Raw genomic sequence first — 57,671 nt, forward strand, 5'->3', positions numbered from 1 at the left:
GGTCGTAGCCTTCAGCGGAGAGCGCGGTCAGCATCCTCGCGAACGTCGGGTAGCGGCCAGAACCGGTGATCGCGGCCAGCGCGGGCGCCTGGTTGTCCATCCAATCGGACTCCGACAACCCGGATGAGCCGACGGCGTGCTGCTCGCGTTCGAGATGAATCGCGATGCCCTGCACGTAGCTGAAGAACAGCACGTGCAGGTCGCACAGGTCGGCTGCGCCGAGGCTGAAGCCGTCGAACGCGGCGAGCGCCCATTCCGCGTGCACTGCCAGGTTGGGCAGCGGCACCGGGCGGGTGATCGGGCCGAGCTGGGCCAGCCACGGGTGCCGCCTGTACAGCGACCACAACGTTCGCGCGCCCAGTTCCAGGCGGGCGCGCCAGCTGGTCGGCGGCCGCGCCGGGTAGCCCCGCTCGCCGAATGCGGCGTCGGCCATCAACATGATCAGCTCGTCTTTGCCTGCCACATGCCGGTACGGCGCCATCGCCGCGACCCCGAGGCGGGCGGCGACGCCGCGCATCGAAAGCACGGCAAGTCCTTCGTCGTCGGCGATCTCGATGGCTGCCCGCACGATCCGCTCGCGGGTCAGACCATGCTGCTGCCTGCGCGGCGCGGGGCCGCGGGCGGGCTGATGCGCCGGGCGGGACTTGGCCTTCGGCGCGGGCCTGCGGTCAGCGACCACGGTTCCGGAGCGGGGTTCGGCGCGCACCAGGCCTTCTTGGTTAACGTGGCCAGAGCTTTGGCCGCGGTGGCCATGGCGACGCCCCATTCGGCGGCGATCCGGCGAGTGGAAGGCACCTAGGCACCCGGCGCCAGTTCGCCCTGCTCGATCCGGCGCCGGAGCTCGTCGGCGATGCTCAGATACCGCGGTTCTGACAGCATACCCACTCCATTCTGACCTAGTACAGATAGTCAACTGTACTAGATCAGTTTTGGACTTTTTATCCATCCAGGGAAGTGTTCGCGCAGCGCAACCGCAACGAGCGTACGTCGAACACTGGAGGTAACCGATGCGGAACGTTCTGATCTCCGGCGCGAGCATCGCCGGCCCGGCACTGGCCTACTGGCTGCGGCGCAAGGGTTTCTCGGTGACCGTGGTGGAAAGGGCGCCCGGTCAGCGCAAGGGCCGCCAGGCGGTCGACATCCGCGGCGTCGCGCTTGAGGTGATGGATCGGATGGGCCTCGGCGAACACGTGCGGGCGGCTCGCACCCGGATGCGGGGAATGTCCATGGTGGACGATGAAGGCAACGAGCTGTTCCGGTCCGAGGAGCAGGCTTTCAGCAGTGGCCGGTTGGGCGGCGAGGACGTCGAGCTCCTGCGCGAGGACCTGACTGCGATGCTGTACGAGGTGACCAAGGACCAGGTGGAGTACGTCTTCCACGACTCGATCTCCGCCCTGGAGCAGGACGAGCACGGTGTCCGGGTCGAGTTCGATCACGGTGGTTTCCGCACTTTCGACTTCGTGATCGGCGCGGACGGCGCGCACTCCGCCGTGCGCCGCCTGGCTTTCGGCCCTGAGCAGCAGTTCAGCAAGCACCTCGGCCAGTACCTGGCGATCTTCCCGGCGGCCAACTTCCTGGGCCTCAACAACTGGCAATTCTGGTTCCACGACGAGGAATCCGGTACCGGCGGGGCTATCTACCCGGTGCGCGACAACGCGGAACTACGGGTCACCCTCGGCTTCCTGTCCGAGCCTGTTACCTACGACCACCGGGACGTCTCGCAGCAGAAGCAGATCGTCACCGACCGGTTGGCCGGCCTCGGCTGGGAGGTCCCGAAGCTCCTGGCGGCAATGGCCGACGCGCCGGACTTCCATTTCGACGCGATGGCGCAAATCCACATGGACCGCTGGACGACCGGCCTGGTCCGCGCTGGTCGGCGACGCCGGCTACTGCGCCTCGGCGCTGTCCGGGCAGGGCACCAGCCTGGCCCTGGTCGGCGCCTACGTGCTCGCCGAGGAACTGAGCCGGTCCGACGTCGATCACGCCGCCGCGTTCGCCGCCTACGAGCGGCGGATGCGCCCGTTCGTCGCCCTCAACCAGGCGCTGGCCACCGAGAACCCCGGTGGCCCCGCGTCCGAGGAGTCGGTGGCCCGCGCCAAGAACGGCATCTCACTGGACATCGACGCGACCGTCAGCGGATGAGCCGCCGACGATCTTAAGGGGTGCCCGCTGACGGCGCGATGCCCAGCCCCCTATCCCTCAAGGTACATCGCGGGGTCAGCGCTGGTTCGTCTGTCGGCCATCTGGCGGAACTACGGTTCGTCCGAATTTCCGATCCTGTGTGGACGCACGCCGTGCGGACGCGCATTGGCCGAAAAGGTGGCACATGTCAGAGAACACCGGCCCCAGCGCAGCAACCCCGTCCCGCCGCAAGGTCCTGTTAGCCGGCACGGCAGCCCTCGGTGCGGCAGCGCTGGGCAGCACCGGCCTTGGTGCCGTCGCCAGCGCGTCCCCCGGCGCGGGCGCCGTGCCGATCCGCGAGCCGTTCTCGCTCGGCGTCGCCTCCGGTGACCCGTTGCCTTCCGGCGTCGTGCTGTGGACCCGGCTGGCCCCGAATCCCCTCGCCGAGGACGGGCTCGGCGGCATGCCCAACCAGGTCGTGCCGGTGCAATGGCAGGTCGCCACCGACGAGCGGTTCCGCCGCATCGTCGCTGCCGGAAGCGAGATGGCCCGGCCGGAATCGGCGCACTCGGTGCACGTCGAGCTCGATGGCCTGGAACCCGGCACCGAGTACTTCTACCGCTTCCGGGTCGAGGACGAGCTCAGCCGGATCGGCCGCACGAAGACCGCGCCGCGCTTCGGCGCGCGGCTCGACCGTTTCGCGTTCGCCTTCGCCAGCTGCCAGAACTACCCCGTCGGCCACTTCAGCGCCTACTCCCACATGGTCGAGGAGGACCTCGACCTGGTCGCCTTCCTCGGCGACTACATCTACGAGGGCCCGGCCATGGGCACCATCGGCCGCCCGCACGTGCCCGCGCGCGAGATCTTCGGCCTCGCCGACTACCGCACGCGACTCGCCCAGTACAAGACCGACCCGGATCTGCAGGCCGCGCACGCCGCCTTCCCGTGGGCGGTCGTCTTCGACGACCACGAGGTCGAGAACAACTGGGCCGGCGACCGCTCCCAGCCGGACAACGAGCCCGACCAGGACCCGGCCGTCTTCCGCCAGCGCCGCGCCGAGGCGTTCCAGGCCTACTACGAGAACATGCCGCTGCGCGCGACGCAGCGCCCGTCGGGCGCGAACATCCGCATCAACCGCCGGCTGACCTTCGGCGACCTGGTTGACTTCCACCTGCTGGACACGCGCCAGTACCGCGACTTCCAGGACCAGGCCAAACGCCTGGACCCCGCGCGCACGATCCTGGGCACCGACCAGCGCGACTGGCTGTTCGGGAACCTGCGCGGCCAGACCGCCAGCTGGAACGTGCTGGCGCAGCAGGTCTTCTTCTCGCAGCGCGACTTCACCGCGGGCGACGTCGATTCCTTCAGCGATGACGCCTGGGACAACTACGTCGTGGAGCGCAACCTCGTGCGCGACCAGTTGGCCAAGGCTTCCAACCCGGTCGTGATCACCGGCGACGTGCACGCCAACTACGTCGCCGACGTCAAGGCCAACTTCGACGACCCGGCCTCGGCGACAGTGGCCACCGAGCTGGTCGGCACCTCGATCACTTCGAACGGCAACGGCGTCGACCAGAACCCCACCGACGCGGTCCAGCTCCAGGAGAACCCGCACATCAAGTTCATCAACCGCAATCGCGGCTACGTCCGCAACACCATCACCCACTCTGAGTGGAAGGCCGACTTCCGCGTCATCGACTACGTCGAGACGCCCGGAGCTCCCGTCCGCGACCGCGCCCGCTTCGTGATCGAGAACGGCCGCCCCGGCGCCCAGCAGGTCTGACCGCCAGGGTGCGGGTGCGGGATTTCCGTACCCGCACCCGGCTTTCAGCCCGCGGTTCGGGTCAGCGGCCGGAGAGCGGGATGACCTCGCCGGTACAGCGGCCGTCCGGGTGCATCAACCAACCCACCCGCTGGCCCCATCGGCCCACAACGAACACTCGGTAGCGCGAAGGCCGCTAGAATCCACCTCTAGAACGGATCGGGACGTTCCCAGCCACGGAACAGATCCGTGGCTGGCTGAAGGCCGGAGTGGTCGATCAGGGCCGGTACTCACCGACCATGGAGGGAACCCCTCAGGGAGGTGTGATTTCACCGCTGCTATTGAATATCGCGTTGCAGGGAATGGAATCAGCCGCGGGAGTCCAATACGACTACCGTGGCTGTGTGAAGGCCGGATGCCCGACCGTCGTGACCTACGCGGATGATTTTGTGGCCCTGTGCCACACCCGCGAACAGGCCGAGACAGTCCGGGACCGGCTGAGCACCTGGCTGAAGGAACGAGGTCTTTCCCTGAACCAGGAAAAGACGAGAATCGGGCGGATTGATGCCGGGTTCGACTTCCTCTCCTTCACCATTCGCCGCTACTACGTCAGCGGCGGCACCAAGGTACTCACCAAGCCCAGCCGCGACGCACTCACCAAGATCCGGCGGCGAAACGCCCAGGAGCTGCGCACCCTGCGCAGCTCCACCCCGGCCGAGGTGATCAGGACGCTGAACCCGATCATCCGAGGCCAGGCGAACTACTACCGGCCCGGGGCGTCCAAGAAGTCCTACCAGGCCCTGGACGACCATCTGTGGCAACACCTCTACAAGTGGGCGCGCCGCAGACACCCCCGCAAGTCCGCAATGCCTTGGTGGCGCCGGAAAACGGCGTGGCGGGCCGCAACCGGTGGATACGCAGCCGCAGGTAGTCGGCGATCACCGCGGCGTCACCGGGATCGGACTTCGCGCCGGAGAGCACCTCCGCCTCCCGCCACGTCTTGATCGCGTTCGGCTTGACCGGCAGCACTGGGTGCCCGGCCTCCAGCAGGGCGTCCACCAGGCGCCCATCCGGGCACTCGATCGCGACCGGCACCTGCTCGGCCTCACCCAGTTTGCCCAGCCGGGCGGCCAGCTTCGCGAACCCGGCCGCAGTGTGCTCAATGGTGAACGTGGCGACCTTACGGCCGGTCCGGTCCAGCACGCACACAGCGTGCTCGGTCGCAGCCCAGTCGATCCCGACGAAGTACAACGACCCATCTTCCAGCGACAACCCCGTCACCTTCCCACTCGAAGCACGAGGCAGGAACCCGACGGAAACGAAGGAACCGACTGTCGAGTGATCATTAACCGGCGCTCTACGGCGCATCCCTCTGTCATCGCTCAGCGGTTCCGTGGAAGCCGGGGGCGGCAGTGTCATCGAGGCCCACGAAGGGCGACCACAGAAGGCCGTCACCCCGGCTTCCGCCTAGTTCCTACCACAAGCCCCATCCAAGGGCCCGCACGGAAGAGGGTGCACCGGTGACCGCTGACAGCCTCCTGAAGGCGCTCCGCGAAGAAGGCCGCATCGTGATCGTCGGCGCCTCGCTGGCCGGACTGCGCACCGCCGAACAACTGCGCGAGGAGGGCTTCACCGGTTCCCTCACCTTGATCGGGGACGAGCCGCACGAGCCGTACGACCGGCCCCCGCTGTCGAAGCAGGTGCTGATCGGCCGGGCGCTGCCGGAGGACACCGCGCTTCCCCGGCGGCGCGCCATCGATGCGCAGTGGCGGCTGGGCGTCGCCGCGATCGGGCTCGACCGCAGGCGCGTCCGGCTGGCCGACGGGGAGGACGTCGAGTACGACCGCCTGCTGATCGCCACCGGCGTGCGCTCCCGGCCGTGGCCGCACGAAACCGAGGCCGCGCTGGATGGTATGTGCGTGCTGCGCACGAGGGAGGACACCGCCCGGCTCGACCGCCTGCTGTCCAGGAGGCCGAGCCGGGTGCTGATGGCGCCGGTTTCACCGGCTCGGAGATCGCCTCGGCCTGCCGGGAACGCTGCGGGTAGCTGGGTGGTGAGCATTGGCGAGGATCAGCAGGGTGAGCAGGACGAACGTGCTGAGCTGGATCCAGAACATCGGTGGTTCTCCTTCGGTTGGGCGCGGGGTGTCAATTTCGCGAGAAATTGGCGTTCACCCGGGTGACGGTCAATTTCTCGCGAAATTGCGCCGTCCTCTTCGGGCCGGTCGTGCAGCTCCGCCACGTTCGGGCTGGCTGGGTGGTGTGGACCCGCAAGGCGGTGGCCGATCCGGGGGGTGCGGCGCCGTCGGCCGGACACCGGTGGTGGGCAAGCGGCAAACGGTTCAGCGTGAACGCGATGTGCGCGATCGGTAACAAGGGCGAGCTGTACTTCACCGTCTACACCGGCTCGTTCAACGCCGGCGTGTTCGTGCCGTTTCTGAACCGGCTGACCCGTTACCTGGACCGTAAGGTCGACCTGATCGTCGACGGTCACCCTGTCCACCGCCGCAAGACCGTCCGGAAGTGGGTGGACGATCGCGCTGCGTCGATCGAGGTCGCTGACGAACGTGACGTCGGGCACCGGGGTGTCCGGGATGTTGTGGGTGAGCACGATGCTCGGTCCCGTCCACTGCCCGGCGTAGGCGCCCTCGCTCTCGGTCCCCCTGTTCGGATCGTCACCGCGGAAGGTGTTGTTGCCGATCAGGAGGGCGCCGACCTGGTGCACGATGGCAGCCGTGGCCGAATCTGATTCCAGCTCCAGTTCGCCCAGCCAGGACATGTCACCGCCCGGTCCCGCGATGAAACCGTCCAAACGACATGCTGCACTGGTACTGCACCGTGCTCATGAGCACCTCCGCGTGATCCACACCGCTGGGCGCGGTTCCCGCACGCTATCAGCGACTCGCCGGCCGCATCGCCGATTCCGGAATCGCCCACCTGTACAAGCGAAGATGCCGCGGAACAGGAAGCTCCGCGGCATCTTCGAATTGTCCGATGTGGACGGTGCTCGTCGGTCTCCCGACCGCGAGCCGGTCAGTCGGTGCCGAACTCCATCGCGGCGCGGTCGAGCGTCTCGCCTTCGCCGGAGACCGGAACCTCGCCGCGCGCGGCGATTGCCTCGGCTCCGCCCTGCGGCATCGCGCCGATCAGCCCGGTCGAGGCCGCCTGGGCGGCACCGATGAACGCGGGGCTGGTGCCGACCATGCCGAGACCGGCGTACTGCTCCAGCTTGGCGCGCGAGTCGGCGATGTCCAGGTTGCGCATGGTGAGCTGGCCGATCCGGTCCACCGGGCCGAACGCCGCGTCCTCGGTGCGCTCCATCGACAGCTTGTCCGGGTGGTAGCTGAATGCGGGACCGGAGGTGTTGAGGATCGAGTAGTCCTCACCGCGCCGCAGCCGCAGCACGACCTCGCCGGTGACCGCCATGCCGACCCAGCGCTGCAGCGACTCGCGCAGCATCAGCGCCTGCGGGTCGAGCCAGCGGCCCTCGTACATCAGCCGACCGAGCCGCCGACCCTCGTTGTGGTAGGCCGCCAGGGTGTCCTCGTTGTGGATCGCGTTGACCAGCCGCTCGTACGCGGCGTGCAGCAGCGCCATGCCGGGGGCCTCGTAGATGCCGCGGCTCTTGGCCTCGATCACCCGGTTCTCGATCTGGTCCGACATGCCCAGGCCGTGCCGGCCACCGATCGCGTTCGCCTCCATCACCAGGTCGACCGGGGTGGCGAACGCCTTGCCGTTGATCGTCACCGGGCGACCCTGCTGGAAGCCGATGGTCACGTCCTCGGTGGCGATCTCGACCTCGGGGTCCCAGAACCGCACTCCCATGATCGGGTCCACGGTCTCGATGCCGGTGTCGAGGTGCTCCAGGGTTTTGGCCTCGTGGGTGGCACCCCAGATGTTGGCGTCGGTCGAGTACGCCTTCTCGGCGCTGTCGCGGTAGGGCAGGTCGTGCGCGAGCAGCCACTCCGACATCTCCGTGCGGCCGCCGAGCTCGGAGACGAAGTCCGCGTCGAGCCAGGGCTTGTAGATGCGCAGGTGCGGGTTCGCGAGCAGGCCGTACCGGTAGAACCGCTCGATGTCGTTGCCCTTGAACGTCGATCCGTCGCCCCAGATCTGCACGCTGTCCTCGAGCATCGCCCGGACCAGCAGGGTCCCCGTGACCGCGCGACCGAGCGGCGTTGTGTTGAAGTACGGGCGCCCGCCGGAGCGGATGTGGAACGCACCGCAGGTCAGCGCGGCCAGGCCCTCCTCGACCAGCGCCGCGCGACAGTCGACCAAGCGCGCGATCTCGGCACCGTAGGTCAGCGCGCGGCCGGGCACCGAGGCGATGTCGGGCTCGTCGTACTGGCCGATGTCGGCGGTGTAGGTGCACGGGACGGCACCCTTGTCGCGCATCCACGCGACCGCGACCGAAGTGTCGAGGCCGCCGGAGAAGGCGATGCCGACGCGCTCGCCGACGGGCAGGGAGGTGAGAACCTTGGACATGAGAGAAAGTATGCATCGTGATGAATGACCATGCAAATCCGGGGGTCGCCTCCGCCCGAACGCACGCGGCCGACCACCAGAAGCATTCACCACACACCCCTGGCCGGCCAAGTTCCAGCTCGAACACTCAATCGATACAGGCCCACCGCGGCAGGAACTTCGACTTCGCACCATGGTCGACCAGCGTTCGATGCTCTCCGAGGTCTTCGCGATGCCCAGAGACGCGCTCTCGGCGGCATGAGCGTGCGCTGGATGATGATGTTCTGTCTCGCTAATGGCCACGTTCTGCGACTACGGCATGGTTCGAGGTCGTGGCCGTTCGACGTTGGCACACCCACGGTTTGCCGTGTCAGTTGGGGATGACCGGAACGTACAGGTTTGAGGCGTGGTCGCCGCCGAGGTGGATGGTGGCACCGTGTCCGCTTCTGCGGTCGCCTGGGTCGTTGTGCGCGAGCGGTCCCATGTTGTCGTCGTCGGCTTGGACACGCAGTTGGAGGCGCTGCCCGGGTTCGAGTGTGATGGAGGTGGGCCAGATCTCCACTTCGAGCAGGGTTGGCACGCCGGGTTCGAGGGGCTGGATCTCGTCGTGGCTGTGCCACGGGCGGTGCGCAAGGGTGCGTTCGGGGTCGAGTTTACGGTGGGAGGCGCGCAGCCAGCCGATGCCCATCGGCACCGGTGTGGCTGCCCCGCCGGGACCGATCGCGGGGATGCGCTTGCCGTCGACGTCGTACTGTTCGAGTTGGACGAAGACGTCCAGGTCGCCGGCGATGTGCGAGACCCACAGCCGCAAGGCGAGCGGGCCGGTGAGTTCCAGCCGTTCGGTGGCGGTGAAATCGAAGGTGGCCGGGTACGGCGCCCGGCCCTCGGCCGGCTGATGCCAGCTGAGTTCCTTCTGCCCCAGGTAAAGCTGGCGCCACTGTGTGCGGGGAAGCGGCCAGTTCTGTTCGTCGCGCCATTCGACGTCGTGGCCGCGGCGGATCGCGAGCCGGACGGGCGGGACGCCGTCCATCGCGGTCTGGTCGCCGCCGAGGAAGCGTTGCAGGAACCGCAACTGGAGGTCCTTGGCCCAGTCCGCGTAGTAGGGGTCGATGTGGGAGCCGACGTGGACTACGAGCCATTTGTACTCGGAGGCGGCATCGAGCCACCCTTCGATGTTGCCGCGCAGGTGCAGGTGGATCGAGCCCCAGTTCCCCGCCGACAGCACGGGCACCCGCACTTGGGCGAGGTCGACGGTTCGCTCGCGGTACCAGTCGTCGAGCAGCTCGCGTGATCTGAGGTCGTCGGGCATGCTGGCGTGGTCGTCGTCGCCCAGCTGCGGGATGATCTGCCGCTGCCACCAACTCTCGGTGGCGTTGGTGTAGATGCCGCCCTGGCGGCCCCAGTCGCGGTAGAAGTCGGTGCAGCCTTCCCAGGCGACGACCGCGGCCAGGTGCGGCGGCTGGAGCGCGGCGACGTGCCAGCCCATCATCGCGTACCAGGAGATGCCGCTGCTGGCGACCTTGCCGGTTGACCACGGCTGCACGCCGCACCATTCGATGACGTCGTAGAAGTCTTCGGCGTCCTTGCGGCTGAAGACGTCGAGGCGACCGGCGGACTTGCCGGTGCCGCGCGCGTCGGCGCGGACCACGGCGTACCCGCGTTCGGTCCACCACTGCGGATTCGGGGTCTCCCACACCATGTGGTCGCCCTGGTCGACGAGCTCGTACAGGGGAAAACGCTCCGGCCAGTGCACGTCCTTGCCATAGGGGCTCATCGACGCGATCACGGGCACCGGTTGCTCGCCGTCGGGCCGGAACACGTCGATGACGATCGGTGTGCCGTCTCTGGTCGGGACGGTCACGTCGCGGTCGATTCGCATGGGTATCCCCCTCTTGTTGCGCGCCTCCGCCGGGCGGCGGTGCCGCCCGCACAATATGGGGGTCGAGCGCGGCCTGCAGGCGCTCGCGGTCGTCCAGGACGCCCTCGCCGAGGCCGCCGAGCCATACGGGGACGACATCCGCAGGGGGGACCGCGGGCTGGCCCTGCGGGTGGCCGCCCGCACCATCACCAGCTCGTGCGTGCACCGGGCCGCCACCTGCCAGTCCTGGCCGGATGGGTTGACCTGGGCCAGCTGGGCCGACGAGACCACCGAGATGACCGTGGCCTACCTGACCTCCCAGAACGCACTACGCACCATTGATCGCGTCCACATCGCCTCCACGACCCGAAAGCCGGTTCGGTCAGTCCTTTTCGGCGTAGACGGCGGTTTCGAGTGCAGCCACGGGCATGCTCCGGCCGGCCGGTGCGAGATAGCGGTCGGCGTACTCCTGCGGGCCCAGCTGCTCGACCTGCCGCCAGCCGTAGCCCGCGAGGAAGTCTCCGATCTGCTCGGGGTCGAGCCCGAAGCGCCAGAGCTTGCGCCTGACCACGTACTCCTCGTGCAGCGCCTCGCCACCGCGCAGCGATGTCCCGTCGAGGAAGTCCTCGCGGAGGAAGGTGCACACGAGCCGGCTGCCGGCGGATGCCGACGCCAGGAACTCGAACATCGCGCGCACCGACTCCCCGGCCATGTAGGGCGTGACGGCTTCCGCGATGAACAACGTCGGCTGCCCGGGCCGGTAACCGTGCGCCGAGAGCGCCGCCGGCAGCTCACCGGATTCGAGATCGACCGGCACCAGCGCCACGGATTCGCCGAGCCGTCCGCGCAGCAGGTTCCGCTTGCGGTCGATGTTCTCGGGCAGGTCCACCTCGTAGATCCGGGTGCGGTGCGGATCGGGTTGCCGGTGGGCGCGGGTGTCGAAGCCGGCACCGAGGATCACCACGGCCTCGACGCCCGCGCTCACGGCGTCCGCGAACCTTTCGTCGATGTAGCACTTCCGGCACAGCGTGCTCGCCCAGATTCCCGGCATCTTCCGCTCGGTCGCGTTGATCAGCCATCGGCGGACCGGCCGGAACCTGGTCAGCGCCACGAGCGGTCGCACCCCGGCGGGCAGGAACCGGTGGGCCAGTTCGTCGCGCACCAGCGGGTTGCCGTCGCGCTGATCGACCGCGACGAACGCGATCGGGCCTACCGCGGTCCGGGTCGCACCGTTGCCCACGTCGCCTCCACTCCAACTCGATAAGATATGTCCCGCGCAAGTCTTACAGTCGAATCCATTACCATGCAAGGAAAATTCCCTTGTCCACCCAGAAGTGTCCAATGTAGATGTCGAGGCGCGCCCGCTTCGCTATGTTCGCGACGAGCCCCCGGCAGAAGGAGATGCGGTGCAACGATCGCAGGAAGTCCCGATCCACATGCGGCGGGCCGGGTTCGACCCGGTTCCCGAACTCAGCTCGCTCCGGCAGCACGACGGCATCGTCCGGGTCACCAGCGGTTTCGGCGTGGACACCTGGCTGATCACCCGCTACGCGGACGTCCGCAGCGTGCTTTCCGACTGGGAGAGCTTCAGCAACACCATGCAGGCCGGCGTTCTGGAGTCCGAAGCACCGGAGCCCGGCGACGATGCGAACGCCATTCGCGCGACGCTCAACCTGCTCGCTTCCGACCCTCCCGAGCACACCCGGCTGCGCCGGACCGTCGCACCGGAGTTCACGGCCCGCCGGCTGCGCCAGCTGGAGCCGCGGATCACCGGGATCGTCAACGATCACCTCGACGCCCTGGAGCTCTCCGGCGCGCCAGGCGACCTCGTTCCCGCCTTCACCAACCCGGTTCCGGTGCTGGTCATCTGCGAGCTCCTAGGCGTCCCGCACGAGGACCGCGAGGACTTCCAGAAGCGCACCGACGGCTTTCTCGACATCGCCACGTCCAATGCGGAACGCGCCGCGCTGCAGGCCGAATCGCACGCCTACATGGCAAAGCTCGTCGCCCGCAACAGGGTTGAGCCCGGCGACGGGCTGCTGGGACGGCTGGTGAGCCGGCACGGTACCGAGCTCGACGACGCGGAACTCGTCGGCCTGGCCAGCCTGCTCCTGCTGGCCGGGTCCGAGACCACGTCGAACATGCTCGCGCTCGGTACGCTCGCCCTGCTGCGGCACCCCGAGCAGCTCGACATGCTGCGGCGGGACCCCGGGCTGGTAGACGCCGCGATCGAAGAGCTGTTGCGCTGGTTGTCCATTCTCCACAACACCACCGCGAAGGTCGCCACCCGGCAGGTGCAGATCGCCGGGCGCACGATCAACGCCGGTGACCTCGTGATGTGCTCGCTGCCCGCCGCCAACCGCGACCCGGATTTCGTGGTGCGGCCGGACGAGCTGGACATCACCCGTCCGGCGTCGCGGCACGTCGCGTTCGGGCACGGACCGCATCACTGCATCGGTGCGCCGCTGGCCCGCCTGCAGATGCGGATCGCGCTTCCCGCTCTGCTCGGCCGGTTCCCCGGGCTGCGGCTGGCCGCCGAGCCCGGGTTCCGCTCCGGCCACCTGACCCACGGCCTGGATTCGCTGCCGGTGATGTGGTGATCCGATACGGCCGACGCGCCCCCAGCTGGGGGCGCGTTGTCAGGTCATGGCCCCGGTGTGCTGGTGTTCGGCCGACCGCGCAGCGGCATCGGGCCCGACCGGGATCACCAGGTGGGTCGGCGCGGGGGCGTTGTCGTCGACGCTCGCGGTGAACTCCCTGCCGTCGTCGCGGCAGACGAACTGCATGACCTGCCGGCCCGCCGCCGCGGCCCGGATGAGCCCGCCGGTGGTGGCCCACACCCCGGACAGGTAGAAGTTCTCCAGCCCGGGCAGTCGCGGCCCGTGCTTCTTGATCACCTTCTCCATCGTCTCGCCGCCCTCGACGAACGGCTGCCAGCCGAGCACCGTGCCGTCGTAGTTGCCGGTGTAGCGGACCTGGGTCAGCGGTGTGGAGATGTCGCGGACGACCACCGCGTCCTTCAGGCCCGGGTAGCGCTGGTCCAGGAAGTCCACGATCGCGTTCTTCACCTGGCGCTTCGCCGCGTAGTACGCGGTGCCGCGGCGCACCGAGAGGGTGTGCCGCGGCTCCCCCTTGCGTATCCGGGTGGCCTGCTCCGGGCCGGTGGACAGCGCGCGCCACGGCTCGATGTCGCAGAAGTAGGTGGCGTAGACGATGGTCTTCCCGTGCGGTGCCAGCTCCGGGTAGTGCGAGCTGCGGAACTGGACGTTGATGCTGGGGTGCCGGATGCCGATCAGCTCGCCGGCCAGCTCCCCGTCGAGCAGGTGGGTGGTGCACGGCTCGCCGTCCGGGAAGGGCCGGTCCAGACCGAGGAAGAGCGCGAAGTACCCCGGGAAGATCATGCCCGGCTCGTTGATCGTGCTGGTGTAGAGCTCGCGGTGGGTGTCGGTCAGGTAGCGGCCGCCGAGCAGCTTCATCGTCGTGGTGTGGCCGTCGCAGGCCGACACCACGATGTCGGCCCGGAACTCGGACCCGTCGCTGAGCCGCACCCCCACCGCGCGGTCGTTCTCGACCAGCACCTCCTCGACCTTCGCGTGGTAGGTGATCTCGCCGCCTAGCCGGCGGTAGCGCCGTTCGATCGACTCCGCCAGGCCCAGCGATCCGCCCTCGGGCACCCCGGCCGAACCGTTCGCGTGCGCCGCCAGCTGGAAGTAGAACGGCAGCACCGGGAACGCCTGGTGCTTCTCGTAGAGGATGAAGTTGAACGCCTCCCGCAGCAGCGGATCGCGGAACTTCGCGGAGTAGTCCGTCATCAGCGTGCCGATCGATTTGCGGATGAGGTTGAAGTAGGGCGCGAAGGACGCCAGCATCCGCCAGCGTTCGAAGGTCCCCATCAGGCCGACCGGCTTCAGGAAGGGGTACACCGACAGCAGCTTGCGGAACTTGCGCAGTCCGTTGCAGAAGTCCCGGATCAGCCGCGCGTCGGCCGGCGAGAGGTCGAGCAGGTGCGCCTGCAGCCGGTCCGGGTCGGAGTAGAAGTAGACGGCGCGGCCGTCGCGGCCGCGCACGATGTTGAAGACGTCGAAGTGGCGCATCTGCTTGCCCTGCAGGGCGCCGAGTTCCAGCCAGATCTGGTGCATCTCGTTGCCCGGACCGTTGCCGAGCAGCCAGCTCACGCAGCAGTCGAACGTGAAATCGCCCTTGTCCCAGGCGGTGCAGCAGCCGCCTGGGATCTCGTGCATCTCGAAGATCCGGCTGCGGTAGCCGTTCATCTGCGCGTAGCAGCCGGTGGACAGGCCCCCGAGCCCCCCGCCGATGATGATCATGGTTTGCCGCGACATGTTCAGGCCTCCTCGGTCAACTGCATGGGCCGGACGTCGAGTTGGGGCAGGTGGCCGAGCATGTCCGGGCACCAGGCCCGGCCACCGGTGCTTTCCCATGCCTGGAACGGGATGCCGAGCTCCTCGCACAGGTATTGGGTGACGAATCGTCCGCTGGCGGCGGCCTTGATCAGCCCGCCGCCGCCGACCCATTGGCCCGCCATCGAGAAACCGGCCAGCCCCGGCAGCCGCATCCGCTGCTTTTCGACCAGCTCGGTCGCCAGGTCGTCGGCTTCGGTGAAGCCCATCCAGCCGAGGATGCTGCCGTTGTGGTTGCCGGTGTAGCGGTGGTTGGTCGTCGGCGTGGCCACGTCGACGACCTCGATGCGCCCGCCGATGCCGGGATAGCGCTTCTCCAGGAACCCGCGCATGAACTCGGCCGCCTTGCGCTTCTCCGCCCAGTACCCGCGGCGGTTGCGGGTGCGCAGCTCGCGCCAGTACCCGAATTCGCTGAAGTAGGTGCAGTGGAACAGTGCTTTGCCCGGCGGCGCGCACCCGGGCCAGTAGCGGGAGCGCAGCTGCACCACGAGGCTGTCCTGCAGGACGCGCGGCAGTGCTGCGGCGTCCTGTCCGGACAGCAGGTAGGTGGTGCTGTGCGGGGTTTCGGGTGGCAGATCTCCGTCGACGCCGACGAACACCGAGACCATGCTCGGGTACACGATGCCTGGTTTGCCGAGCATCTCGGTGTAGAGCTTGTCGATGGCCGGGCTGGTGTACTTGCCGTCCAGGAAGCGGTAGATCGTGGTGTTCCCGTCGCAGGCCGAGATGACGTGATCGGCGTAGAACCGGTCGCCGTTTTTCAGTTCCACGCCGACGGCCCGGTCGTCCTCGACCAGAACGCGCGCCACGCGGGCGCGGTAGCTGATCTCGCCGCCGAGCTCGGTGTAGCGGTTCTCGATGGACCGTGCCAGCCCCAGCGAGCCGCCCTGCGGAAAGCCCGCGTTCCCGTGGTAGGCGCAGGCGATGTTGTACAGGTACGGCAGCAGCGGGAAGCATTCGTGGTCCTGGAAGAAGACGTTGGGGAACGCCCGCCGCAGCAGCGGATCCCGGAACTTCGCGGTGAAGTCCTCCATCTGCGTCGCCGAGGTGCGCCAGAAGAGGAAGAACGCCGGGAGCACCTTCCACAGCATGTCCAGCTTCTCGGGCAGGGTCTTCAGCGGCGGCGGCTTCAGGAACGGGAAGAGGTCGAGCCGCAGGAAGCGCCGCAGGTCCCGGCAGAACGACTTGATCAGCTGCGCGTCGGCGGGCGAGACCTCCAGCAGGTGCCGCTGGAGCCGGTCCGGGTCGTTGTAGAAGGTCACCTCGCGATCGTTGTCGTCCACGACGCGGTTGAACATCTCGAAGTTGGTGATCGCCTTGCCGTCGAGCGCGCCGAGCTCGCGCCAGATCTGGTTGGCTTCGTTGCCGGGCGCGGTGCCGATCAGCCACTCGATGCAGTAGTCGAAGATGTAGCCCTCGCGCGACCACGCCGTGCAGCAGCCTCCTGGCAGCACGTGCTTCTCCAGGATGCGGGTGTCCATCCCGCTCATCTGCGCGTAGCAGCCGGCCGCCAGGCCCGCGACTCCCCCACCGATGATGATGACGCTCGGCTTGCCGGCCGCACCGTTGTCACGCGTCATTGCCCGCACCTCCCGCCAGGATCTCGCGCACCAGGCCCGCGTTTGCCGGGAGGTGCGCCTCGTCGAGCATTTCCGCGTGGCTGCCGGAGCCGCGGTGCACGTCGCTGCGCGTGGCGGAGCTGCCGTGCCAGCTGCCCGGGGCGTCGGCGGCGTAGTACTCGGCCTTGTCGTGGTCGGAGATCACGCTCACCGCGGCCCGGACCGTCCCGGTGTTCGGTGTTCGGCTGCAGTAGTGCAGGTAGTCCCTGGCTTGTTCGCGGGTTTCCGCGGCGACCACCTCGGATCCGGTGTGCTTGCGAAGATGTTCGGCGAGCTCGTGCTCGAACGCGTCGAGGTGTTCCTCGCCGAGCTGGAAGGACTCGCCGATCCGGTAGGAGTCCATGATGACCACATCGGACACTTCGCGGCCGCGCCGCTCCAGCTCCCCGGCCACCTCGAAGGCGAGGTTGCCGCCGAGCGAGTAGCCGAGCAGGACGCACCTGCCGTCGGGCTGGCCGTCCTCGACCAGGTCCGCGTAGCGGCGCACCTTGTCGTCGCCGGTCAGGTAGTTGAACGCGACGATGCGGCGAGCCGGCAGGTGCGCGGCGAACCGCCGGTAGACCAGCCCGTGCCCGCCGGCCGGCGGGAAGCAGAACAGCGGGTCACCGCCGTTGTTGAAGGTCAGGTAGGGCTGGGCCCCGCCGATCCGGCCGATGATGATTTGCTCCAGCGTGGTGGCCATGCCGTGCAGCGTGGTGCTTTTGAACAGCTGGCTGACCGGGATGCTGATGTTGAACTCGGCCTGCAGGTGGTGGATGAGCTCGATCAGCCTGATCGAACTGCCGCCGATCTCGAAGAAGTCGTCCCGAAGCCCGGCCTGCTCCAGGCCCAGCACCGACTTCCAGTGCTCGGCCATGCGCTCCTCGAACAGGGTCACCGGTTCGTCGTCGGCTTCGTCCTGGGCGGGTCGGGGCTCGGGCAGCGCGGCGATGTCGACCTTGCCGTTGGGGGTGAGCGGCAAGGCGGCGACCTCGACGAGGTGCGACGGGATCATGAACGTCGGCAGGTATTCGGCGAGGTGCCTGCGCAGCGCCCGGCCGTCCAGCGTCGCGCCGTCGGCGGGCACGTAGTAGGCGCACAGCACGCTGTTCCCGTCGGCGTCCGGCCGTGCCGTGACGACCGACTGCGCGAGTCCCGGCCAGGCCACCAGCCGTGCCTCGATCTCGCCGGTCTCGATGCGGTGGCCGTGCACCTTGATCTGCGCGTCCGCGCGCCCGAGCAGGTGCACGGTGCCGTCGGCGTCCCAGCGGGCCAGATCGCCGGTGCGGTACAGCCGTACCGGTTCCGGCCCGAAGGCGTGGGTGACGAACCGCTGCGCGGTCTGCTCGTCGTCGCCGAGGTAGCCGGTGGCCACGCCGTCGCCGCCGACCCACAGCTCGCCCGGCACGCCCGGCGGCACCGGCTGGTCGTGCCGGTCGAGGATGTAGAGCCTGCTGTTGGGCAGCGGCCGGCCGATGGGGACCAGTTGGCTCGGCGCGAGGTGGTCGGCCGGGCCTTCGAAGCAGGCGCTGTCGATGGTGGCCTCGCTGAGCCCGTAGGAGTTGATCACGCGGGTGGCCGGGCCGCACAGTTCGCGCAACCGCTGGTACTCCTCGACCTTCCACGCATCAGAGCCGACGACCAGCAGGCGCATGAAGTCGAGACGTTCGCCGGTCCGCTCGCAGTGCCCCATCAGGCCGCGCACGACGGCGGGCACGAATTCGGCGCAGTCGACGCGCTCCGCGCGCATCGTCTCGTACAGCCGGGCGGTGTTGAACAGCAGCTCGCGGTTGATCAGCACCAGGGTTGCGCCGGAGCACAGCGCTCGCACCAGATCGCCGGTGAACACGTCGAAAGCGAAGCTCGCCAGCTGCAGGTGCACGTGGACGTCCTCGTCGAGGCGGTATTCCGCCTGCCACGCCCGGTACGCCGAGGACAGGTTGCGGTGGCTGACCCGCACGGCCTTCGGGCGGCCGGTCGAGCCGGAGGTGTAGATGACGTAGGCGGTCGAATCGAGGTCGGCCGGGCCGTCCGAGGCTTCCGCCCCGGCCTCGCAACGCAGCTCTGCCGGCGTCAGCACGACGTCCACTCCGGCCAGCCGGTCCCGGTGAGCGTCGTCGACGACGGCCAGGCCGACGCCCGCGCCGCGCACCATGTCGGCGAGCCGCTCCGCCGGGTAGTCAGGATCCAGCGGCAGATAGGCGGCGCCGGCGCGCAGCACCGCGAGCAGCGTGACGATCAGCTCGGGTGATTTGTCCATGCACAGCGCCACGATCGCGCCGTCGGAGACGCCGAGTTCGCGCAACCGGTGCGCGACGCCCCGGGACTCGCGTTCGAGCTCCGCGTAGCTGAGTCGCCGTACCTCTCCGGTTTCCGATGGCACCGAAACGGCGATCGCATCGGGCCGCTCGGCGGCCATTTCGCTGATCAACCGGTGCACCGGCACATCACCGGGCGCCTGCCGGTCGCGGCCGCTGAACTTCTCCAGCAGCTGCTCGGATTCGGCGGCGTCGAGCATCCGCACGTGCGTGATGGATGCGGCGGCGGGAGTGCGGGTCAGCGAGTCGACCAGGTTGCGGTAGTGCGCGGCCAGCCGCTGGATCGTCTCGGGGCGGAACAGGTCGGAGTTGTACTTGAAGACGCAGTGGAAGCGCCGGTCCGCTTCGTCCTCGTAGGCCGACAGCGTGATGTCGAACTGCCCTTCCTCCTCCGGCAGTTCGACGTACTCCAGCCGGTAGCCGTACTTCTCGGTGGCAACCTTGTGGGTGAGCAGGATGAACATGGCCTGGAACAGCGCCGACCGGCTCGGGTCGTGCGCCCCGCCCAGCTCGTCGACCAGCAGCACGAACGGGTACTCCTGGTTGTCCAGCCCGTTGAGGACGGTGTCGCGGGTGCGGGCCAGCAGTTCTCCGACGGTCGGCTCCCCGGACAGGCTCACGTGCAACGGCAGCGGGTTGATGAAGTAGCCGTACACCGAGGCGAACTCGTCCTGCGTCCGGCCGCTCACCGGGCTGCCGACGATCACATCGTCCTGCCCCGAGTAGCTGTGCAGCAGCAGGTAGTAGGCGGAGAGCAGGACCACGAACACGGTCACGTCGTGCTCGCGCGCCAGCGCGTGCACCCGCGCGGTCAGCTCCTCGTCGAGGACGAAGAACTCGGAGGCGCCGTTGTTGGTCTGCACGGCCGGGCGCGGCTTGTCGGTGGGCAGGTTCAGCACTGGCGGCTCGGCGGGCAGCGCCTGCCGCCAGTAGTCGAGCATCCGCTGCGCGTCCTGGCTGGCCAGGAACCGGTTCTGCCAGTTGAGGAAGTTCAGGTAGGTGGCGGTCGCCGGGGGCAGTTCGGCGCGGCGGCCGGCCCGCAACGCCTCATAGACCGCGAGCAGTTCTTCGATGAAGGTGAACGTCGAGATCGCGTCGGAGACGATGTGGTGCACGGCCTTGGTGATCACCCAGCGGTCCGGGCCGCGCCGGAACAGCCGGAAGCGCACCAGCGGGTCGTTCTCGAGGTCGTAGGGCTTGCGGTACTCGCGGATGATCAGCTGGTAGATGTCGTCCCAGGACTCGTCGCGGACGTCGAACAGCTCGATGTCCGGCTTGATCGCCGAGGAGATCCGCTGCACCGGTTCGCCGTCGACCAGGACGAAGTTCGCCCGCAGGCTGGGGTGCCGTTCCAGCATCGCCCGGTAAGCCTCGAACATCAGGTCCGGGTCGAGTTCGGTGCGCACCTCCACCGCGCCGCCGATGTTGTAGGCGAAGCCGTCCGGGTTGAGCTGCTTGAGGAACCACAGGGCCTGCTGGTTCTGCGTCAACGGGTACTGCCGCTGGTCGCGGAACTCCTCGACCTCCGCGCCGGTGCCCGCGTCGTTGCCCGCGGCGGCCAGCTGGTCGTGCAGCCGGTCGACGAGTTCGCCGACCGGCGCGCTGCCCAGCAGCGCCACCACCGGCAGCGCCACGCCGAACTCGGTTTGCATGCGGGCGCGGAGTTCCATCGCCAGCAGCGAGTCCAGTCCCAGCGCGTTGAGGCCCGCCGTCTCGTCGATCTGGGCGGGCTGAACCCGGAGCACGGCGGCGACCAGCTCACAGAAGTGCCCGGCGAGCAGCTGTCGGCGCCGGTCCGGCGCGGTGCCGTGGAACTCCTCCAGGAAATTTCCGTCCACATCGGACTCAGAGGCCGCTTCGGCGGCGAGATCGGCGACCAGCAGCGGCGGCGCGGGGTACCAGGACAGGAACGTCGGCCAGTCGACGATCGTGGCCACCAGCAGCTGGGCGCGGTCCTCGCCGATGACCCGCTCGAGCACCGCCATCCCGGCCTCCGGCGACAGCGAGCTCATGCCCCGGCTGTTGCGGTAGTGCTCGACCAGGCCGAGTTCGGCGATCATGCCGGTCGCCCACGGACCCCAGTCGATGCTCAGCGCCGGGAGCCCGAGCGACCGCCGGTGGTGGGCCAGCGCGTCGAGGAACGCGTTGCCCGCCGCGTAGTTCGTCTGGCCCGCCGTGGTCAGCACCGAGGCGATCGAGGCGAACAGCACGAAGTGGTCGAGCGGTTCGTCACGCAACTGCCGGTGCAGCACGGCGGCACCGACGGTCTTCGGATCGTGCACGGTGTCGAACGTCTGCCGGTCCATCTCCGGCAGCAGCACGTCTTCGACGTTGCCCGCGAGGTGGAAAACCCCGCGGATGGGCGGCAGGCCCTGGCGCCGGTGGCCGGCGAGCCAGGCGCCGAAAGCGGTCTCGTCGGCGACGTCCAGCGACACCGGGACCGGCTGCGCGCCGAGCGCCTCCAACTCCTTGACCAGGGCCACCTTCTGGCCGATCGCGGTGTCCGGGCCGATGTCGCACCACTGGTCGCGGGCGGGCAGGTCGGTGCGGCCGACCAGGATCAGGCGGCGGGCTCCGCGCTTGGCCAGCGTCCGGCACACGAGCCGGCCGAGCGCGCCGAACGCGCCGGTGACCAGGTAGCTGCCGTCGGCCCGCAGCCGCAGCGGAAGCGGGTTGAGCAGGTCGTCGGGCCGGGCGAGGCGGCTGGTGTGCCTGCGGTCGCCGCGAAGGGCGATCTCCTCCTCGTCGGCGTCCTCCTCGTCGGCGGCGGCGATCTCACGCAGGAGCGCGGCCGCGTCGGCGACCACATCCGTTGCGGCGAGGTCGAGATCGATCAGCTTGCCCCGGTTCGCGGTGAGTTCCTGCTGCCACAGCACCCGGCCGATGCCCCAGGCCGGCGCGCCCAGCGGCTCGACCTCGGCACCGTCGGACACCGCCTGGGCACCGCGCGTGACGACGTGCAGCCTGGCCCGGACCTGTTCGGCGAGCAGCGCTTGCGCGAGGGCGAGCAGCGAGTGGGTCCCTGTGGTGTGCTGCCGCGCGCGTTCGGAGCCGTCGGCCGACTCGAAGGCCGGGCGGTCCAGGTTCCACAGGTGCACCACGGCGTCGAAGGAACTGGGCAGTTCGGTGAGCAGGCGCCGCAGGTCGGCTGCGTTGCCCGGCACGACCGTCGATTCACGCTCGCCTCGCCGGTACTCCTCCCCCATGCGCACCAGGTGGCAGCGCCCTCCCCGGGCGCGCGCCTGCGCGGCGAGTTCGTCACCGATGCCCTGCGAATCGGCGAGGATCAGCAGGTCGCCGGGCGCATCGGCGCGCCCGGGCAAATCCCGGGCGGGCACCCAGGTCGGCACGAGCAGCCAATTGTCCATTGTGGCCGGTGAGACGCCGGCCGGCACCTGCTCGATGTCGGCGGCGCGGAATCCCTCGATGTGGCCGAGCACTGTTCCGTCATCGGCGTACACGGTGAGGTCGCCGACGAGTTCGTCGCCGTCGCGGCGCACGATCGTGGCGTGCGCCCAGATCGGCTGGTCACCGATCGGCCCGGTCCGCACATCGGCGATGGACAGCGGCAGCCGGATGCCGGTTCCCGCAACGTCCTCGGCGATCAGCGGGGTCAGCAACGTCTGGAAGCACGCGTCCAGCAGCGCCGGGTGGAAGTGGTGGCCCGCGGTGTCGCCGAGCGCTTCGGTCGGCCGGATGCGGGCGAGCGCCTCGTCCGGCCCGATCCAGACCTGCTCGATGGCCTGGAACGCCGGGCCGTAGTGGTAGCCGAGCCCGGCCAACGCCGCGTAGCAGTCCGGGCCGTCGAGGCGCCGCGGGCATCGCGCGCGGATCGCATCCGCGTCCAGCGCCGCACCCGGCGGGCTCGGCTGGACGGCGCGCAACGCCCCGGTGGCGTGCACGGCATGGCGGTCCTCGCCGTTCACCGTCGCGATGGTGAACGCGGCGTCGCCGGAGCAGGACAGCTGCACCCGTCTCGCCTCGTTCTCCGGCAGGAACAACGCCTTCCGAAGTTCGATGTCGGCCAACGCGACAGCGGTGCCGCCGGTCATGGCCCGCACCGCCTGCGCCGCCATCTCCAGGTAGCCGGCGGCGGGGAACACCACGTCGCCCTGGATGCGGTGGTCGCGCAGGTAAGGCATCGACTCGATGTCGAGGCTCGCCTCCCAGCCGGGGTTCGCGGTGGGCAGGCGCCGCCCGAGCAGCGGGTGGTCGACGCGGCCGAGCCGCACCTGCGCGACCGGCGCGGGCTCCACCCAGTAGCGGTCGCGACGCCACGGGTAGGCCGGCAGCGAAACCGCCCGGCCCGCGGGTTCGAGCACGTCCCAGGCGATGTCGACACCGAAGTTGTGCAGGGTCGCCAGGGACGCTGCGAACCGCTCGGCCTCGTCTTCGCCGCGGCGGATGGACGGCACCGTGGTGCCTTCGACCTGCTTGTCCAGCAGGCATTCCCGGATCGAGTGCGCCAGAACCGGATGGGGGCCGATCTCCAGGAACAACCGATACCCGTCGTCGGCGAGGCGGTCCACCGCCGCCCGGAAGCGGACGCTGTCGCGGACGTTGCGCCACCAGTAGCCGGCGTCCAGCTCGGTGCCGTCCGCGATGCCCTCCTGGCCGGTCAGGTAGAGCGGGACCAGCGCCGGATTCGGCCGCAGCCCATCCAAAGAGGACAGCAGCTCGTCCTTGATCAGTTCCATGCGCGCGCTGTGGTAGGGCACGCGGACAGCCAGGAATTTCGCGAAGATCTGCGCCTCGCTGAGCTCGTCGGCGAGCTGAGCGAGCGCCTCCTCGTCCCCGGCGAGGGTGCACGTGGTGGGACCGTTGATCGCCGCCACCGACACCCGGTCCCCGAAGGGCTGCACCCGCCGCTGCGCATCGGCCTCGGTGAGGCTCACGGCGAGCATCGTGCCCGTGCCGACGAGCTTCTGCTGGAGCCGGCTGCGGTGGACGATGATCCGCACCGCATCGGCCAGGCTGTAGACCCCGGCCTCGTAGAACGCCGCAACTTCGCCGGTGCTGTGCCCGACGATCGCGTCCGGCCGCACCCCGTAGTGCCGCCACAGCGCGGCCAGCCCGACCTGCACGGCGAAGTTCGCCGGCTGCGCCAGCCACGTCTCGGCCATCTGCGAGTCCACCTCGTCGGCGGTGAGTTCGGTGAGCAGCGACCAGCCTGCGATGCGGTTGATCTCCCGGTCGCAGCGTTCGACCGCCTCCCGGAAGACGGGCTCGCTAGCCAGCAGCTGCCGTCCCATGGCCCACCACTGCGGCCCCATGCCGGTGAACACCCACACCAGCCGCCGCTCCTCGCGCAGCTGGCCGGAAAGCACGCTCGGATGAGCATCACCCCGCGCGCATTCGGCCAGCCGCCGGGCAAGTTCCTCCTTCGAGGAGTACACAATGGACACCCGGTGGTCGTGGTGCTGGCGGCGGTGCGCCAGGGTGTGCCCGAGGTCGGTCGGGTCGACCTCGTCGAGCCGGGCCGCGATGCGCGCCGCCAGTTCCGGGAGTGCCGCCGGATCCTGCGCCGTCAGCGGCAGGATGCGGTGCGTGCGGTGCGCGGGCGGACGCTCGGCCTCCGGTCGTGGGGGCGCTTCCTCCAGCACGACGTGGGCGTTCGTGCCGCCGAAGCCGAACGAGTTCACACCGGCGCGGGCCGGGCCGTCGTGCTCGGGCCAGTCGATCAGCCGATCCGGGATCTCGTACGGCTGGGCCGCCAGGTCGATGCCGGGATTGATGCGCGTGAGGTTGATGTGCGGTGCGATCTTGCGGTTCTTCAGCGACAGCGCGGTTTTGATCAGCCCGGCCATCCCGGCCGCCGACTCGGTGTGCCCGATGTTCGTCTTGACCGAGCCGATGTAGCACTTCTCCCCCGGTTTCCGGCCGATCCACAGCGCCTGCCCGAGCGCGTTGGCCTCGATCGGATCGCCCACCGGGGTGGAAGTCCCGTGCGCCTCGACGTACTGGAGCGCGCCGGGGCTGATGCCTGCCTCGGCGCAGACCTGCGCGATCAGCCCGGCCTGCGCGTCCGCGTTCGGCACCGTGATGCCGTTGGTGCGGCCGTCCTGGTTGACGCCGCTGGCGGTGATCACCGCGTGGATCGGGTCGCCGTCGCGCAGCGCGTCGTCGAGGAGTTTCAGCGCGACCACCGCGACGCCCTCGGACCGCACGTAACCGTTCGCCGAAGCGTCGAAGGTGCGGGAACGGCCGTCCGGGGAGAGGAAACCGCCCTTCGTCTCCGCGATCGTGTACTGCGGTGCCATGTGCAGCAGCGTGCCGCCGGCCAGCGCGAGGCTGCTCTCCCCACGGCGCAGGCTCTGGCACGCCAGGTGCACCGCCACCAGCGAGGAACTGCAGGCGGTGTCGATGGAGACGCTCGGCCCGCGCAGGTCCAGGCAGTAGGAGATGCGGTTGGACGCCATCGTCATCATCGTGCCGGTGGCGGTGTGCGCGGCCAGCGTTTCGAAGCCGAGATCGGCGAACTGGAGGATCTTGTAGTCCAGTGTGAACGCACCCACGAAGACACCGACGTCGCGGCCGGCCAGTGCCGCCGGCTTCTGTCCGCCGTCCTCCAGCGCCTCCCACGCGACCTCCAGCAGCTTGCGCTGCTGCGGGTCCATGTGCTCGGCCTCGCGCGGGCTGATCCCGAAGAACGCCGGGTCGAACTCGTCGAACCCGTCGATGTAGCCGCCGCGCCCACCGACCAGCCGCCCCGGTTTGGTCTTGTCCCGGCTGCCGAGCGTCCCCACGTCGTACCGGTCGACCGGGGTCGGCACGATGCAGTCCTTGCCGTCGGCCAGGTTCTGCCAGAAGGTCCGGTGATCTGAGGCGCCGCCGGGAAACCGGCAGCCGATGCCGATGAGCGCGACCTTGTTTCCGGAAGCAGGATTCTGCGAGTTCACCATCGTCGATTCCTCGGGTCGGGCGCAGTGGCGCGAACTTGGCACGATCGCTCGAATTGGCAAGGGGTCGAAAGAGACCGGCGAATCATCTGACGTGCGAATGCGCGGACGCGCAACGACGTGCTGACATGCCGTCGGTGCGCAGCGCGGGAACGAGCCGATAGCTCGTTCCGCCGAGGTCTGGTGCGAGGATGTCGTCAGCCGGAGCAGGCCAGCGGCGCTCGACCGCACGTACCGGTGCACCAGGGCGAAACACCAAGCACGGCAACGAAGTCAAACCCACCGCGCAGGCGCTGACCGATCCACATCACGCACTCCCCCATTTCGCACCCGGACGATCTTAGCTCACATCAATACCGGGGACCACCACCGCTCACCACCCCATTCCTACTAATAGGGATGCGGAATATGCCTACTTATAGGTGGAGATTACGGAATATCCCAGACGCTAGATGGCAATTTGGAATATGCCAACGAATGGCGGGGGCGACCTGGCGATCAACGCCGATTTCCGCGCATCGCGGCGCGGTCCGACTCGGTCCGACTCGGTCCGATTCGGTGCGGTCCGATTCGGTACTGTGCGAACGGGACGGAAGGATGGGGATGAGCGACCCGACGAGGCTCGGACGGTTCACGGCGCCCGCGGACCGCGACATCGTGGTCTTCCTGCTCGGCGCGCGGATCAACACCTTGACCGCTGTGCGCAGCTGGGCCCCGGTGATCGCGGGCTTCCGCCGGATGATGAGGGAGCTCAGGGCGGATCCGGACAGCGGCCTCCTCGGACACCTGGTCCTGCCTCGCCCACCCCGGCTGCTGACGGTGGTGCAGTACTGGAAGTCGCCCGAGAAGCTGTATGCCTACGCGGCGGATCCGGACCGGCAACACCGTCCCATGTGGACTGATTTCTACCGGCGGACGCAGGCCGCGGGCGACCACATCGGAATCTGGCACGAGACCCACATCGTCCCGGCCGGCTTCCACGAGAGCGTTTACGTGAACATGCCCCGGTTCGGCCTGGGAAAAGCGATCGGCAGCGCACCGATCGACCGGGACACCGACCGTGCCGCCGACCGGCTGCGCGGCACCCGGCCGAACCGGGAAAGCCGATCAGTCCCAGTCGACCGGGAGGCTGCGGACGCTGTAGATGACGGTGTCGTCGCGCATCGGGATCTGCTCTGGCGGCACCGCAAGTCTCAGCGTCGAGAATTCCCGCAGCAGCCCCGAGAAGCCGATGCGCAGCTCGATTCGGGCAAGTTGCGCACCGAGGCAGTGGTGGACGCCGTGGCCGAACGACATGTGACCGCCCGCCTGGCGGGTCAGATCCAGCCGATCGGGGTCCGGGAATTGCGCCGGGTCGCGATTGGCGGCCGGTAGCGACAGCGTCATCAGGTCGCCGTAGCGAATGGATTCGCCGTGAAACTCGAAGTCGGCCAGGGCGGCGCGGGTCGCGCCGAAGTGGTTGATCGTCAGGTAGCGCAGCAATTCCTCGACCGCGCCGTCGATCAGCGACGGATCGCCGCGCAGCGCGGCGAGCTGGTCCGGATGGCTCAGCAGCGCGTAGGTGCCCAGCGCGAGCATGCTCGTGGTCGTGTCCTGGGCAGCGGTGACCAGCATCGCGGCCATCGTGGTGATCTCGTCGTCGCTCAGCTCATCGTCGGCGGTCAGCGAGCTGAGCAGGTCATCGCCCGGCCGGTGCCGCTTGTCGCGCACGAACTCCGCCAGCACCTCGCACACGGCCCGCCACCCGGCGCCCACCCGTTCTTCGTCGTCGTCGAGGGCCAGCACCTGTTCGGTGGCCTTGCGGAACCCGGCCTCGTCGGCGATGCGGATGCCGAGCAGCTCGCCGATCACCCGGCCGGACACCGGGACCGCGAAGGACGCCACCAGGTCGGCGGGGCCGCCGGCGCGCCGCATGGCCGTCAGGTGTTCGGCGACGAGCCGCTCGATCTGCGGTTCCAGCGCCCGCATCCGGCGCGGGCCGAACCCGCCCGCGAGCTTCCGCCGGTACCAGGTGTGCTCCGGTGGGTCGAGCACGCTGAACATCCCCGGTGGAACTTGCCAATTCGCGTCGACAGGCATCGGAAACCGCTGCAGGTCCAGGCGCGAGCCGAAGCGCGGGTCGACCAGCACCTCCCGGACCAGCGCGTGGCCGGTCACCAGCCAGCCGTTGCGCCCGTCAGGGCAGTGCATCCTGGCCAGCGGCCGGTGCTCCCGCAGCTCCCTGAGCCCGTCGTACGGGTCGAACGGGCAGCTGCGCACATCCGGATGCCGCACCGGCTCCGGTTGGGTCTCCGACATCTCGCACTCCCCCTGGAAATCCGCCGGAATCGGCGTGCCCGGTGGGCATGATCGGGTAGCCGATGCCGCCCGGCACTTCGAGTCACCCGACCGATTCAGGCGGCCGAGGCTACCAGGCCTCCACCAGAAGCCGGGTGACCTTGTCGATCTCCAGGGCTCGCGAGTTGGGATACGGCTTGGCGACAACCCGTTCGGCGCAGCCCGACTCGCGGTACGTTTGAACGAGCGCCGACCCCAACCCGCGCGACGCGCCGGTAACCAGCCAAACGCGCATGTTCCGCCTTCGCATAAGGCCGCTCGCCGACTACCGGCAATCATGCCAGGCCGCCCGCGAGATGCCTCGTCGGCAACGCCCCAGGCCCGCTCGAGAGGTACCCGGGGCGTGTGCTGCCAGCGCGAGACGGACAGGTAATCCGCGTTATCCGAACTGGCCGACCTGGTAGTCGCCGGCGGGCTGCTGGACGACGACGTTCAACCGGTTGAAGGCGTTGATGAGGGCGATGAGCGACACCAAGGCGGCGAGCTGGTCCTCGTCGTAGTGCTTGGCGGCGTTCGCCCACGCCTCGTCCGTGACACCGCCGGCCGCGTCGGCGATGCGGGTGCCCTGCTCCGCAAGCTCCAGAGCAGCGCGCTCGGCTTCGGTGAACACCGTGGCCTCCCGCCAGGCGGCGATCAGGTTGAGGCGCACCGAGGTCTCCCCGGCGTGCGCGGCTTCCTTGGTGTGCATGTCGGTGCAGAAGCCGCAGCCGTTGATCTGGCTGGCGCGGATCTTCACCAGTTCTTGCGTCGGGGCCGGCAGCGTCGAGTCCGAGGCCACCTTGCTCGCCGACACGATGTGCTTAAGGAACTTGGCGGCGACCGGGTTGCCGAAGAGGTTCAAGCGAGCGTCCACGGGGAGCTCCTTTGCCGTTGCTTGTGCTTACACATCTCTGACGCGATAGCCCGGCGAGGTGTGACAGGAATCAATGTGACGCGCGTCTCCCCTGCCCGAAGCACGCGATTGTCCACAGCGGACGATCTCGGCGAAATCACCCCGGGACGAGTCCGCCCCGCAGCAACGGCAATCCCGTGGCAGCACCACGGTCAGCAGCAGTGCTCGCCGCGCCAGGCTTCGCGCCCTTCCTTCACCGCCACGGCCGCGATCACGAGCGCGACCGCCGGGTCTGCCCAGTACCAGCCGAACAGGCCGTTGAGCAGCAGGCCGACCAGCAGCACGCCGGAAAGGTAGGTGCACAACAAGGTTTGTCTGGAATCGGCCACGGCACTGTTGGAGCCCAGCTCCCGACCGGCGCGCCGTTGAGCGTAGGACAGCACCGGCATGATCGCCAGGCTCAGTACCGCCAGGACGATTCCGGCCGTCGAGTGCCCGGCTTCCGAACCGCCGAGCAGCGCACGCACCGATTCGACCGCGACGTATGCGGCCAGCGCGAAGAACGACGCGCCGATGATCTTTAACGTGATCCGCTCCCGCGCTTCCGGGTCCGGCCCGCTGAACTGCCAGGCCACCGCCGCCGCCGAGGCCACCTCGATCGCCGAGTCCAGCCCGAAACCGATCAGCGCCGTGGACGAGGAAGCCGTGCCGGCCGTGATCGCCACGATCGCCTCGATGACGTTGTAGGTGATCGTCGCCGCGACGAACCACCGGATGCGCCGACGCAGCACCGCCCGGCGCTCATCACCCAGGCCGTCATTCGCTTCCGCGGGCGCCGAGCAGCAGCCGTCGCCGCAGCTGGCCGCCGGCTTAGGCGATTCCGCCTCACTCACCACGCACCTCGATGACTCTTGAAACCCGGCCGGTACCGCTGTCGGTGCCGTAGTTCGGGCACAGGGCCACGGCCCGACCGGTCGCGGCCAGCAGCGTCTCGGCCGATGCCAGCAGTTCCAGCAACTCCGGTCGCGCGAGCGAGTAGTACACCTGCCGCCCCTCGGGCCGCCCGACCACCAGCCCGCAGTCCCGCAGGCATGCCACATGCGCCGACACCGTGGACTGGGCCAACCCCAGCTCGCCCACCAGGTCCGCCACCCGGGCTTCACCCTCGGCCAGCCGCCGCGTGATCGCCAACCGGGTGCCGTCCGACAAGCTGTGGAACAAGGCCACCGCCGCGTCCAGCCCGTCCGCCGCCGGTCTCGACGACGGGCATTCCACCGTACTATTCATCGTCATTCAACGATGATAGCGGGTTCCACCGATGAACATTCCCTTCGCCGCCGGGCCGCGCTGCCGGACCGGACAGCTCCCCGCCCGACCAGGCCCCATGTCCATCCCGCCGCGGCAAAGCGCAGCCTCCGCCCAGGCGGACGGACGATCCCTAAAAGATGGGATTGAGAGTTGACCCTCAGTACCCCCCAGGGGTATAAATCTCGGTGTGCGGATACAGCAACCCCCTAGGGGTACCGATCCGCACCAGACCGTACGACAGACACCGAGGAGCATCTGATGGCCGAGTCCAACTACACCGTTGTCGGCATGACCTGCGGGCACTGCGTGCAGTCGGTGACCGAAGAGGTCGGCAAGATCGGCGGCGTCTCTGACGTGGCCGTCGACCTGCCCACCGGCGCGATCACCGTGACCAGCACCGAGGCGATCAGCGACGCCGACGTCCGGGCCGCCGTCGAAGAGGCCGGCTACGAGCTGGCCGCCAGCTGACCGCCACCCCCGACCGGACCGGGAACCCGCCCGGGCTCCCGGCCTGGCCAGCACAGTGAGGAAATGTCTTGAACACAGCAGGCAAGCTCTCCGCCTACGGTGCGGCGCTCGCCCTGGTCGCTGGCGGCGCCTGGGCAGCCGGTACCGCTGTCGGTCCCTTCCCCGCCATGTCCGCCCCGAGCGGCCACGGCGACATGCCCGGCGGTGAGGTCGCCGGACACGGGGACACCCACAGCGGCACCGTCGCGGAGACCGACCTGCCGGGCGGACTGGCGTCGTCCAGGGGCGGCTACACCCTCGCGCCCACCGACACGACGCACGCCACCGGCACCACCGAGCCCTTCTCCTTCCGAATCCTCGGCCCGGACGGCAACACGGTCACCGGCTTCGACATCGAGCACGACAAGCGGATGCACCTCATCGTGGTGCGCCGCGACACCGCGGGATTCCAGCACCTGCACCCGGAAATGGCTGCGGACGGCACCTGGACCGTCCCGCTGAACCTGCCCGAAGCCGGCAGCTACCGGGTCTTCACCGACTTCGTCCCGGCCGGCGCCGCTTCGACCACCCTCGGCACCGACATCGCGGCGGGCGGCGCGTTCGAGCCCCGCACCTTCGCCCCCTCGCGGGTGTCCGAAGTAGATGGCTACCAGGTGCGGCTGGACGGCGAACTCGTTCCGGGCCAGGCGTCCCCGGTGCGGCTCACGGTGACCAAGGACGGCGTTCCCGTCACCGACCTGCAGCCCTACCTGTCCGCCTACGGGCACCTGGTGTCCCTGCGCACCGGCGATCTCGCCTACCTGCACGTACACCCCGAGGGAGCGCCCGGCGACGGCCGCACCGCGCCTGGTCCGCAGATCGACTTCGTCGCGGAAGTGCCCACCGTCGGCAACTACCGGCTGTTCCTGGACTTCCAGCACAACGGCGCCGTACGCACCGCCGAGTTCACTGTGGACACCGTGGACACTGTAGACGACGCCACACCGGCGACCGGCCACGACACCGGAAGCGGCCACGCCGGTCACTGAGTCGGACCCGGCAGAGCAGCGAGGAGGATTCGGGCATGACTGCCACTGAGCAGAACCACGGGCAATCGACCGGCGAGGTCGAGCTCTCGATCTCAGGTATGACGTGCGCGTCCTGCGCCGCGCGCATCGAACGCAAGCTGAACAAGCTCGACGGCGTCGCGGCCACGGTCAACTACGCCACGGAGAAGGCGAAGGTCAGCGTCCCGGAAGGCCTTGACCCGCAACGGCTCGTCGCGGAGGTCGAGGCCGCAGGGTACGGCGCCAGCCTGCCCGCGATGGAGGCGGCCAGGACCGCAGCGGTCGTCGAAGAACCCGGCGACCCGACGCGGTCCCTGCGGCAGCGGCTGACCGGCTCGACCGTGCTGTCCGTGCCCGTGATCGCGTTGGCGATGATCCCGGCCCTGCAGTTCACCTACTGGCAGTGGATCTCGCTGACGCTGGCCGCACCGGTGCTGGCGTGGGGCGCCTGGCCGTTCCACAAGGCGGCGTGGACGAACCTGCGCCACGGCGCGGCCACGATGGACACCCTGGTCTCCATGGGCACCATCACGGCGTTCCTGTGGTCCCTGTACGCACTGCTGTTCGGCACCGCTGGCACCCCCGGCATGACGCACCCGTTCGAGCTGACGATCCAGCGCATGAACGGGGATGGCTCGATCTACTTCGAGGTGGCGGCCGGTGTCACCACCTTCATCCTGGCGGGGCGCTACTTCGAGGCCCGCTCGAAGCGCCGCGCCGGAGCCGCCCTGCGCGCGCTGCTTGAACTCGGCGCGAAGGATGTCGCGGTGCTCCGCAACGGCCGCGAGGTCCGCATCCCCACCAGCGAGCTGGCCGTCGGGGACCGGTTCGTCGTCCGGCCGGGCGAGAAGATCGCCACCGACGGCGTGGTCGAGGAAGGCAACTCGGCGGTCGACGCCAGCATGCTCACCGGCGAATCCGTCCCGGTCGAGGTCGGTCCCGGCGACAATATCGTCGGTGCCACCGTCAACGCCGGCGGTCGGCTGGTGGTGCGGGCGATCCGAGTCGGTTCGGACACCCAGCTCGCCCAGATGGCCAAGCTGGTCGAGGACGCGCAGACCGGCAAGGCCGCCGTGCAGCGGCTGGCCGACCGGATCTCCGCGGTGTTCGTCCCCATCGTCATCGCCCTGTCGATCGGCACGCTCGCGTTCTGGCTCGGCGCCGGTGGCGGCGTGGCGGCCGCCTTCACCGCCGCCGTCGCGGTGCTGATCATCGCCTGCCCGTGCGCCCTGGGCCTGGCCACGCCGACCGCGCTGCTGGTCGGCACGGGTCGGGGCGCTCAGCTCGGCATCCTGATCAAGGGCCCGGAAGTGCTGGAGTCCACCCGGCGCATCGACACCGTCGTCCTGGACAAGACCGGCACCGTCACCACCGGCCAGATGAAGCTGATCGACATCTACCTCACCCCCGGCACCGATCGCGACGAGGTCCTGCGGATCGCCGGGGCGCTGGAGAACGCCTCCGAACACCCCATCGCCCGCACCATCGCGCGCGGCGCGGAGCAGGCGGTGGGCGGGCTGCCCGCGGTGGAGGGCTTCACCAACGTGGAAGGCCTGGGTGTGCAGGGCATCGTAGACGGACGCGCCGTGCTGGTCGGCCGCTCGGAGCTGCTGGCGGAGTGGAGCCAGCCGCTAACCGCAGAGCTCGCCGCAGCGAAGGCCGATGCGGAAGCAGAAGGCGGCACCGCGGTGGCGGTCGCGTGGGACGGGCAGGCGCGGGCGGTGCTGGTCGTCGCCGACACGGTCAAGCCCACCTCGGCGCAGGCCATCGCGCAGCTGCGGGAGCTCGGCCTGACCCCGGTGCTGCTCACCGGCGACAACGAGGCCGTCGCCAAGTCCGTGGCCAAGCAGGTCGGAATCGACGAGGTCATCGCCGAGGTGCTGCCGAAGGACAAGGTCGACGTGGTCACGCGCCTGCAGGGCGAGGGCAAGGTCGTGGCGATGGTCGGCGACGGTGTCAACGACGCGGCCGCCCTGGCCCAGGCCGACCTCGGCCTGGCCATGGGAACCGGCACCGACGTGGCCATCGAGGCCAGCGACCTGACCCTGGTCCGCGGCGACCTCCGGGCCGCTGTCGACGCGATCCGGCTGTCCCGCCGCACCCTGCGGACCATCAAGGGCAACCTGTTCTGGGCCTTCGCCTACAACGTGGCCGCCCTCCCGCTGGCCGCGGCGGGCCTGCTCAACCCGATGATCGCCGGTGCCGCGATGGCGTTCAGCTCGGTGTTCGTGGTCAGCAACAGCCTGCGGCTGCGCGGTTTCCGCAGCACCGCAGGAGCCCCGGCCACTCCGGCCCAGGTCATCGACCGGCGGGAAGAACAGCCGTGAGTGTTTTTGGGTGCTATGGCACCCAAAAACACTCACGGCGTGATTCGGCAGGTGGTCCTGTTCCCGGCGTGATATCCCGTTCCAGACAACCGAAACCGGACGACGCAGTCGGTTCCCATCCGGCGGCGGGCGGCCGTTCCCGGTCACCTCACGACACGGGGGAACGCGATGAACCTTCGCATCCTTGACTCCGGCACCCGATCCGAAGTGATCGTCCGCCGGCCGCCGGGCGGCCTGTTCCGGATGTGCCTGCGGCTGCCCGAGCACAGCCCAGCCGGAGCCGACGGGTTGCGCGTGCTGCTCGTCGCCGACGCGATCCGGCGCGTGCTGGAGGAGATCTACGGCATCCAGGTGCAGACCGCGGCGGCAATCGGGACCGCGTCGAACGGCTGGGAACGCGCCCTCGACGCGCTGTGGATTCCGCCGCCCATTCGCGCCAAGTCGATCGACGACGCCGCGCAGCTGCTCGGCGGACCGGCCGATGCGGTGCTGGAAAGCGGCCACGAAAGCAGTCCGCGCGGCCAGTGGTCGTGCGCCCTGCACCTCCCGCTGCGGCTCTGGATCGGGCCGGTGCTCACGGACTTCGGCCACGGCACGCCCGACTTCGTGACAGCGCTGACCGACGACGGGCACGACCCGCTCGCCCTGCGGCTCGCGCTGCTCCGCGAGCGCTACGACCAACCGCTGCCCCTCACGCGCACGCGCCTGGACCGCGCGGATGTCGTCCTGGATCGGTGGCGTCGCCTCGTGGCGGAATGGGCGGACCACCCGTCGGCACCGATGCCCGCCCACGTCGTCGAACGGGCGTACGTCGCGCTGGACGAACACCTCGACATCGGCGCGCTCGTCGAGATCCTGCAAGCCCTCGCCGACGATGCCACCGTGCGGCCCGGCGCCAAGTTCGAGACCTTCGTGCACTTCGACCGGATCCTGGCGCTGGAGCTCGTCCGCTACCTCACCCACCCGCCTGCGTGAGCACCCACCGGCCCCCGGACTTACCGTGGGGTTGTCCCTGGTGTTGTCACCGCGGCCGGCGTCGGCGCTGGTGGTTTCCACGTTCGGGGCCCGGGGTCGCGGAGCGCCATCCAGCCTCGCACCGGGAGCTGACATGCAACTGGAGATGGTCGTCGAGATCCCGGAGGGTTCGCGGAACAAGTACGAGATGGACCACGCCATCGGCCGGATCCGCTTGGACCGCACGCTGTTCACCGCCGCCCAGTACCCCGCCGACTACGGCTACATCCCGGGCACGGTCGCCGAGGACGGGGACCCGCTCGACGCGCTCGTCCCGCTGGGCCAGCCCACCTTCCCCGGCTGCGCGGTCCGGGTGAGGCCGGTGGCGGTGTTCTGGATGCACGACGAGAAGGGTCCGGACGCCAAGATCCTTTGCGTGGCCACCGATGATCCGCGCATGGACCACATCCGCGACCTGGGCGATGTCCCCCAGCACCAACTCAACGAGATCGGCCACTTCTTCGGTATCTACAAGGAGCTGGAGCCGTGCAAGACCGGCGAAGCACGCGGCTGGCAGGGCCTCGCCGACGCCGAAAGGCTCATCAACGACGCCCGCAGACGCGCCGACGCCGGCGAGGGGATTCCCGGCCTACCGGCCCCGGCGCTGGGCGCGAGACACTTCGACGGGCGCGAACGCCGGACTTCCCGACGGCAGCCAACTAATTAGGAAAGGCCCGCTGACCTGCGCTTCCGCACCGGCCAGCGGGCCCCTTCCGATCGTCGTATCCGTTGCGGATGTTCACCCGCGGAACGCAGGTGAACATCCGCAGAGCGGCAACACCGCATTTCAACGCCGCGCGCTCACGACCTGGAAGCCGCTTCGCTCGGGTCGCGCCCGGCACCGGCGACGCCCTCCGACTCGGCGGATCCCGAGGACCGGCTGACGAACAGCGAGGCGATGAACGCGAGCACACCGATACCGGCAGCGACGAAGAACCCGGTGCGCAGGCCCGCCGCATCGGGGGTGCTGGCCGTGGCGGCGCTTCCCAGGGACGCCACCGTGACGAACACCGCGGTGCCGAACGCGCCCGCGACCTGCTGGAGGGTCGCCAGGATCGCGCTGCCGTGCGAGTAGAGGTGGCCGGGCAGCGAGCTGAGCGACTCGGTCATCAGCGGCGTCATCATCAGCCCGAGCCCGGCCATCAGCAGGACGTGGGTGGCGATGACGGCGGCCAGCGGCGAGCCCGGCCCGAGGATGGCGAACAGCAGCAGCGACACGGCCATCGCCAGCGCGCCCGGGATCACCAGCGGGCGCGCGCCGTAGCGGTCGAACAGCCGCCCCACCGGGCGCCCGAGCAGCCCGAGGACCAACCCGCCTGGCAGTACGGCCAACCCGGTGACGAACGTGCTGGCGTGCAGGACGGTCTGGAGGTACAGCGGCAGCAGGATCGCCCCGGCCCCCAGCAGGCACATGAACAGCAGGGCGGCGAGGACCAAGGCCACGACGAACGAGCGATTGCTGAACGGGCGCAGGTCGAGCAGGGCTCGGTCCTGACGCTGCAGGCGAATCTGGCGCGCGACGAACGCGCCGAGCGCCACGACGCCGACCACGATGGGCACCCACGCCGGAACCAGGTGCTCCCCGCCGGCCTCCCCGATGGCAGATAGGCCGTAGAGGAGACCACCGAAGCCGAAGGCCGACAGCAGCACCGAGACCAGGTCCAGCGGCACCGAGCGGGTCTCGCTGTCTAACCGCATCCAGACGGCCCCGATGGCCAGCGCCAAGAGCGCCAGCGGCAGCACGATCCAGAACATCCAGCGCCAACCCAAGGAGGCCAGCACCGCACCGCCGATCGTCGGCCCCACGGCGGGAGCGACGGCGATGACGATCGTGATCGTGCCCATCGTCGCGCCGCGCTTCGCCGGCGGCACGAGGCGCATCACCGAGGTCATCAACAGCGGCAGCATGACCGCGGTGCCGCACGCCTGCACCACGCGCCCGGCCAGCAGCACCGCGAAACCCGGAGCGAGCCCGCTGACCAGCGTGCCCGCGCTGAACAGCGTCAGCGAGGCCAGGAAGATCTGGCGCGGTGTGAAGCGCTCCAGCAGGAAGCCGGTGGTGGGGATGACCACGGCCATCGTCAGGAGGAAGCCGCTGGTCAGCCACTGCACTGTCGTGGTGGAGACCCCGAGGTCGACGGTGAGGTCGCGCAAAGCGACGCTCAGGATCGTCTCGTTGAGGATCATCACGAACGCCGAAGCGACGAGCACGGTGATCAGCACGGGAGCTTGCGGCGGCGCTGGGCCGCGTTCGGAGTCCGCGGTCGCGGTACTCGCGGAGTCGATCATGGTTTGGGGACACCTCGCTGATGTAGGTCGAGCTCGACCGCCGGCGCGGCCCAGGTGGAGCCGCTACTCGTCATCGAGCACAAGATCGGAATTCCGAGTCTGCACGCGCGCCGAGGCGTCGGAACGCGTGTTCGCGGAGAGCAGGTGCGGCGCCATCGAGCTGGGTCCTGGCGCTGCTGCCACCGCGCCCCGGTGACCAGCTTGCTCCGCCGGGGAAGAGTGTCCCCGATGCCACCGACAAACGCAGGGATCAGGACGCCGGCCCCCTCGCCGACGAGCGGCGATAGGCAGGCGCGTCGTGATCATCCCGACAGCGGCGTGGTGTCGATGCATTCACCGCCCACCCCCACCGCCGATCCGCACCGGCAGCCCGCGCAGCACCTCCCACCCGGGGCCGTGACTCCGTTTCGCAGCTATAAGCGAGCTATAAGCAAGCTATAAGCCCGAAAGACCAAGGCCCCGCGACGAAACCGACGATCTTGATCGCACCCGCTCCGAAATCCGCCACTTCGGACGGATGTGGCCGGTCTCACCAAATTCCCCGGAGTTCCCGGCATGGCGATGATGACCAGTCTCGTCGCTCGGCGTAATCGATCGAATTCGCTGCGCTGAAGGGACTTTCGTCACGGCTACAGGACGGCGGCGGTCAGCCCTGCCGCTGGTGCAGCGCGCGGATCTCGGCCAGCACCTCCCGCGTCACCGGATCTGCGATGTCGGCGAAGTCGTCGTGCTTCCTGAGGTACTTCGCGACGAACGGGCAGACCGGGACGATCCGCTTGCCCTCGGTGCGGGTGTCGCTCAACGCATCGGAGATCAGCGCGGTGGCCAGCCCGCGTCCGGCGAACCGGTCGTCAATCTCGGTGTGGTAGAACACCCGCTGCCCGTCGCGGTCGACGTACTCGGTGAACCCCGCGAGCTCATCATCGACGCTGATCTCGTAGCGGTGGCGTTCGACCGCGTTCCGCACGATCTGCCCAGTGCCCATCTCGTCCTCCCCTTCGATCACCCGCCATTATGCCCGCGGCCCTGGCGTATAAACGGCTACGTGAAACCGCAACAGGGGTGGAGGCTCCGATGAGCAACCTCGAAACCGCGCCCGCCGAACTCACCTGCGAGAACAGCGGCGAGGCCCCAACCGTGCGCGGACGGGTTCTGGAGCCGCGGATGGTCCCCCTCGGCGGTCCACGTGCGATGACGGTGCGCCGCACGCTGCCGCAGCGGGCGCAGTCGCTGATCGGAGCCTGGTGCTTCATCGACCACTACGGGCCCGACGAGGTCTCCTCGACCGGCGGCATGCGCGTCGACGGACACCCGCACACCGGCTTGCAGACGGTGTCGTGGCTCTTCAGCGGCGAAATCGAGCACCGCGACACCGTCGGCAGCCACGCCTTCGTCCGGCCCGGCGAGCTGAACCTGATGACCGCAGGCTCCGGCATCGCCCACTCCGAGCACTCGACGCAGAACACGACGGTGCTGCACGGAGCGCAGCTGTGGGTGGCGCTGCCCGGACAACACCGCTTCGTCGCCCCCGACTTCGAGAGCTACGCACCGCCGGCACTGGACGTGGACGGCGCCCGCGTGCTCGTCTTCCTGGGCAGCCTGCTCGGCCACACCTCTCCCGTGCAGACCTACACGCCGCTGCTAGGGGCGGAGATCACACTGCGCGCGGGCCAGTCGTTGCGGCTGGACGTCGCTCCCGAGTTCGAGCACGGCGTGCTCGTCGACACTGGCGAGGTGACCGCCGCCGGTGTCGACGCGACCGAAGGGCAGCTCGTCTACCAGCAGACCGGTGCGCAACACCTGGACCTGGTGGCGGCGGACCGGGATGTGCGCGTCCTGCTGCTCGGCGGGCAACCGCTCGGCGAGCAGATCGTGATGTGGTGGAACTTCATCGGACGCAGCCACGAGGAGGTCGCCGCGTTCCGCGCACAGTGGCAGCACGAACGCGAACACCAGGACGGCGACGAGAAGACCCAGTACGGGCCGTTCCCCGGCCAGTGGCGCGAAACCCTGCCCGCCCCCGAACTCCCCAACGCCCGCCTCAAACTCCGCGGGTAGCCACGGGATTCGGGTGACGCGGGCAGGCGCGTCGCATGAGGAACGGTTCGAGAGTGTCCTCGCCTCGCCGTCGCGCGAACTCCTCGGTGGCGAGGGCCGTGTCTGACCCCCTCCATCCGAGTTCCGGCACCCGGAACACGAACACCGCGGTGAAAGCAGCGCCCCACCCCGGGGCCGTCACCTGTCGCGTGCTCCAAGGCTTGTCAACGGTTCACGGAAGCGGGTCGGAGGTCGCCCGCCCACACCGTCCCGCATCCGGGCCGCCGGAAGCCGGCGGCCCCGGTGCACCGATCTCCGGCGTCAGTCGCCCGGTGCTCGGTAGTCGAACTCCTTCGACACCGCCTCGTCCACCTCGGCAGGCGTCAGCAGGACTACCGTTCCCGTGCGTGCGCCGCCGGAGCCGCTGACCGCCAGGCCGAGCGACGCCGCCGAGGCGTTGTCCGGCAGGTCGACGACGACGTAGGTGTCGTATTCGCCGAAGGCGAAGTAGAACGACTCGACCTCGCCACCAAGCTTGGCGACCGCGTTTCGCACCGCCTCCACCCGGGCCGTGCCGCCTTTCTTCTGCAAGCCCCTGACACCCTCGGCGGTGTAGGTCGCCCGCACCAGGTACTTGGACACTTCGATCACACCCTCGGTTGATCGCGCACGGGTCGTTCGCTGTCTCCCTCCTTCACGGAAGGCTTAAAGTGCACGGTCCGTCGCCGAGGCGTGCGGAGAAAGAGTCCAAGGGCCTCGCACATCCGGTTGAATTCATTCAATACTGAAAATATTAATCAAAGAAGAACATTGGGGCCGGGACTCGACGACGAGACGCCCAATCCGTCAAGACCCAAACCCGCACAACCCCGACCCCAACAACGTCCATTGAGGACGCTCAACGACGACATCGGGGCCGCCGCGCACCAGCCCGGTCACCGACTTCTCGCCCGGGACCGCAATTTCCATTGAAATCGAACCTTCTGAGGTTTCGCAGTTTTGGTGGTGACACGATCGGTTGATCTTGGTGTCGGGTGGGGGTGGCGGGGCCGGAGATAGCGGAAGCATCGGCGTGCTACTAACCGCCCGCTGATGGGGAGATTCGCCGATGCTTCCTGCTGGAACCGTACTCGCGTCCTTACTGTCTGTGCTGGAGGGGGTGCGGTTGGTGTTCACCGCGCCGACGTTCATCACGTTCACGCAGCTGGTGACGGGGCTTTTGGCGGCCACGGGCCCGCGGACGGTGACCGGGATGTGGGGCGCGGCGGGGCTGGCGGGGGTGTCGCATCACGCGCGGGCGCACCGGTTTTTCTCCGATGCCCGCTGGAGTCCGGACGCCCTGGGGCTGGCGCTGGCCCGGCTGGTGGTGGCCCGTCTCGTCGATGACGGCCGGCCGTTGCGGGTCGGCATCGACGACACACTGTTCCACCGCTACGGTTCCAAGACCCACGGGGTGTTCTGGCAGCACGACGGCTCGGCCAAAGGCCGTGACGGTATCGGCCGCGGTAACTGTTTCGTGGTCGCCGGGCTGATCGTGACACTGCCGTTCATGGCACGCCAGGTGTGCCTGCCGGTGCTGTTTCGCTTGTACATCCCCAAGAACAAGTCCGGGATCTCCAAACCCGATCTCGCGCGGGAACTGGTAGGGCTTGTGGCGGCAGCGTTTCCCGGACGCCAGATCGACGTCGTCGTCGATGCCGCCTACCGTGGCCCGGCCTGGCGCACCCCGTTCCCGGCCAAGGTCACCTTCACCACCCGCCTGGCCTCCAACGCCGTGCTGTACGGCCCGCGCCCGCCGCGCACCGGCCGGCGCGGGCGCCCCCGGCTCAAAGGCGACCGGCTGGGTACCCCCGCGGACCTGGCCGCTACCGCCACCTGGCGGCGCACCCGGGTGCGCCGCTACGGCAGTACCGACACCGTGCTGATCGCGGTGATCCCGTGTCTGTGGTGGGGATCGCTGTACACCACCCCGGTGGTCGTGGTGCTGGTCAAAACCCCCGACTCCACCAAGCCCTACGACATCGCTGTGGTCTCCACCGACACCACCGCCACCGGCGAAGCCCTCATCGCCCGCTACGCCGACCGCTGGTCGATCGAGCAAACGATCAAGGACTGTAAAACCCTCCTCGGCACCGGTGAGACCGCCAACCGGGTACCCGCCGCCGTGCAGCGCAGCGTGCCCTTCACCATGCTGGGCCTGACCATCCTTATCCTCTGGTACGCCCAGCACGGCAACGCCGTGACCGACCTGGCCATCGCCCACGCCGGCCGACCCTGGTACCGCCGCAAGACCCACATCAGCATCGACGACATGCTCATCGCCTTCCGCCGAGCCCGAATAACAACGATCAGCGCAGGTCACAACACACCTGATCAAAACCCGACCAGTCCCCCGACCAGCACCCCCACCGCCGCATAACCGCGAAACCTCAGAACCTTCGATTTCAATGGAAATTGCGGAAATCCTCCACAGGGGACCCGGTAGATCAACTCCGCTGCAGGACCGACCCCAAGCGCCAGACGAGGAGGCACGCACCAAGCTCGCCCGGTTCTTCACATCCGCAAACGGAAGAACTACAGTCATCTCTCGACGAGAAGACACCTGGAGCCCAGTTCTCAAGCTGCCATTTGCCTATCCTATACGTAGTTTCCCGCACAACCGAAGGATCACGTATGGAGTTGGCAGCGCGGATGTCCGACGAAACCACCGGCCGGCTGCTCGCGGTGAGCGACCTGCACGTCGGGTACGCCGAGAACAAGTCCGTCGTGGACCGCCTCCGGCCGACGACGGACTCCGACTGGCTGATCGTGGCGGGCGACGTGGCCGAACACGTCGCGGAGATCGAAGGCACCCTCGACCTGCTCAGCCAGCGGTTCGCCCAGGTCGTGTGGGTCCCCGGCAACCACGAGCTGTGGACCCACGAAAAAGACCGGGTCAAGGCCCGTGGCGAGGAGCGCTACCGCCTGCTGGTGGAGAGCTGCCGGAAGCTGGGCGTGCTGACCCCGGAGGACCCGTACCCGATCTGGCGCGGCATCGGCGGGCCGGTACGGATCGTGCCGCTCTTCCTGCTCTATGACTACACGTTCCGGCCGTCTGGCACGCGGAATAAGGACGAGGCCCTGCGCGTGGCTTACAACGCAGGCGTGGTGTGCAGCGACGAGTTCCTGCTGCACCCCGACCCGCACCCCAGCCGGGAAGCGTGGTGCCACGCCCGCATCACCGAGACCGAGGCCCGGCTCACCGCGCTCGACGACGAGCTGCCGACCGTGCTGGTCAACCACTACCCGCTGGTCCGGACGCCGACGGACGTGCTCTACCACCCGGAGTTCGCCCAGTGGTGCGGCACCGAGCGCACCGCCGACTGGCACTTGCGGTTCCGCGCCCGTTGCGTGGTGTACGGGCACCTGCACATCCCCCGGATAACACACCACGACGGAGTTCCGTTCCACGAGGTCTCCATCGGCTATCCCAGGGAATGGCGCCGGCACGGCCACCCGCACGGCCTGCTGCGGCAGGTCCTGTCCCCCGAGACCGCGGGGGTTGTGCGGTGATCGAGGAGATCCTGGCGCCCGGGGTGGTGACGGAGGAGGCCTTCTCCGACAACGGCGCTTCCCCGCTGTTCCCCGAGGAGCTCGCGCTGGTGGCCAGAGCCGTGCCCAAGCGCCGCAACGAGTTCACCACCACCCGCGGGTGCGCGCGGAAGGCGCTGGGTTCGCTGGGGTTTGCGCCGGCACCGCTGCTGACTGGCAAGCGCGGGGCACCAATCTGGCCCGACGACGTCGTCGGCAGCATGACCCACTGCGACGGTTACCGGGCGGCCGTGGTGGCCCACCAGTCCGACTTCCTGGCCCTCGGCATCGATGCCGAACCCGCCGGACCGCTGCCCGAAGGGGTCCTGGACGCAATAGCCCGCCCGGAAGAACTCGTCCGGCTCAAGGAGCTCGCAGCCACCTGGGAGGAGGTCTGCTGGGACAGAATCCTCTTCAGTGCCAAGGAATCCGTCTACAAGACCTGGTTCCCGGTGACGCAGCAATGGCTGGGGTTCGAGGACGCCTCGATCGACATCGACCCGGACACGGGCGCGTTCCGGGCCCGTTTGCTCGTGACGGCGGAGGCGTTCGAGCCGCGCGCCGAGTTCCACGGCCGCTGGATGGTCCGCGACGGACTCGTCCTCACCGCGATCTCCCACCCCCGTTAAGGACCAGAACGCCGGCCTGGGGAATCGCGGCGGTGGGAGGTGCGGTGCCCGCGTCGAGGAGCGCATCAGCGAACGCAGATGACCGCCGTGAGCGCTTTTGGGTGCTATGGCACCCACAAACACTCACGGGTGTTCTTCCCAGCGTTGGGCCAGTTCGATGAACGCTTCGGCAGCCGCGCTGAGGTAGGCGTTCTTGCGGCGCAGGATGTTCACGGTGCGTGCGGGCAGATGCGGGGTCAGCGGGATCGGGTGCAGGCCCGGGTGGTCGCGCGTGATGGCGTCCGAGAGAACCGTGGCCAGGGCGCTCCACTGGACGACTTCGGTCAGTGCCTCACGGACGGAATCCGAAGACGTCAGCCCCACCGGCCAGGCCGTTGCCCGAGCCGTCGCCTGATCCCGAAGACCCCGGCGCGGCACAACCCGTGCCCGCCGTTCCCGCTCCCGGCAGGAGCGACCGACCGAAAGGAACGGCCGCCGTGGTGCACGCCCAGTTCGATCCCACCGCCCGCCAGCAGCTCGCGAACGCGGCGGTCGATGCCAAGATCCGCAAGGACCTGACGTGGCAGCAAATCGCCAACGCCACCGGCCTGTCGGTTTCCTTCGTGACCGCCGCCGTGCTGGGTCGGCACGCCCTGCCCGCGGCCGCCGCCGAGACGGTCGCGGCGCTCCTGGGCCTCGACGAGGACGCGATCGTGCTGCTGCAGACCATCCCGACCCGCGGCTCCATCCCCGGCGGCGTCCCGACCGACCCGACCATCTACCGGTTCTACGAGATGCGGCGAGCTCCCGCACGGCCGCGACACTTACGGCAGGTAGTCGAGCGATGCGAACCATTCGCCCCGGCCCTTCGGAGTGAGGTCGAGGACGTGCCAGACCGGGCTGAGCAGGTCGATGCCTCGTTGGTCGATGTCTTCGGACATCCGCGGGTGCGTCGTGTAGACGTGGCGCACCGCGCCGCTGTCGTCGCGCGCGAAGACCGACACCGTCGAATCCTGGTTGCCTTCGGCGTCCTCGCTGGCGAGGTCGTACTTGAACGCGCCCGAACCCGCGCTGAGCAGTCGCACGTTCGTCCACCCCCGGTTCCTGGCGTGTTGCCGCAGCGCGGGCAGGTCGGCCGCGGCGACGACGGCGAAGTCGACGTTCTGCGCTAGGTGCTGGGCGACTCCGTTGAGCCCGTCGATCCACATCGTGCACATCGGGCACGGCCGGGTCTGCTGCTTCCCGTACATGAGGTGGTAGATGACGAGGTCCCGACCGGGTGCGGTGAACAGTTCGCTCAGCCGCACCTTCCGGGTCGGGGTGTCGCCGGCGTCGAGGTCCGCGGGTCCTTCCTCGAATGTGTAGTCGTCGACGACGGGACCGAGCGGTAGTCCGCGCCGCAGCTCGGCGACCCGTTCGCGGTGGCGCATCAGCTCGATCTCGGCCTGGCGCAGGTCTTCGCGGGCTTGGAGGTACTCGGCGGACTCCGCGGTGAGGTTGGTGTGACGCATTGCTACCTCCGTGGCTGCTTCGACCAGCGGCAGCCAGGCGGCCCGCCGGTGTGCCCCTTGGACGGCCCAGTTCGTACCCGATGCGCTCCGGTGTGAAACCGACTGGCTCCCGGTGCCCGGATCGCTCCAGCTTCCCGGTGGCACGACGACGGCCGACGAATCGCTCACAACCCGCCGGAGCGCGGGCCGGTGACGAAGTCCGCGATCGCAGTGCGGAACTCCGCCCGGCACACCATCCAACTCGAGCAAGATGATCTGCAACACATCTGATCACGCAGCGGCAGATCCCGCCGACTGACCGGAAATCCCCTGCACGAAATTAATTTCAGAATTCCCGAAAAGGACGCAGAGAACAAGCCGTCCGATTCGTTTCCGTGAACCATCACCGACCACGTGCCGACCACCCTTTTAGCCGTATTGACGCGGGCAAACAGCCTCATAGACTCGTGCACCGGATCCAGTTCACATCCCACACAGCATCAGGTGAGGAACCACTTCACGACCGCGCAGTACGAAGCCACGCCAGCCGATCCGACTTCTCTTGCACAGCAACAGATCCAGAATTCGCGAAAAGAGAGCAAGAATTCGTCGTCGAACGCGCCCGCAACCGGCAGGCGCCTCGACATGCACCCAATCCGGAGGTTCGTGACGTGTCGTCACCCGATGCCGAACCGTTCTTGTCCCTGCAAACCCAAGCTGCGCGGCTGCTCGCGACCACGACGAAAACGCCGCCGCAAATGCAGTCCATCAGCTCCCGGAACCTGCTCAAACGGCTCCCGTGGATCACCGTCTCCAGCGGCACGTACCGGGTGAACCGGCGCTTGCAGATCAAGGTCGGCCGAGGTCGCGTGTCCTTCCTCCAGGAAGGCGCCGACGTCCGCATCATCCCGCACACGCTCACGGAGCTCTCCGCGCTGCGGGGCTACCGCGACACCGGCGTCCTGGAACGCCTCGCGGGCTTGTTCACGGTCCGCCAGGTCACGCCGGGAGAGGTGCTGGCGGAAGAAGGCCAGCCGGTCCGGGAAGTGTTCGTCGTCGCGCACGGCCGGGTCGAGCGCCTCGCGACCGGCGAGTACGGCACCGTCGACCGCCTCGGCGTGATCACCGACGGGGACCAGGTCGGTGACGAAGCCGTCGGCGTCGAAGAACCCACTTGGTCGGCGACGCTGCGGTGCTCCACCGCGGGCACGATCATGGTCCTGAACTGGGACTCTCTGCTCGAACTCCTCGACGGCGAGGAGGGCCTGCGCACGCACTTGCAGGGCTTCGCCCGGCGTCGCGCGCTGCCGCAGAACCGCAGGGGCGAAGCCGAAATCGCGCTCTCCGCGGGCCACGAAGGCGAAGCACTGGTCCCGGGGACCTTCGTCGACTACGAGCTCTCGCCGCGCGAATACGAGCTGTCGCTGACCCAGACGATCCTGCGGATCCACACCCGAGTCGCCGACCTCTACAACGACCCGATGAACCAGGTCGAGGAACAGCTCCGGCTTACGGTGGAGGAGATCCGCGAGACCCAGGAGCGCGAGCTGCTGCACAACCCGGATTTCGGGCTGCTGCACAACACCGCCTACGACCAACGCATCTCCACCCGCACCGGCCCGCCGACACCTGACGACATGGACGACCTGCTGTCGATGCGCCGGTCGACGGACGCGTTCTTCGCTCACCCGAAGGCGATCACGGGGTTCCTGCGGGAGTGCAACCGGCGCGGGCTGGCGGTGGATGCGACCACGCTCGAAGACGGGTCGAAGGCCCTGTCCTGGCGCGGCGTCCCGGTCTTCCCGCTGGGCAAGATCGGCATCAGCGACCACAACACCACAGCGATCATCGCCATGCGGCGCGGTGAAGACCGGCAGGGCGTCGTGGGCCTGCGGCCGGCCGCGCTGCCGGATGAAACGCAGCCCGGCTTGAACGTCCGCTTCATGGGCATCAGCGACCAGGCCATCCTGCGCTACCTGGTGACCGCTTACTACAGCGTCGCTGCCCTGGTCCCGGATGCGGTCGGGCTGCTGGAGCACGTGGAAATCGGCCGGGAGTCCTGATGATCGAGCTCGTCGAGCACGAAACCCCCGTTCCCTTCCAGCAACCGCACACCGGGGGCGTCCAGGGAACGAGCGCGTGCGTTGCACCGGGACGGCAGCGGAAGACGGCCGTCCTGCACTGTCCGCCGCCACCACCCGAACGCCCGGAGATCGCGGCGGAGATCAACCACCGCTCCGTCGCGTGGCTCATCGAGGTCGGCCTGGGCAGCGAGGAGAACATCGCCGGCGTCCACAAACACGATCCGGGACGCGGCATCACGTTGTGCCACCCGGGAAGCGAGGACGTCGAGCGCATGACGGCCGCGGCGAAGATGATCGTGGCCGAAACGGCGGTGGACGACTACTTCTGCGAAACCAACAGCCGCCGCGATGCCAACGACCAGTCGATCGGGCCGAACCTCTCGCTGACGCAGTCCGCGATCGACGCGCCGCGCCTGACCCCCACCTACCAGGCGGTGTGGGAAAAGCGCCGCGACAACCACCCGGTGCTGCGCGCCCAGCACGAGGCATTCGACGACCTCAAGCAGATCAGCAGCCCGGCGCAGGCCCAACGCGTCCGCCACGACATCGCCCAGCTCTACCTGGGTTACAACGCCGAGAACGGGTGGCGCACGATCAACCGGCTGCCGCCCGTCTGGCAGTACCTCGCCAACCGGCAGATGAACTCGTTCCGCCCCTGCCTCGACCTCACCGACGTCCTCGACGGCTACGAAATCCCGGCGGAGCTGTTCACCCACCCCCTGGTGCAGGACTGCATCGCGCGGGCATCGCTGATCGCCACCCTCTACAACGACCTGGCCGGCTGCGAGCGGGAGATCCGCGATCACGGCCTGCCATTCAACCTGCCGGCCGTGATCGCCGCGGAAGAGCACATCCCGCTCGACGAGGCGTTCATCAAGTCCTGCGACATCCACAACGAGCTGATCCGGGCGTTCGAGGAGGACACCGAGCGCGCCGCGGCCGCGCTCCCGGACCCGGCAGTCGCCCGCTACCTGACCGGACTGTGGTCATGGCTCGCGGGAAGCCGCCACTGGCATTTCACCACCGCACGGCACACCTGACGAAGGGAAGCACCGACGATGACCGAGACGACCTACCGGACCACCCCCGCCGCCAGCGTTTACCAAGGCAGCATCGCGAACTACTGGAACCAGGAGGCCAACCCGGTCAATCTCGAACTCGGCGAGGTCAGCGGCTACTTCCACCACCACTACGGCATCGGCGAGCCCGACTGGTCGGTCACCGAAGGCGACCCCGGAACCATCCGCGAACGCCTCACCCGGGAACTGCACCGCCTGGAAGGCCAGCAAGCCGAATTCCTGCTGGACCACCTGGGGAAGGTCTCCCCGGGGCAGCGGATCATGGACGCCGGGTGCGGACGCGGCGGCTCCAGCTTCCTGGCCCACGAACGGTTCGGCTGCGCGGTGGACGGCATCTCGATCTCGCGCAAGCAGGTCGACTTCGCAAATGCCCAAGCGCGGCAACGCCAAGTCGCCGACAAGGTCGCGTTCCACCAGCTGAACATGCTCGACACCGGGTTTGAAGCCGGCAGCATGCAGGCGATCTGGAACAACGAGTCCACGATGTACACCGACCTGAACGACCTCTTCGCCGAGCACTCCCGGCTGCTGGCGCGCGGCGGGCGGTACGTGACGATCACCGGCTGCTACAACGACGTCTACGGCCTGCCGTCGCGCGCGGTCTCCACGATCAACGCGCACTACATCTGCGACATCCACCCCCGCTCCGGCTACTTCCGCGCGATGGCCGCGAACCGGCTGGTGCCCACCGCCGTGGTGGACCTGACCGAGGCGACCCTGCCCTACTGGCGGCTGCGCGCCCAATCACCCCTGGTGACGGGGATCGAGGAGGCGTTCATCGAGGCGTACGAGAACGGCAGCTTCCAGTACATGCTCATAGCCGCCGACCGCGTGTAACCCGAAGCCGCCTGTAACTGCGTCCAGCCCGATCAGGCAGTGTCAAGGAGCACCGTACGGCCTTCAGTGAGGTTGGCGCGGTCTGCACCTTGACGCTGCCTGACAGCGCGGGCTTCACCGTCTTCCGGAGACTTGCCGAGGGCCTGGGGCGGAAGCCATCGTGAGCGGTTTCAAGCGCTATAGCACCGAAAATCACGCACGGCCACCTCGGAACGCAGCGATCCGCAGCGCCTGACGCCCCTACGAGCGGCGGCGGGGTTTCCCGCGCTTGCCGCCCTTGCCGCCCTTAAGAGCGCCGGAACGCCGGTTCCCGCCGGTCGGCTTGCGGGGGGCAAGTTTCTTCGCGTCGCCAGCGGGGCGCTTGGGCTTCGGCGGGGCCGACGGGCGCCCGCGCGTGCTGTTGACCGTTCGCCCGCGGACGATTCCGATGAACTGCTCCATCAAGTCGGTGGTCTCGTCGTCCAGCCACGCCAGCGCGACGCTCGACTGCGGGACGTCCGCGAGCGGCCGGTAGGTGAGGTCCTTGCGGTGGTGCAGGCGGGCGAGCGACTGCGGGACGACGAGCAGCCCCACGCCGGCCGCCACCAGTTCGATGGCAGCCGCGGTCGTTGCCGGGCGCTCGACCGCCGGCCGCCCGGGCGGCTGTTCCCAGTCGAGGGTGTCGTCGAGCGGGTGCAGCACGATGTCGTCGGCCAGGTCGTCGGGCGACACCTCTTCGGCCGCGGCCACGACGTGGTCCTTCGGGACCACGACCACCGTCGTCTCGGTGTAGAGGGGGATCGCGTGCAGCCCCGTCCGGTCTGTCGGGAACCGGAGGAGGACCGCGTCCGCGTCGCGGTCGCGCACCACGCCGGCGGCTTCGGCGGCGGACACCTGGACGAGGTTCAGCGGAACCTCTGGCGATCGTTCGTCCCAGATCCGCGCCCACTTGCCGGGTGTCACCCCCGGGATGTACGCGAGCGTGAACGACGGAGATCCGTCCGAGGCTGTCACGAGGCCAGATTACCGGGCGTGACCGCAGGCAGCGCACGCGCGGTCGATACCCTTGAGGGCATGACGTCGCAGAAGACCTCCCAGACGATGAAGCCCAAGACCGCGGCGAGGAAGCTGAACGTGTACCTCGAAGCCACCCCCGCGGAGTTCCAGGAGGGTGTCGTCTCGCGCGACGAGTTGAACGCCCTGCAGGCCGACCCGCCGGAGTGGCTGCGGGAACTGCGCCGCAACGGCCCGCACCCGCGGCAGGTCGTCGCGGCGAGGCTGCGCATCTCCATCGGCGGTCTCGCACGTGGCGGCATCACCGACCCGCTCACCACCGAGCAGATCGAAGCGCTGAAGACCGAAGACCCGGAGTGGCTCCAGCAGGAACGTGCCACTCAGGCCGACGTCCGCAAGGAAGCGCTACGCATCAAGGAGAAGGCGGCGGCCCGCCGCCCCCGTTCCTGGTAGCAGCACCAGACCCGCTAAACGCGGCGCGTCGGCGAGCAGGACCCGGCGCGCCAGCGTGCCGATCTGACCCGGCCACCGAAGCATCGGGCCGCGGCTTGGGCGGCAGTGCCGACGATCCGCTCCCGGAAGCCGGGGGCGAAGCGCTCGAGCTGCGCGGTGATCGTTTCGGTCGCGTCGCCGGTGTATCCGCGGGGCACCAGTGCGCGAATGAATACCCCACATCTGCGATGCGCCCGGAGTAATTGCATCGATCTCGCGAATTCCCCGATTCGCATTTCGAGCGCGAGCGGATCGTCCGGCCGGGAGTCCAAAGTAGAGCGACATGGCGGTTCCAGGCGGAACGGCACCAAACATTCAGCTCTCTGCAGCGGTGTGCCGCATTCTCCACGGAAGCGGCACCGGGGAGGACCTCGCTGAGAGACTCGGGGAAATGCGAGTTGTCGATGAGGTCCAGCATTGCGGTCGGTGCGGACGGGCTCGAAGACGCCGTCTTCGCACGCGTGCAGTGCCGTGTTGCGGGGCGCCGGCCAACGCCTTGCAGCGTCAACTGAACGGCCGGTAGCGTCGATTGCCAACCGTCGAGCAGACGGTTGGAAACGTGAGACGCCTTCCCTCGAAGCGAGCTGATAATTACCCAAGAGCTGCAAGCAGAGTCGCCCCGTCCGCCGGATTCGTCGACCGGGTGACGTTGGTCCTCCACAGAACGAATGGAGATTCGGTGAACACGCATGAGGAAGCGGCTGCGTGTGGCTTGAGTGGTCGGTGGGAGCCGAGCAACGGGTTCCGGCAGTCGGCAGCGCAGATCGACACCGAGCGGTTGATCGGCGAGGTCGCCGCGGACCTCAGGGATTGCGCCATCTTCGCCATCGACCGCGACGGCCTGGTGACCAGCTGGAACGCGGGTGCTCAGCGGATCAAGGGGTTCTCCAGCGAGGAAATCATCGGGCGCCACTTCTCGAGGTTCTACCCGCGCGAGCAGGTCGAGGCGGGATTCCCGTCCTGGGAGCTGAGCCAGGCTGCCGCGCACGGTTTCTTCATCGACCGGGGCTGGCGCGTGCGCAAGAACGGCACGCGCTTCTGGGCGCACGTCGTGATCACGGCGCAACGGGCCCCGGACGGCAGCTTGACCGGCTTCATCAAGGTGACCCGCGACGAGTCCGAGGGACGCACGCAGCGCGAGCGGTCGGCTCGGCGGTTCACCGACCTGTTCCAGCTCGCACCGGTGGGCATTGCGCTGCTCGACGAGTCCGACCAGGTCCTCGACGCCAACGCGGCGCTGTGCGATCTGCTGGGCTACCGGTTGCATGGCAAGGCCGCGTCCGAGTTGATGCACCCCGACGACGCCGGGTTCGGGTTGGTCCCGCACCCAGCGAGGGCGGGCGGCGAGAGGATGTCGCACCGGGTTCTCACCCGCGCAGATGGTGAGCCGGTGTTCTGCCACGTGCGGTGCGCGGCCTCGGTGCAGGACGACGGGGACCGGTTCTGGTTGGCCGTGTTCCAGGACGTCACGGAGCAGATCCGCCGCGCCGAGGTCCTGCACCATCAGGCCACGCACGATCCGACGACCGGGCTACTCAACCGGCAGGGCGTCGACGAACTGCTCGTCCCCATGCTCGACCGCAGCAGCGACCAGATAGCCGTGCTGTTCTGCGACATCGACAACTTCAAGCGCGTCAACGACTCGCTAGGCCACGATGCAGGCGACGAACTGCTGGTAGCGCTCGCCCGCCGCCTGCGCAACGAGCTCCCGGCGTGCTGCACGCCCGCGCGGCTCTACGGGGACGAGTTCCTGATCATCTGCTCGAACGTGCAAGCCTGCGGCGGGCTCGACGCGCTCACCAACACGGCGGCCGACCTGCTTCGCGCGGTCGTCCCGCTGCAGGGTCGGCTGGTCAGCGTCACCGCCTCCATCGGCGCGACAACGCCCGAGGAGCACACCACGACGCAGAACATGATCCGCGACGCCGAGGCGGCGATGTTCAACACCAAGAGGGGCCGCGGACGCGCGCGGACGGGCCAGGGCACTCCCACCGCGCAGCTGACCTTGGAAGAAGATCTCCGCGCCGCGCTGCGCCACGATCGCCTGCAACTGCACTACCAGCCGATCGTCGCTAGGGACGGAACCATCATCTTGGCCGAAGCGCTCGTGCGGTGGCCACATCCGGACCGCGGACTCCTCACACCGGACACGATCTTGTCGGTCGCCGAGAACGGCGGTCTTATGCACGACCTGGACAGCTGGGTGCTGCACACCGCCCTGCGGGAGGCGGTCACCTGGCAGCAGCCGATCGGCGTCACGGTCAACGTCTCCGGAATCCGTCCCGACGCCCCGAACTTCAGCGACGAGGTCTCAACTGCGATCACCGCCAGCGGTATCGCCCCCGACCGCGTCGTCCTGGAAATGGTCGAAACGCTGTTCGTGGACCTGCCCGCGAAACCGCGCAGGGCGATGCGGGAGCTCGCTCGGACGGGAGTCCGGTTCGCCATGGACGACTTCGGCACCGGCTATTCCTCGCTGGCTCGGCTCAAGGACCTGCCGACCAAGATCGTCAAGCTCGACCGGCGGTTCGTCTCCGGCATGGGATCGGACCCGGCCGATCTCGGGATCGCGCGTGCTGTGGTGGAACTGGCCCGGGCTATGGACCGCACCTGCATCGCCGAAGGCGTCGAGAACACCACCCAGCACGCGCTGCTGAACAGCCTCGGCATCGACGCCTGCCAAGGATTCCTGTTCTCCCGCCCGCTGCCCGCAGCGGAGTTCCACGCCCTCCTCAAGTCCCCGGAGTCCGCCGCCCCCGCAAACCCGGCGTGGGCGTAGGCAGGCCCTCAGTTCAGTTCGAGCACTGCCCCAACGGTGTTCTGACCGGTGTTCAGACCCCGCCGGAGCGCATCGAGGGTTTCGGCGGCCTGGCGTCGGGATACGGCTGCGCTCGCAACCACGGCCGACCGGTGAAATGTGCCGGGGAACAGGTGCAACTCGACCGATACGCCGTCGCCGAGCAGGCCGGACGCGTAGGCCAACCCCTCATCGCGCAGCGGGTCGTTCTCGTAAACCGACACGTACGCCGGGGGAAGGCCGGAGAAATCGCTGGCGCGAGCCGGTGCGGCGTAAGGAGGAACGGCCCCGTCGCAGCCCTCCAGGTAGTACCGCCAGCTCAGCACCGCGTCGGCTCGATTCCACAATGGAGTGTCGTCGAACGTCCGCATCGAGGTAGTGTCCAGTCGGTCGTCGACCTCGGGGGCATCGAGCAGTTGGAAGCACAGAAGTGGTCCGCCGCGGTCGCGGACGAGCAGGGTGAGCGCGGCGGCGAGACCGCCGCCGGCGCTCATCCCGTACACGCCGATCCGCTCAGCGTCGACCCCGAGCGCTCCACTTCCAGCGGCGATCCAGCGCAGCGCTGAATCGCAGTCCTGCAGGGCAGCCGGATACGGATGTTCCGGGGCCAGCCGGTATTCGACAGCCACGACGACCGCAGGCACCCGAGTGCACAGATCCGCGGCTTGCGCGGTGACCGCGTCCAGCCCGCCCATCACGAATCCACCGCCGTGCAACAAGAGCAGAGCGGGAAGCGGGCCGGCGGCATCGGGCGGCTTGCAGACCCTGACCTGCACGGAGCCACCATCCACACCGGGCACCGCGCGGTCGGTCATGACGACCTCGTCGGGCTGCGCCATGCCCGCAGCCATTTGCCGCATCCGGGCGCGGGCCCCAGCGAGGTCCTGGATGTGCAGGTCGGGCAGCGCGGGCAGGGCTGCTGCCAGCTCGGGATCCAGATACACGTGGCCACCCCCTTGCCGAGGTCACCACATTGTCCGGCCAGTGCGCCCGGCCCTGCCACCGCTGCGACGATCCCGAAATGCCAGCATCGACTCGGGCAGTGGCGCGGTGAGCATCGTGGAAAACCCGTGAGTGTTTTTAGGTGCTATGGCACCCAAAAACACTCACGGGTTTTGGAGCGGTCGGACGGTGAGGATCTGCTGGGCTTGTCCGACCGGGCCCTTGATGTCGTGCAGGACGGTGCTGGTGATGCCTTGGCCGGTGCCGCCGAAGACGACGGTGGTGTCCAGGCCGGTCCAGCTGCCTTCGGGCTGCCGGTGGAGGTGGATCGTCAGGTCGACGTTGGGCCACATCCAGTCGGTGGGTGACTGGCGCGAGGCGATGCCGTTGGCGGTGTCGACGAGCGCGATGTAGGACGCCAGCGGGCTGCTGGACTCACCGGCGACGAGGTCCATCTCGGTGGAGATCCAGGCCGTCGTGCGGCCGGGCTGCGGCGGCGCGAGCGGGCGGGCGTTCAAGGAGGCGATATACCCGCCGGGCCACACCAAGTCCATCGGCCAGGGGGCGACTTCTTCGGGCGGGGTGAGCGGGTCTGCACCACCGCCCGCGACGGCTTCGGTGTCCAGGACTGCGAGGCGCCATGCGCGGGCCTTGACAACCGGGCGGTCGGCGACGAGCACGGTGGCTTCGATCAGTTCGATGGTGCGGCCTGGCCGGATGGTCTCCACCCGGATCTCGCTCTCGTCGAGCGCGAGGCGCCCGAGGATGTCGAAGCTGATGCGGCCGAGGACCAGGCCGTCGCCCGCACGCGCGGCCAGATGCTGGTCGATCGCGTGGACGATGAGTCCGCCCAGCGGGCTGAAGTGCTGCTCGTCCGGGTTCCACGCGCCGCTGGCATGGCAGGTGGGCTTGTAGCGGCGTTCGTCGATCCGCTCGTAGTAGCTGTTCGTGGCAGGAGTGCCGGCGTTCACGGGGTTTCTCCAGGGACTGCGGGCGGGTGCGGCCGTGCCGCTTTCAACGCTCAGGATCGTAAGACGGCGCGACGCGAGGTGACCCCCAGCGTTGGGAACCTCTCCCGGGGCGTCGACGTGATCAAGCGGACCCCAGACACGCTTACCGAAGGGCTAGAGCCGGTCTGCTGGATCACTTGGTCCAACAGACCGGCTCTAGCCGCGCCGGCCCCAGGCGGAGATCATCGGCGCGGTCGCCAGGTCGGGCAGTCGGCCGGCCGCCAGGTTGGCCAGGTGCTCGTCGATCTCCCTCCGGGTGGCCAGGCTGGCCGCGATCAGCCGGTCGGCCACCTGCTCCACGGTGGCCCGCTCCAGCACCACGCAGGCCGAGTCGGTGATCGGGAAGAAGCCTTCGGCACCCACCTCGGCCAGTCCTTCGGCACGGAGCAGCCGGGGAAGGGTGCGTCCGTAACCGAGGTCGGCGTGCCGGCTCGCCATCAGCGAGCGGAACCCCTCCCGCAACCGATTCGCCAACCGCTGCTCGGGGCCGTGCTCGTCGGGGCAGATCAGGGGCTGCAGCCCCGGATCGGCCTCCTCCAGCAGCAGCCAGCCGCCGGGGCGAAGCGCACCGACCATGGCGCGCAGCGCCGCCTCACGAGCCGGCACGTGGGTGAGCACGAGGCGGGCGTGCACCAGGTCGAACTCGCCGGCCGGGGGCGGTTCGGCTCCGACATCGTGCTGGAGGACCTCGACGCCCGGCTCGGCCGAGACCAGCCAGCCGGTGTCGATGTCGGTGGCGATCACCCTGCCACGTGGTCCGGCCCTGCGGGCCAGCCAGTTCGGGATCGTGGCGCCACCCGCGCCGATCTCCCAGCACCGCCAGCCCTCGGCGACACCCAGCCGCTCGAAATGCCGGCAGGTGACCGGGTCTAGCAACCGCGCCAGCGCGGTGAATCGCTCACCGGCCTCCGGCTGTTGGTTCTCCAACAGGTAACCTTCGCCCATCGGCCCAGCCTAAATCGTTGTTCCACGAATGTGCCGATCCTGTGATCGGCGTCTGCCGGCTCGTCACTGCGGGCTCGTCACTGCCGGCTCGTCGCTGGCGGATCAGGTGCGGCTGAGGATCGCCATCGGCCGCCCCACCATCGGCGGTGTCGCCGGATCGCGTTCGTTCGCCCCCTCGACCGCGGTGGTCACGCTCGCATCGAACGGGTTGACGGCCCGTGAACGTGCAGCACCTGGAGAGCCTCAACGACGTGGTGGCGTCACCCGGGTGGGGCGCAATTTCGCGAGAAATTGACGTCCACCCGGGTGAACGCACAATTCTCGCGAAATTGTGCTCCCGCCGGCGCGTCAGCCACCGCGGGTCGAACTGGCCAAGATGGACCTGCCGTCCCCGGAAACCGGAGATCACCGTCGTGTGTGCTGTTCCCTCAGCCCACTGCCGTTTCGGCAGCGGGCCGCACCGACTCGTGGCGCACCCGCGTTTCGCGTGCGACCGCCACCGTGACGATGGTGATGCCGCAGGTCAGCAGCAGGAAGATGACGACGCCGGCGATGCTGTGGTCGAACCACAACAGGAGCGAACTCGCGAGCAGGGGGGCGAGCCCACCGGTCAGGACGGTGCCGATGTTGTTGGCCACGCCCACGGCCGTGAAGCGGACCTTGGTGCTGAACAGCTCGGCGAAAAAGGCCGGTTGGGCGCCCAGGACGGCCGATTGGCCGATGCCGAGGGTGACCAGCAGTGCCAGCAGGACCAGCCAGGGCTGCTCGGTGTCGAGCACGCGGAAGAACGGATAGCAGGCCGCCGCCATCACCACCGCGCCGAGAATGCTGACCGGACGCCTGCCCCACCGGTCGGACAGCGCCCCGAAAAGCGGCACGGACGCGAGCTTCACGACCGACACGGCCATGATCCCGGTGAGCACCGGGCCGGTGGCGAGACCCGCGTCCTGGGCGTATGCGACGGAGAAGGTGCCGAAGATGTAGTACCCGCAGTTCTCCGCCGCCCCGGCGCAGATGACGATGATCATCTCCTTGGGGTACTTCCGCCACGACTCCACGAACCGGCTCTTCGCCAGCCGCTGGCGCCACGACGCCCGTCCGGCGCGGTGGTCCGGCCGGGCGGCCTCTTCACGGGCTTGGCGCTTCAGTTCCTGCTGGAAGTCCTCCGTTTCGTCCAAAGACCGGCGCACCCACAGGCCGAACAACGTCAGCACCGCGCTGAGCAGGAAAGGAATGCGCCATCCCCAGTCGAGGAATGCTTGCTGTGAAAGAGTTGTCGAAGCGATCGTCATCGCACCCGTCGACAGCAACGTGCCCGTGCCGGTGCCGATGGCCGGGAGGCTGCTGAGCAGTCCTCGCCAGCGCGCCGGAGCGTTTTCGAAAAGCAGGATCAGCGCGCCGGTTTTCTCCCCGCCGGCGGCGAAGCCCTGGAGGAAGCGGAGGAGCGTCAGCAGCAGTGGAGCGGCGACACCGATGGACCCATAGGTGGGCAGCAGCCCGATTCCGGTGGTGGCGATCCCCATCAGCAGCAGCGTGACCACGAGGACGTGCTTGCGCCCCTTGCGGTCGCCGAGTTCGCCGAAGTAGGCCCCGCCGAGCGGGCGCCCGAGGAAGCCGATCGCGAACGTGCCGAAAGCCGCGACCGTGCCCACCAGGGGATCTCCGCCTGGGAAGTAGAGCTTGTTGAACACCAGCGAAGCGGCGGTGGCGTACAGGGCGAAGTCGTAC

General features: G+C 68.8%; 42 protein-coding genes and 7 pseudogenes (2 of these 49 running past the window's edge). 23 read left to right on the top strand and 26 right to left on the bottom strand.

The annotated features are described in order from the left end of the window. Positions 1 to 706 carry the 5' portion of a TetR/AcrR family transcriptional regulator gene (locus ACRXBZ_RS04570; protein ID WP_433877936.1) on the bottom strand. 101 nt of this gene lie to the left of the window's left edge, so only the first 706 of its 807 coding nucleotides appear in the window; it begins with the start codon at positions 704 to 706; its stop codon lies beyond the left edge, outside the window. A gap of 301 nt (positions 707 to 1,007) precedes the next feature. Here ACRXBZ_RS04570 and ACRXBZ_RS04575 point away from each other — a divergent pair, with 301 nt between their 5' ends. The 3 genes and pseudogenes from ACRXBZ_RS04575 to ACRXBZ_RS04585 form a co-directional block, all read left to right on the top strand. After that, positions 1,008 to 2,159: an FAD-dependent monooxygenase gene (locus ACRXBZ_RS04575; protein WP_433877937.1), complete on the top strand. Its 1,152-nt coding sequence runs from the start codon at positions 1,008 to 1,010 to the stop codon at positions 2,157 to 2,159. A gap of 167 nt (positions 2,160 to 2,326) precedes the next feature. Further along, complete coding sequence (locus ACRXBZ_RS04580; RefSeq protein WP_433877938.1) at positions 2,327 to 3,904, top strand: alkaline phosphatase D family protein; 1,578 nt, start codon at positions 2,327 to 2,329, stop codon at positions 3,902 to 3,904. Between the two features lie 197 nt (positions 3,905 to 4,101). Beyond that, positions 4,102 to 4,467 (top strand): annotated as a pseudogene (locus tag ACRXBZ_RS04585) (reverse transcriptase domain-containing protein); the annotation flags it as partial. A 20-nt stretch (positions 4,468 to 4,487) separates the two neighbouring features. On the opposite strand, the gene ACRXBZ_RS04590 reads toward ACRXBZ_RS04585, so the two are convergent. Continuing rightward, a complete protein-coding gene (locus ACRXBZ_RS04590; RefSeq protein ID WP_433884132.1) occupies positions 4,488 to 4,628 on the bottom strand; it encodes a hypothetical protein in 141 nt (46 codons plus the stop codon). Here ACRXBZ_RS04590 and ACRXBZ_RS04595 point away from each other — a divergent pair. Next, positions 4,603 to 4,710, top strand: a pseudogene (locus ACRXBZ_RS04595) (group II intron maturase-specific domain-containing protein); the annotation flags it as partial. The gene ACRXBZ_RS04590 and the pseudogene ACRXBZ_RS04595 overlap by 26 nt on opposite strands. Before the next feature lie 43 nt (positions 4,711 to 4,753). On the opposite strand, the pseudogene ACRXBZ_RS04600 reads toward ACRXBZ_RS04595, so the two are convergent. Continuing rightward, positions 4,754 to 5,302, bottom strand: a pseudogene (locus tag ACRXBZ_RS04600) (IS110 family transposase); the annotation flags it as partial. Positions 5,303 to 5,403: 101 nt separating this feature from the next. Here ACRXBZ_RS04600 and ACRXBZ_RS04605 point away from each other — a divergent pair. Together ACRXBZ_RS04605 and ACRXBZ_RS04610 are read left to right on the top strand one after the other, a co-directional pair. After that, positions 5,404 to 6,066, top strand: coding sequence for an FAD-dependent oxidoreductase (locus ACRXBZ_RS04605; RefSeq protein ID WP_433877939.1), 663 nt, complete (start codon positions 5,404 to 5,406; stop codon positions 6,064 to 6,066). A gap of 173 nt (positions 6,067 to 6,239) precedes the next feature. Further along, a pseudogene (locus ACRXBZ_RS04610) lies at positions 6,240 to 6,380 on the top strand (hypothetical protein); the annotation flags it as partial. 156 nt (positions 6,381 to 6,536) lie between these two features. Here ACRXBZ_RS04610 and ACRXBZ_RS04615 read toward each other — a convergent pair. From ACRXBZ_RS04615 to ACRXBZ_RS04630, 4 genes and pseudogenes are all read right to left on the bottom strand, one after another. Continuing rightward, positions 6,537 to 6,662: pseudogene (locus ACRXBZ_RS04615) on the bottom strand (dihydrofolate reductase family protein); the annotation flags it as partial. A 254-nt stretch (positions 6,663 to 6,916) separates the two neighbouring features. Continuing rightward, a complete protein-coding gene (argG, locus tag ACRXBZ_RS04620) occupies positions 6,917 to 8,368 on the bottom strand; it encodes an argininosuccinate synthase (protein WP_433877940.1) in 1,452 nt (483 codons plus the stop codon). Positions 8,369 to 8,717: 349 nt separating this feature from the next. Further along, complete coding sequence (locus ACRXBZ_RS04625; protein ID WP_433877941.1) at positions 8,718 to 10,496, bottom strand: CocE/NonD family hydrolase; 1,779 nt, start codon at positions 10,494 to 10,496, stop codon at positions 8,718 to 8,720. A gap of 91 nt (positions 10,497 to 10,587) precedes the next feature. Further along, on the bottom strand, positions 10,588 to 11,445 hold the full coding sequence (locus ACRXBZ_RS04630; protein ID WP_433877942.1) for an SAM-dependent methyltransferase: 858 nt from the start codon (positions 11,443 to 11,445) through the stop codon (positions 10,588 to 10,590). A 166-nt stretch (positions 11,446 to 11,611) separates the two neighbouring features. On the opposite strand from ACRXBZ_RS04630, the gene ACRXBZ_RS04635 reads away from it, so the two are divergent. After that, entirely contained in the window at positions 11,612 to 12,805 is a 1,194-nt protein-coding gene (locus tag ACRXBZ_RS04635; protein ID WP_433877943.1) for a cytochrome P450, read from the top strand. Positions 12,806 to 12,844: 39 nt separating this feature from the next. Here ACRXBZ_RS04635 and ACRXBZ_RS04640 read toward each other — a convergent pair whose 3' ends face one another. The 3 genes from ACRXBZ_RS04640 to ACRXBZ_RS04650 are packed head-to-tail and all read right to left on the bottom strand — an operon-like array spanning position 12,845 to position 25,441. Further along, positions 12,845 to 14,545: a phytoene desaturase family protein gene (locus tag ACRXBZ_RS04640; protein ID WP_433877944.1), complete on the bottom strand. Its 1,701-nt coding sequence runs from the start codon at positions 14,543 to 14,545 to the stop codon at positions 12,845 to 12,847. 2 nt (positions 14,546 to 14,547) lie between these two features. After that, complete coding sequence (locus ACRXBZ_RS04645; RefSeq protein ID WP_433877945.1) at positions 14,548 to 16,203, bottom strand: phytoene desaturase family protein; 1,656 nt, start codon at positions 16,201 to 16,203, stop codon at positions 14,548 to 14,550. Next, positions 16,193 to 25,441, bottom strand: coding sequence for a non-ribosomal peptide synthetase/type I polyketide synthase (locus tag ACRXBZ_RS04650; protein ID WP_433877946.1), 9,249 nt, complete (start codon positions 25,439 to 25,441; stop codon positions 16,193 to 16,195). Before ACRXBZ_RS04650 ends, ACRXBZ_RS04645 begins: the two co-directional genes overlap by 11 nt. Positions 25,442 to 26,041: 600 nt before the next feature. Between ACRXBZ_RS04650 and ACRXBZ_RS04655 the strand changes: the two are divergent. Next, positions 26,042 to 26,443, top strand: a pseudogene (locus tag ACRXBZ_RS04655) (DUF4188 domain-containing protein); the annotation flags it as partial. A 102-nt stretch (positions 26,444 to 26,545) separates the two neighbouring features. Here ACRXBZ_RS04655 and ACRXBZ_RS04660 read toward each other — a convergent pair. From ACRXBZ_RS04660 to ACRXBZ_RS04680, 5 genes are all read right to left on the bottom strand, one after another. After that, on the bottom strand, positions 26,546 to 27,736 hold the full coding sequence (locus ACRXBZ_RS04660; protein WP_433877947.1) for a cytochrome P450: 1,191 nt from the start codon (positions 27,734 to 27,736) through the stop codon (positions 26,546 to 26,548). A gap of 109 nt (positions 27,737 to 27,845) precedes the next feature. After that, positions 27,846 to 28,010: a hypothetical protein gene (locus ACRXBZ_RS04665; RefSeq protein ID WP_433877948.1), complete on the bottom strand. Its 165-nt coding sequence runs from the start codon at positions 28,008 to 28,010 to the stop codon at positions 27,846 to 27,848. Positions 28,011 to 28,154: 144 nt separating this feature from the next. After that, positions 28,155 to 28,628 carry a carboxymuconolactone decarboxylase family protein gene (locus ACRXBZ_RS04670; RefSeq protein ID WP_433877949.1) on the bottom strand — a complete coding sequence of 158 codons (474 nt, stop codon included), beginning with the start codon at positions 28,626 to 28,628 and terminating at the stop codon, positions 28,155 to 28,157. A 191-nt stretch (positions 28,629 to 28,819) separates the two neighbouring features. Beyond that, positions 28,820 to 29,500, bottom strand: coding sequence for a cation efflux transmembrane domain-containing protein (locus ACRXBZ_RS04675; protein ID WP_433877950.1), 681 nt, complete (start codon positions 29,498 to 29,500; stop codon positions 28,820 to 28,822). Next, positions 29,493 to 29,900, bottom strand: a complete 408-nt coding sequence (locus tag ACRXBZ_RS04680; RefSeq protein ID WP_433877951.1) for an ArsR/SmtB family transcription factor — start codon at positions 29,898 to 29,900, stop codon at positions 29,493 to 29,495. Before ACRXBZ_RS04680 ends, ACRXBZ_RS04675 begins: the two co-directional genes overlap by 8 nt. 273 nt (positions 29,901 to 30,173) lie before the next feature. Between ACRXBZ_RS04680 and ACRXBZ_RS04685 the strand changes: the two genes are divergently transcribed. The 5 genes from ACRXBZ_RS04685 (at position 30,174) to ACRXBZ_RS04705 (ending at position 35,437) form a co-directional block, all read left to right on the top strand. Continuing rightward, on the top strand, positions 30,174 to 30,383 hold the full coding sequence (locus ACRXBZ_RS04685) for a heavy-metal-associated domain-containing protein (protein ID WP_168589582.1): 210 nt from the start codon (positions 30,174 to 30,176) through the stop codon (positions 30,381 to 30,383). Between the two features lie 68 nt (positions 30,384 to 30,451). After that, the gene (locus ACRXBZ_RS04690; RefSeq protein ID WP_433877952.1) at positions 30,452 to 31,411 is read left to right on the top strand and encodes a DUF8832 domain-containing protein; all 960 of its coding nucleotides are present in this window, start codon (positions 30,452 to 30,454) and stop codon (positions 31,409 to 31,411) included. 35 nt (positions 31,412 to 31,446) lie between these two features. Next, the gene (locus ACRXBZ_RS04695) at positions 31,447 to 33,756 is read left to right on the top strand and encodes a heavy metal translocating P-type ATPase (RefSeq protein ID WP_433877953.1); all 2,310 of its coding nucleotides are present in this window, start codon (positions 31,447 to 31,449) and stop codon (positions 33,754 to 33,756) included. Positions 33,757 to 33,924: 168 nt separating this feature from the next. Continuing rightward, a complete protein-coding gene (locus ACRXBZ_RS04700) occupies positions 33,925 to 34,731 on the top strand; it encodes a hypothetical protein (RefSeq protein WP_433877954.1) in 807 nt (268 codons plus the stop codon). 133 nt (positions 34,732 to 34,864) lie between these two features. Further along, the gene (locus tag ACRXBZ_RS04705; RefSeq protein ID WP_433877955.1) at positions 34,865 to 35,437 is read left to right on the top strand and encodes an inorganic diphosphatase; all 573 of its coding nucleotides are present in this window, start codon (positions 34,865 to 34,867) and stop codon (positions 35,435 to 35,437) included. Between the two features lie 134 nt (positions 35,438 to 35,571). Here the strand turns inward: ACRXBZ_RS04705 and ACRXBZ_RS04710 are convergent, their stop codons facing one another. Further along, entirely contained in the window at positions 35,572 to 37,059 is a 1,488-nt protein-coding gene (locus tag ACRXBZ_RS04710) for a DHA2 family efflux MFS transporter permease subunit (protein WP_433877956.1), read from the bottom strand. Between the two features lie 646 nt (positions 37,060 to 37,705). Then, on the bottom strand, positions 37,706 to 38,044 hold the full coding sequence (locus ACRXBZ_RS04715; RefSeq protein ID WP_433877957.1) for a GNAT family N-acetyltransferase: 339 nt from the start codon (positions 38,042 to 38,044) through the stop codon (positions 37,706 to 37,708). A gap of 89 nt (positions 38,045 to 38,133) precedes the next feature. Here ACRXBZ_RS04715 and ACRXBZ_RS04720 point away from each other — a divergent pair, with 89 nt between their 5' ends. Continuing rightward, a complete protein-coding gene (locus ACRXBZ_RS04720; protein ID WP_433877958.1) occupies positions 38,134 to 39,117 on the top strand; it encodes a pirin family protein in 984 nt (327 codons plus the stop codon). A gap of 300 nt (positions 39,118 to 39,417) precedes the next feature. Here the strand turns inward: ACRXBZ_RS04720 and ACRXBZ_RS04725 are convergent, their stop codons facing one another. Both ACRXBZ_RS04725 and ACRXBZ_RS04730 read right to left on the bottom strand, forming a co-directional pair. Continuing rightward, positions 39,418 to 39,738 carry a GYD domain-containing protein gene (locus tag ACRXBZ_RS04725; protein ID WP_433877959.1) on the bottom strand — a complete coding sequence of 107 codons (321 nt, stop codon included), beginning with the start codon at positions 39,736 to 39,738 and terminating at the stop codon, positions 39,418 to 39,420. A 204-nt stretch (positions 39,739 to 39,942) separates the two neighbouring features. Next, positions 39,943 to 40,065: a hypothetical protein gene (locus ACRXBZ_RS04730; RefSeq protein ID WP_433877960.1), complete on the bottom strand. Its 123-nt coding sequence runs from the start codon at positions 40,063 to 40,065 to the stop codon at positions 39,943 to 39,945. Positions 40,066 to 40,204: 139 nt separating this feature from the next. Here ACRXBZ_RS04730 and ACRXBZ_RS04735 point away from each other — a divergent pair, with 139 nt between their 5' ends. From ACRXBZ_RS04735 to ACRXBZ_RS04745, 3 genes are all read left to right on the top strand, one after another. Continuing rightward, a complete protein-coding gene (locus ACRXBZ_RS04735; RefSeq protein ID WP_433877961.1) occupies positions 40,205 to 41,515 on the top strand; it encodes an IS701 family transposase in 1,311 nt (436 codons plus the stop codon). Positions 41,516 to 41,769: 254 nt separating this feature from the next. Continuing rightward, on the top strand, positions 41,770 to 42,648 hold the full coding sequence (locus ACRXBZ_RS04740; protein WP_433877962.1) for a metallophosphoesterase family protein: 879 nt from the start codon (positions 41,770 to 41,772) through the stop codon (positions 42,646 to 42,648). Next, a complete protein-coding gene (locus tag ACRXBZ_RS04745; protein ID WP_433877963.1) occupies positions 42,645 to 43,295 on the top strand; it encodes a 4'-phosphopantetheinyl transferase family protein in 651 nt (216 codons plus the stop codon). The genes ACRXBZ_RS04740 and ACRXBZ_RS04745 overlap by 4 nt, the downstream gene beginning before the upstream one ends. A gap of 123 nt (positions 43,296 to 43,418) precedes the next feature. Here the strand turns inward: ACRXBZ_RS04745 and ACRXBZ_RS04750 are convergent, their stop codons facing one another. Then, positions 43,419 to 43,658, bottom strand: a complete 240-nt coding sequence (locus tag ACRXBZ_RS04750) for a LysR substrate-binding domain-containing protein (RefSeq protein ID WP_433877964.1) — start codon at positions 43,656 to 43,658, stop codon at positions 43,419 to 43,421. A 116-nt stretch (positions 43,659 to 43,774) separates the two neighbouring features. On the opposite strand from ACRXBZ_RS04750, the pseudogene ACRXBZ_RS04755 reads away from it, so the two are divergent. Then, positions 43,775 to 43,996, top strand: a pseudogene (locus ACRXBZ_RS04755) (hypothetical protein); the annotation flags it as partial. A gap of 102 nt (positions 43,997 to 44,098) precedes the next feature. Here the strand turns inward: ACRXBZ_RS04755 and ACRXBZ_RS04760 are convergent. Beyond that, positions 44,099 to 44,785, bottom strand: coding sequence for a DUF899 family protein (locus ACRXBZ_RS04760; protein WP_433883798.1), 687 nt, complete (start codon positions 44,783 to 44,785; stop codon positions 44,099 to 44,101). 650 nt (positions 44,786 to 45,435) lie between these two features. On the opposite strand from ACRXBZ_RS04760, the gene ACRXBZ_RS04765 reads away from it, so the two are divergent. The 3 genes from ACRXBZ_RS04765 to ACRXBZ_RS04775 are packed head-to-tail and all read left to right on the top strand — an operon-like array spanning position 45,436 to position 48,764. Next, positions 45,436 to 46,827, top strand: coding sequence for a family 2B encapsulin nanocompartment shell protein (locus ACRXBZ_RS04765; protein WP_433877965.1), 1,392 nt, complete (start codon positions 45,436 to 45,438; stop codon positions 46,825 to 46,827). Next, the gene (locus ACRXBZ_RS04770) at positions 46,827 to 47,888 is read left to right on the top strand and encodes a family 2 encapsulin nanocompartment cargo protein terpene cyclase (protein ID WP_168589596.1); all 1,062 of its coding nucleotides are present in this window, start codon (positions 46,827 to 46,829) and stop codon (positions 47,886 to 47,888) included. Before ACRXBZ_RS04765 ends, ACRXBZ_RS04770 begins: the two co-directional genes overlap by 1 nt. Positions 47,889 to 47,906: 18 nt before the next feature. After that, a complete protein-coding gene (locus ACRXBZ_RS04775) occupies positions 47,907 to 48,764 on the top strand; it encodes a geranyl diphosphate 2-C-methyltransferase (protein WP_433877966.1) in 858 nt (285 codons plus the stop codon). Between the two features lie 240 nt (positions 48,765 to 49,004). On the opposite strand, the gene ACRXBZ_RS04780 is transcribed toward ACRXBZ_RS04775, so the two are convergent. Then, positions 49,005 to 49,757: a LysR family transcriptional regulator substrate-binding protein gene (locus ACRXBZ_RS04780; RefSeq protein ID WP_433877967.1), complete on the bottom strand. Its 753-nt coding sequence runs from the start codon at positions 49,755 to 49,757 to the stop codon at positions 49,005 to 49,007. Between the two features lie 60 nt (positions 49,758 to 49,817). Here ACRXBZ_RS04780 and ACRXBZ_RS04785 point away from each other — a divergent pair, with 60 nt between their 5' ends. Further along, positions 49,818 to 50,210 (top strand): DUF5997 family protein, encoded by a 393-nt coding sequence (locus tag ACRXBZ_RS04785; RefSeq protein ID WP_433883799.1) that lies wholly within the window; start codon positions 49,818 to 49,820, stop codon positions 50,208 to 50,210. Positions 50,211 to 50,928: 718 nt separating this feature from the next. Then, the gene (locus ACRXBZ_RS04790) at positions 50,929 to 53,028 is read left to right on the top strand and encodes a putative bifunctional diguanylate cyclase/phosphodiesterase (RefSeq protein ID WP_433877968.1); all 2,100 of its coding nucleotides are present in this window, start codon (positions 50,929 to 50,931) and stop codon (positions 53,026 to 53,028) included. An 8-nt stretch (positions 53,029 to 53,036) separates the two neighbouring features. Here ACRXBZ_RS04790 and ACRXBZ_RS04795 read toward each other — a convergent pair whose 3' ends face one another. The 4 genes from ACRXBZ_RS04795 to ACRXBZ_RS04810 form a co-directional block, all read right to left on the bottom strand. Continuing rightward, positions 53,037 to 53,990, bottom strand: coding sequence for an alpha/beta hydrolase (locus ACRXBZ_RS04795; RefSeq protein WP_433877969.1), 954 nt, complete (start codon positions 53,988 to 53,990; stop codon positions 53,037 to 53,039). A 162-nt stretch (positions 53,991 to 54,152) separates the two neighbouring features. Continuing rightward, positions 54,153 to 54,959 carry a thioesterase family protein gene (locus tag ACRXBZ_RS04800; protein WP_433877970.1) on the bottom strand — a complete coding sequence of 269 codons (807 nt, stop codon included), beginning with the start codon at positions 54,957 to 54,959 and terminating at the stop codon, positions 54,153 to 54,155. A gap of 195 nt (positions 54,960 to 55,154) precedes the next feature. After that, positions 55,155 to 55,925 (bottom strand): class I SAM-dependent methyltransferase, encoded by a 771-nt coding sequence (locus ACRXBZ_RS04805; protein WP_433877971.1) that lies wholly within the window; start codon positions 55,923 to 55,925, stop codon positions 55,155 to 55,157. A gap of 446 nt (positions 55,926 to 56,371) precedes the next feature. Next, a protein-coding gene (locus ACRXBZ_RS04810) for an MFS transporter (protein ID WP_433877972.1) crosses the window boundary here: on the bottom strand, positions 56,372 to 57,671 show its 3' portion. 80 nt of this gene lie beyond the right edge of the window; the window shows 1,300 of its 1,380 coding nt (coding positions 81–1,380); the start codon falls outside the window, past its right edge; the stop codon is at positions 56,372 to 56,374.

Source organism: Saccharopolyspora hattusasensis (assembly GCF_050972075.1).
In the GTDB taxonomy this organism is placed as follows: Bacteria; Actinomycetota; Actinomycetes; order Mycobacteriales; family Pseudonocardiaceae; genus Saccharopolyspora; species Saccharopolyspora hattusasensis.

Excerpts from the sequence above, each read along its gene's own strand:
- ACRXBZ_RS04590 (WP_433884132.1), bottom strand. The coding sequence starts at position 4,628 with ATGATCGGGTTCAGCGTCCTGATCACCTCGGCCGGGGTGGAGCTGCGC.
- ACRXBZ_RS04650 (WP_433877946.1), bottom strand. The coding sequence starts at position 25,441 with ATGGTGAACTCGCAGAATCCTGCTTCCGGAAACAAGGTCGCGCTCATC.
- ACRXBZ_RS04710 (WP_433877956.1), bottom strand. The coding sequence starts at position 37,059 with ATGATCGACTCCGCGAGTACCGCGACCGCGGACTCCGAACGCGGCCCA.
- ACRXBZ_RS04660 (WP_433877947.1), bottom strand. The coding sequence starts at position 27,736 with ATGTCGGAGACCCAACCGGAGCCGGTGCGGCATCCGGATGTGCGCAGC.
- ACRXBZ_RS04735 (WP_433877961.1), top strand. The coding sequence starts at position 40,205 with ATGCTTCCTGCTGGAACCGTACTCGCGTCCTTACTGTCTGTGCTGGAG.
- ACRXBZ_RS04685 (WP_168589582.1), top strand. The coding sequence starts at position 30,174 with ATGGCCGAGTCCAACTACACCGTTGTCGGCATGACCTGCGGGCACTGC.
- ACRXBZ_RS04715 (WP_433877957.1), bottom strand. The coding sequence starts at position 38,044 with ATGGGCACTGGGCAGATCGTGCGGAACGCGGTCGAACGCCACCGCTAC.
- ACRXBZ_RS04740 (WP_433877962.1), top strand. The coding sequence starts at position 41,770 with ATGGAGTTGGCAGCGCGGATGTCCGACGAAACCACCGGCCGGCTGCTC.
- ACRXBZ_RS04580 (WP_433877938.1), top strand. The coding sequence starts at position 2,327 with ATGTCAGAGAACACCGGCCCCAGCGCAGCAACCCCGTCCCGCCGCAAG.
- ACRXBZ_RS04705 (WP_433877955.1), top strand. The coding sequence starts at position 34,865 with ATGCAACTGGAGATGGTCGTCGAGATCCCGGAGGGTTCGCGGAACAAG.
- ACRXBZ_RS04680 (WP_433877951.1), bottom strand. The coding sequence starts at position 29,900 with ATGACGATGAATAGTACGGTGGAATGCCCGTCGTCGAGACCGGCGGCG.
- ACRXBZ_RS04695 (WP_433877953.1), top strand. The coding sequence starts at position 31,447 with ATGACTGCCACTGAGCAGAACCACGGGCAATCGACCGGCGAGGTCGAG.
- ACRXBZ_RS04700 (WP_433877954.1), top strand. The coding sequence starts at position 33,925 with ATGAACCTTCGCATCCTTGACTCCGGCACCCGATCCGAAGTGATCGTC.
- ACRXBZ_RS04760 (WP_433883798.1), bottom strand. The coding sequence starts at position 44,785 with ATGCGTCACACCAACCTCACCGCGGAGTCCGCCGAGTACCTCCAAGCC.
- ACRXBZ_RS04645 (WP_433877945.1), bottom strand. The coding sequence starts at position 16,203 with ATGACGCGTGACAACGGTGCGGCCGGCAAGCCGAGCGTCATCATCATC.
- ACRXBZ_RS04665 (WP_433877948.1), bottom strand. The coding sequence starts at position 28,010 with ATGCGCGTTTGGCTGGTTACCGGCGCGTCGCGCGGGTTGGGGTCGGCG.
- ACRXBZ_RS04770 (WP_168589596.1), top strand. The coding sequence starts at position 46,827 with ATGATCGAGCTCGTCGAGCACGAAACCCCCGTTCCCTTCCAGCAACCG.
- ACRXBZ_RS04575 (WP_433877937.1), top strand. The coding sequence starts at position 1,008 with ATGCGGAACGTTCTGATCTCCGGCGCGAGCATCGCCGGCCCGGCACTG.
- ACRXBZ_RS04775 (WP_433877966.1), top strand. The coding sequence starts at position 47,907 with ATGACCGAGACGACCTACCGGACCACCCCCGCCGCCAGCGTTTACCAA.
- argG (WP_433877940.1), bottom strand. The coding sequence starts at position 8,368 with ATGTCCAAGGTTCTCACCTCCCTGCCCGTCGGCGAGCGCGTCGGCATC.
- ACRXBZ_RS04640 (WP_433877944.1), bottom strand. The coding sequence starts at position 14,545 with ATGTCGCGGCAAACCATGATCATCATCGGCGGGGGGCTCGGGGGCCTG.
- ACRXBZ_RS04730 (WP_433877960.1), bottom strand. The coding sequence starts at position 40,065 with ATGGAAATTGCGGTCCCGGGCGAGAAGTCGGTGACCGGGCTGGTGCGC.
- ACRXBZ_RS04785 (WP_433883799.1), top strand. The coding sequence starts at position 49,818 with ATGACGTCGCAGAAGACCTCCCAGACGATGAAGCCCAAGACCGCGGCG.
- ACRXBZ_RS04720 (WP_433877958.1), top strand. The coding sequence starts at position 38,134 with ATGAGCAACCTCGAAACCGCGCCCGCCGAACTCACCTGCGAGAACAGC.